The organism is Mycolicibacterium sichuanense (genome assembly GCF_033741125.1).
Lineage (GTDB): Bacteria > Actinomycetota > Actinomycetes > Mycobacteriales > Mycobacteriaceae > Mycobacterium.
In genome coordinates this window covers 1-56,883 of record NZ_JAWQPU010000015.1, presented here as the reverse complement: position 1 = coordinate 56,883, position 56,883 = coordinate 1, and the positions used below count along the sequence as shown (strand labels likewise).

General features: G+C 69.3%; 54 protein-coding genes (1 of these 54 only partly in view). 37 read left to right on the top strand and 17 right to left on the bottom strand.

Annotated elements, in window-relative coordinates; all coding sequences use genetic code 11:
* Positions 1–1,469: the 5' portion of an AMP-dependent synthetase/ligase gene (locus tag SBI80_RS27105; protein WP_318978158.1), read on the bottom strand. 340 nt of this gene lie to the left of the window's left edge; 1,469 of the gene's 1,809 nt are visible here — the first part of the coding sequence; the start codon lies at positions 1,467–1,469; the stop codon falls past the left edge of the window.
* Positions 1,470–1,581: 112 nt separating this feature from the next.
* Here SBI80_RS27105 and SBI80_RS27100 point away from each other — a divergent pair, with 112 nt between their 5' ends.
* The 5 genes from SBI80_RS27100 to SBI80_RS27080 all read left to right on the top strand — a co-directional run bounded on the left by SBI80_RS27100 (position 1,582) and on the right by SBI80_RS27080 (position 4,932).
* Positions 1,582–1,971 carry an SRPBCC family protein gene (locus SBI80_RS27100; RefSeq protein WP_318978157.1) on the top strand — a complete coding sequence of 130 codons (390 nt, stop codon included), beginning with the start codon at positions 1,582–1,584 and terminating at the stop codon, positions 1,969–1,971.
* Positions 1,972–2,056: 85 nt separating this feature from the next.
* Positions 2,057–2,494, top strand: coding sequence for an SRPBCC family protein (locus SBI80_RS27095; protein WP_318978155.1), 438 nt, complete (start codon positions 2,057–2,059; stop codon positions 2,492–2,494).
* Positions 2,487–3,773 (top strand): ArsA family ATPase, encoded by a 1,287-nt coding sequence (locus SBI80_RS27090; protein WP_318978178.1) that lies wholly within the window; start codon positions 2,487–2,489, stop codon positions 3,771–3,773. Before SBI80_RS27095 ends, SBI80_RS27090 begins: the two co-directional genes overlap by 8 nt.
* Complete coding sequence (locus SBI80_RS27085) at positions 3,770–4,150, top strand: hypothetical protein (protein WP_318978154.1); 381 nt, start codon at positions 3,770–3,772, stop codon at positions 4,148–4,150. The genes SBI80_RS27090 and SBI80_RS27085 overlap by 4 nt, the downstream gene beginning before the upstream one ends.
* Positions 4,151–4,209: 59 nt before the next feature.
* Complete coding sequence (locus SBI80_RS27080; RefSeq protein ID WP_318978177.1) at positions 4,210–4,932, top strand: lysophospholipid acyltransferase family protein; 723 nt, start codon at positions 4,210–4,212, stop codon at positions 4,930–4,932.
* Positions 4,933–4,942: 10 nt separating this feature from the next.
* Here the strand turns inward: SBI80_RS27080 and SBI80_RS27075 are convergent, their stop codons facing one another.
* Complete coding sequence (locus SBI80_RS27075; RefSeq protein ID WP_318978153.1) at positions 4,943–6,217, bottom strand: glycosyltransferase 87 family protein; 1,275 nt, start codon at positions 6,215–6,217, stop codon at positions 4,943–4,945.
* Between the two features lie 84 nt (positions 6,218–6,301).
* Between SBI80_RS27075 and SBI80_RS27070 the strand changes: the two genes are divergently transcribed.
* The 3 genes from SBI80_RS27070 (at position 6,302) to SBI80_RS27060 (ending at position 9,176) form a co-directional block, all read left to right on the top strand.
* Complete coding sequence (locus tag SBI80_RS27070; RefSeq protein ID WP_318978152.1) at positions 6,302–7,204, top strand: hypothetical protein; 903 nt, start codon at positions 6,302–6,304, stop codon at positions 7,202–7,204.
* A complete protein-coding gene (locus tag SBI80_RS27065; protein WP_318978175.1) occupies positions 7,204–7,728 on the top strand; it encodes a polyadenylate-specific 3'-exoribonuclease AS in 525 nt (174 codons plus the stop codon). Before SBI80_RS27070 ends, SBI80_RS27065 begins: the two co-directional genes overlap by 1 nt.
* A 62-nt stretch (positions 7,729–7,790) precedes the next feature.
* The gene (locus tag SBI80_RS27060; protein WP_318978151.1) at positions 7,791–9,176 is read left to right on the top strand and encodes a class II 3-deoxy-7-phosphoheptulonate synthase; all 1,386 of its coding nucleotides are present in this window, start codon (positions 7,791–7,793) and stop codon (positions 9,174–9,176) included.
* 4 nt (positions 9,177–9,180) lie between these two features.
* Here the strand turns inward: SBI80_RS27060 and SBI80_RS27055 are convergent, their stop codons facing one another.
* Complete coding sequence (locus tag SBI80_RS27055; protein ID WP_318978149.1) at positions 9,181–10,401, bottom strand: protein kinase domain-containing protein; 1,221 nt, start codon at positions 10,399–10,401, stop codon at positions 9,181–9,183.
* 23 nt (positions 10,402–10,424) lie between these two features.
* Here SBI80_RS27055 and SBI80_RS27050 point away from each other — a divergent pair, with 23 nt between their 5' ends.
* Positions 10,425–10,829, top strand: a complete 405-nt coding sequence (locus tag SBI80_RS27050) for an Rv2175c family DNA-binding protein (protein ID WP_318978147.1) — start codon at positions 10,425–10,427, stop codon at positions 10,827–10,829.
* On the opposite strand, the gene SBI80_RS27045 is transcribed toward SBI80_RS27050, so the two are convergent.
* The 4 genes from SBI80_RS27045 to SBI80_RS27030 form a co-directional block, all read right to left on the bottom strand.
* Complete coding sequence (locus tag SBI80_RS27045; RefSeq protein ID WP_413232825.1) at positions 10,826–12,370, bottom strand: alpha-(1->6)-mannopyranosyltransferase A; 1,545 nt, start codon at positions 12,368–12,370, stop codon at positions 10,826–10,828. The genes SBI80_RS27050 and SBI80_RS27045 overlap by 4 nt on opposite strands.
* 5 nt (positions 12,371–12,375) lie before the next feature.
* Positions 12,376–13,461, bottom strand: coding sequence for a bifunctional (2E,6E)-farnesyl/geranyl diphosphate synthase (gene idsA2 / locus SBI80_RS27040; protein ID WP_318978146.1), 1,086 nt, complete (start codon positions 13,459–13,461; stop codon positions 12,376–12,378).
* Positions 13,462–13,549: 88 nt separating this feature from the next.
* Positions 13,550–14,224: an LppM family (lipo)protein gene (locus tag SBI80_RS27035; RefSeq protein WP_318978145.1), complete on the bottom strand. Its 675-nt coding sequence runs from the start codon at positions 14,222–14,224 to the stop codon at positions 13,550–13,552.
* 146 nt (positions 14,225–14,370) lie between these two features.
* Entirely contained in the window at positions 14,371–14,970 is a 600-nt protein-coding gene (locus SBI80_RS27030) for a GNAT family N-acetyltransferase (protein ID WP_318978144.1), read from the bottom strand.
* 231 nt (positions 14,971–15,201) lie between these two features.
* Here SBI80_RS27030 and SBI80_RS27025 point away from each other — a divergent pair, with 231 nt between their 5' ends.
* The 19 genes from SBI80_RS27025 (at position 15,202) to SBI80_RS26935 (ending at position 35,211) form a co-directional block, all read left to right on the top strand.
* The gene (locus tag SBI80_RS27025; RefSeq protein WP_318978143.1) at positions 15,202–15,603 is read left to right on the top strand and encodes an SCO2097 family morphological protein; all 402 of its coding nucleotides are present in this window, start codon (positions 15,202–15,204) and stop codon (positions 15,601–15,603) included.
* A gap of 333 nt (positions 15,604–15,936) precedes the next feature.
* Positions 15,937–16,368 (top strand): division/cell wall cluster transcriptional repressor MraZ, encoded by a 432-nt coding sequence (mraZ, locus tag SBI80_RS27020; protein WP_318978141.1) that lies wholly within the window; start codon positions 15,937–15,939, stop codon positions 16,366–16,368.
* On the top strand, positions 16,343–17,497 hold the full coding sequence (gene rsmH, locus SBI80_RS27015) for a 16S rRNA (cytosine(1402)-N(4))-methyltransferase RsmH (RefSeq protein WP_413232824.1): 1,155 nt from the start codon (positions 16,343–16,345) through the stop codon (positions 17,495–17,497). The genes mraZ and rsmH overlap by 26 nt, the downstream gene beginning before the upstream one ends.
* Complete coding sequence (gene ftsL / locus SBI80_RS27010; RefSeq protein ID WP_413232823.1) at positions 17,497–18,519, top strand: cell division protein FtsL; 1,023 nt, start codon at positions 17,497–17,499, stop codon at positions 18,517–18,519. The genes rsmH and ftsL overlap by 1 nt, the downstream gene beginning before the upstream one ends.
* Positions 18,516–20,384, top strand: coding sequence for a peptidoglycan D,D-transpeptidase FtsI family protein (locus SBI80_RS27005; RefSeq protein WP_318978138.1), 1,869 nt, complete (start codon positions 18,516–18,518; stop codon positions 20,382–20,384). Before ftsL ends, SBI80_RS27005 begins: the two co-directional genes overlap by 4 nt.
* A gap of 43 nt (positions 20,385–20,427) precedes the next feature.
* Complete coding sequence (locus tag SBI80_RS27000) at positions 20,428–21,948, top strand: UDP-N-acetylmuramoyl-L-alanyl-D-glutamate--2,6-diaminopimelate ligase (RefSeq protein WP_318978137.1); 1,521 nt, start codon at positions 20,428–20,430, stop codon at positions 21,946–21,948.
* The gene (locus SBI80_RS26995) at positions 21,945–23,441 is read left to right on the top strand and encodes a UDP-N-acetylmuramoyl-tripeptide--D-alanyl-D-alanine ligase (protein ID WP_318978136.1); all 1,497 of its coding nucleotides are present in this window, start codon (positions 21,945–21,947) and stop codon (positions 23,439–23,441) included. Before SBI80_RS27000 ends, SBI80_RS26995 begins: the two co-directional genes overlap by 4 nt.
* Complete coding sequence (gene mraY / locus SBI80_RS26990) at positions 23,438–24,517, top strand: phospho-N-acetylmuramoyl-pentapeptide-transferase (protein WP_318978135.1); 1,080 nt, start codon at positions 23,438–23,440, stop codon at positions 24,515–24,517. Before SBI80_RS26995 ends, mraY begins: the two co-directional genes overlap by 4 nt.
* Positions 24,518–24,668: 151 nt before the next feature.
* Positions 24,669–26,261 (top strand): putative lipid II flippase FtsW, encoded by a 1,593-nt coding sequence (ftsW, locus tag SBI80_RS26985; protein WP_318978134.1) that lies wholly within the window; start codon positions 24,669–24,671, stop codon positions 26,259–26,261.
* 2 nt (positions 26,262–26,263) lie between these two features.
* Positions 26,264–27,382 (top strand): undecaprenyldiphospho-muramoylpentapeptide beta-N-acetylglucosaminyltransferase, encoded by a 1,119-nt coding sequence (gene murG / locus SBI80_RS26980; RefSeq protein ID WP_318978173.1) that lies wholly within the window; start codon positions 26,264–26,266, stop codon positions 27,380–27,382.
* Positions 27,379–28,836 carry a UDP-N-acetylmuramate--L-alanine ligase gene (gene murC / locus SBI80_RS26975; RefSeq protein ID WP_318978133.1) on the top strand — a complete coding sequence of 486 codons (1,458 nt, stop codon included), beginning with the start codon at positions 27,379–27,381 and terminating at the stop codon, positions 28,834–28,836. The genes murG and murC overlap by 4 nt, the downstream gene beginning before the upstream one ends.
* Positions 28,833–29,822: a cell division protein FtsQ/DivIB gene (locus SBI80_RS26970; protein WP_318978132.1), complete on the top strand. Its 990-nt coding sequence runs from the start codon at positions 28,833–28,835 to the stop codon at positions 29,820–29,822. The genes murC and SBI80_RS26970 overlap by 4 nt, the downstream gene beginning before the upstream one ends.
* Positions 29,823–29,970: 148 nt before the next feature.
* Complete coding sequence (ftsZ, locus tag SBI80_RS26965; protein ID WP_318978131.1) at positions 29,971–31,113, top strand: cell division protein FtsZ; 1,143 nt, start codon at positions 29,971–29,973, stop codon at positions 31,111–31,113.
* A gap of 38 nt (positions 31,114–31,151) precedes the next feature.
* Complete coding sequence (pgeF, locus tag SBI80_RS26960) at positions 31,152–31,856, top strand: peptidoglycan editing factor PgeF (RefSeq protein WP_318978129.1); 705 nt, start codon at positions 31,152–31,154, stop codon at positions 31,854–31,856.
* The gene (locus tag SBI80_RS26955) at positions 31,853–32,593 is read left to right on the top strand and encodes a YggS family pyridoxal phosphate-dependent enzyme (protein WP_318978128.1); all 741 of its coding nucleotides are present in this window, start codon (positions 31,853–31,855) and stop codon (positions 32,591–32,593) included. Before pgeF ends, SBI80_RS26955 begins: the two co-directional genes overlap by 4 nt.
* 64 nt (positions 32,594–32,657) lie before the next feature.
* Complete coding sequence (locus tag SBI80_RS26950) at positions 32,658–33,323, top strand: cell division protein SepF (RefSeq protein WP_318978126.1); 666 nt, start codon at positions 32,658–32,660, stop codon at positions 33,321–33,323.
* Between the two features lie 114 nt (positions 33,324–33,437).
* Positions 33,438–33,722, top strand: a complete 285-nt coding sequence (locus SBI80_RS26945; RefSeq protein ID WP_318978124.1) for a YggT family protein — start codon at positions 33,438–33,440, stop codon at positions 33,720–33,722.
* Between the two features lie 185 nt (positions 33,723–33,907).
* Positions 33,908–34,720 (top strand): DivIVA-like cell division protein Wag31, encoded by an 813-nt coding sequence (wag31, locus tag SBI80_RS26940; protein WP_318978123.1) that lies wholly within the window; start codon positions 33,908–33,910, stop codon positions 34,718–34,720.
* Positions 34,721–34,731: 11 nt separating this feature from the next.
* Complete coding sequence (locus SBI80_RS26935) at positions 34,732–35,211, top strand: ICP22 family protein (RefSeq protein WP_318978121.1); 480 nt, start codon at positions 34,732–34,734, stop codon at positions 35,209–35,211.
* Here SBI80_RS26935 and SBI80_RS26930 read toward each other — a convergent pair.
* Together SBI80_RS26930 and SBI80_RS26925 are read right to left on the bottom strand one after the other, a co-directional pair.
* Positions 35,208–35,861 (bottom strand): phosphoribosyltransferase, encoded by a 654-nt coding sequence (locus SBI80_RS26930; RefSeq protein ID WP_318978119.1) that lies wholly within the window; start codon positions 35,859–35,861, stop codon positions 35,208–35,210. The two genes, SBI80_RS26935 and SBI80_RS26930, sit on opposite strands and share 4 nt — an antisense overlap.
* Positions 35,862–35,872: 11 nt before the next feature.
* Positions 35,873–36,472, bottom strand: a complete 600-nt coding sequence (locus SBI80_RS26925) for an alpha/beta hydrolase (protein WP_318978117.1) — start codon at positions 36,470–36,472, stop codon at positions 35,873–35,875.
* Between the two features lie 78 nt (positions 36,473–36,550).
* Here SBI80_RS26925 and SBI80_RS26920 point away from each other — a divergent pair, with 78 nt between their 5' ends.
* Complete coding sequence (locus SBI80_RS26920) at positions 36,551–37,909, top strand: TIGR01777 family oxidoreductase (RefSeq protein WP_318978116.1); 1,359 nt, start codon at positions 36,551–36,553, stop codon at positions 37,907–37,909.
* Here SBI80_RS26920 and SBI80_RS26915 read toward each other — a convergent pair.
* Positions 37,900–38,610 (bottom strand): type 1 glutamine amidotransferase, encoded by a 711-nt coding sequence (locus SBI80_RS26915; RefSeq protein ID WP_318978114.1) that lies wholly within the window; start codon positions 38,608–38,610, stop codon positions 37,900–37,902. The genes SBI80_RS26920 and SBI80_RS26915 overlap by 10 nt on opposite strands.
* Before the next feature lie 26 nt (positions 38,611–38,636).
* Entirely contained in the window at positions 38,637–39,839 is a 1,203-nt protein-coding gene (locus SBI80_RS26910) for a serine hydrolase domain-containing protein (protein WP_413232822.1), read from the bottom strand.
* 123 nt (positions 39,840–39,962) lie between these two features.
* On the opposite strand from SBI80_RS26910, the gene SBI80_RS26905 reads away from it, so the two are divergent.
* Entirely contained in the window at positions 39,963–40,394 is a 432-nt protein-coding gene (locus SBI80_RS26905; protein ID WP_318978113.1) for a DUF2784 domain-containing protein, read from the top strand.
* An 18-nt stretch (positions 40,395–40,412) separates the two neighbouring features.
* Here the strand turns inward: SBI80_RS26905 and SBI80_RS26900 are convergent, their stop codons facing one another.
* Genes SBI80_RS26900 through SBI80_RS26890 form a run of 3 tightly spaced genes read right to left on the bottom strand, consistent with a single transcriptional unit; the run spans position 40,413 to position 43,474 of the window.
* Positions 40,413–41,114 (bottom strand): M24 family metallopeptidase, encoded by a 702-nt coding sequence (locus tag SBI80_RS26900; RefSeq protein ID WP_318978110.1) that lies wholly within the window; start codon positions 41,112–41,114, stop codon positions 40,413–40,415.
* Positions 41,115–41,118: 4 nt separating this feature from the next.
* The gene (locus SBI80_RS26895; RefSeq protein ID WP_318978108.1) at positions 41,119–41,799 is read right to left on the bottom strand and encodes a response regulator; all 681 of its coding nucleotides are present in this window, start codon (positions 41,797–41,799) and stop codon (positions 41,119–41,121) included.
* A complete protein-coding gene (locus tag SBI80_RS26890; protein WP_413232821.1) occupies positions 41,792–43,474 on the bottom strand; it encodes a sensor histidine kinase in 1,683 nt (560 codons plus the stop codon). The genes SBI80_RS26895 and SBI80_RS26890 overlap by 8 nt, the downstream gene beginning before the upstream one ends.
* 87 nt (positions 43,475–43,561) lie before the next feature.
* Here SBI80_RS26890 and SBI80_RS26885 point away from each other — a divergent pair, with 87 nt between their 5' ends.
* The 5 genes from SBI80_RS26885 to SBI80_RS26865 all read left to right on the top strand — a co-directional run bounded on the left by SBI80_RS26885 (position 43,562) and on the right by SBI80_RS26865 (position 47,862).
* On the top strand, positions 43,562–44,560 hold the full coding sequence (locus tag SBI80_RS26885; protein ID WP_318978105.1) for a Bug family tripartite tricarboxylate transporter substrate binding protein: 999 nt from the start codon (positions 43,562–43,564) through the stop codon (positions 44,558–44,560).
* Positions 44,557–45,069: a tripartite tricarboxylate transporter TctB family protein gene (locus tag SBI80_RS26880; RefSeq protein ID WP_318978103.1), complete on the top strand. Its 513-nt coding sequence runs from the start codon at positions 44,557–44,559 to the stop codon at positions 45,067–45,069. The genes SBI80_RS26885 and SBI80_RS26880 overlap by 4 nt, the downstream gene beginning before the upstream one ends.
* Positions 45,070–45,071: 2 nt before the next feature.
* Positions 45,072–46,610, top strand: a complete 1,539-nt coding sequence (locus SBI80_RS26875; RefSeq protein ID WP_318978169.1) for a tripartite tricarboxylate transporter permease — start codon at positions 45,072–45,074, stop codon at positions 46,608–46,610.
* A gap of 22 nt (positions 46,611–46,632) precedes the next feature.
* Positions 46,633–47,022, top strand: coding sequence for a universal stress protein (locus SBI80_RS26870; RefSeq protein ID WP_318978102.1), 390 nt, complete (start codon positions 46,633–46,635; stop codon positions 47,020–47,022).
* A 66-nt stretch (positions 47,023–47,088) separates the two neighbouring features.
* Complete coding sequence (locus SBI80_RS26865; RefSeq protein WP_318978100.1) at positions 47,089–47,862, top strand: DUF1206 domain-containing protein; 774 nt, start codon at positions 47,089–47,091, stop codon at positions 47,860–47,862.
* A 4-nt stretch (positions 47,863–47,866) separates the two neighbouring features.
* Here the strand turns inward: SBI80_RS26865 and SBI80_RS26860 are convergent, their stop codons facing one another.
* Genes SBI80_RS26860 through SBI80_RS26850 form a run of 3 tightly spaced genes read right to left on the bottom strand, consistent with a single transcriptional unit; the run spans position 47,867 to position 51,013 of the window.
* Positions 47,867–48,184, bottom strand: coding sequence for a Rieske (2Fe-2S) protein (locus SBI80_RS26860; protein ID WP_318978098.1), 318 nt, complete (start codon positions 48,182–48,184; stop codon positions 47,867–47,869).
* 13 nt (positions 48,185–48,197) lie between these two features.
* Positions 48,198–50,660, bottom strand: a complete 2,463-nt coding sequence (nirB, locus tag SBI80_RS26855) for a nitrite reductase large subunit NirB (RefSeq protein ID WP_318978095.1) — start codon at positions 50,658–50,660, stop codon at positions 48,198–48,200.
* Positions 50,660–51,013, bottom strand: coding sequence for a molybdopterin oxidoreductase (locus SBI80_RS26850; protein ID WP_318978094.1), 354 nt, complete (start codon positions 51,011–51,013; stop codon positions 50,660–50,662). Before SBI80_RS26850 ends, nirB begins: the two co-directional genes overlap by 1 nt.
* A gap of 210 nt (positions 51,014–51,223) precedes the next feature.
* Between SBI80_RS26850 and SBI80_RS26845 the strand changes: the two genes are divergently transcribed.
* On the top strand, positions 51,224–52,705 hold the full coding sequence (locus SBI80_RS26845; RefSeq protein WP_318978092.1) for a nitrate/nitrite transporter: 1,482 nt from the start codon (positions 51,224–51,226) through the stop codon (positions 52,703–52,705).
* 5 nt (positions 52,706–52,710) lie between these two features.
* Positions 52,711–56,700, top strand: coding sequence for a bifunctional nitrate reductase/sulfite reductase flavoprotein subunit alpha (locus SBI80_RS26840; protein WP_318978090.1), 3,990 nt, complete (start codon positions 52,711–52,713; stop codon positions 56,698–56,700).
* The last annotated feature ends 183 nt before the right edge of the window (positions 56,701–56,883 follow it).

Genomic DNA, 56,883 nt, shown 5'->3' with positions numbered 1-56,883 from the left:
TGGCTGATCAGCGGATGCGCGCGCAGCCGATCCTCCAGCAGCGCCGGGGCGACGTTCTTGCCGCCGGCGGTCACGATGATCTCCTTCTTGCGGCCGACGATGGTCAGGAAGCCCTGCTCGTCGATCGCCCCGAGGTCACCTGTGTGGAACCAGCCGTTGGAGAAGACGGCGTTCGTCTCCTCCTCGTTGTGCCAGTAACCGCCGAACACGACGCCGCCGGAGACCAGCAGCTCGCCGTCGTCATCGATGCGCATGCTGTTGCCGGGCAACAGCTTTCCGACCGATCCGACCTTGACGTCGCCGACCCGGTTCACGGTGATCGCGGCGCTGGTCTCGGTGAGGCCGTAACCCTCGTAGATGGTCACCCCGACACCGCGGTAGAAGTGCCCCAGCCGCGCGCCCAACGGCGCACCCCCGGAGATGGCGGCGTGGCAGTTGCCGCCGAGAGCCGCGCGGAGCTTGCCGTAGACCAACCGGTCGAAGAGGGCGTGCTTGAGCTTGAGCGCCAGGCTCGCACCGCCGGTCTCCTGGGCCTGGCTCCACTCGATGGCGGTGCTGGCGGCCATCGCGAAGATCTTGTCCTTGCCGCCGTCGTGGGCGTTCTGCTCGGCGGTGTTGTAGACCTTCTCGAACACCCGGGGCACCGAGACCACCAGCGTCGGCTTGAACACCGCCAGGGTCGGCACCAGGTTCTTCACGTCGCTGGTGAAGCCCAGCGTCACCTTGTTGCTGAACGCGCAGATCGTGATGGCGCGGGCCAGCACGTGCGCCAGCGGCAGGAACACCAGCAGCTTCTCGCCCTTGGCGAGCAGGGCCGGGAAACTGGCCTTGGCGCCGCGCATCTCGTACAGCAGATTCGAGTGCGTCAGCTGGCAGCCCTTCGGCCGGCCCGTGGTGCCGGAGGTGTAGACGAGCGTGGCGATGTCACCCGAGGAGATGGCAGCCAGCCGGGACGCCACGACCGCCGGGTCGGTGTCCTTGCCGATCCGGGCGAGTTCGTCCAGCGCAGCGGGTCCCGACCCGTCGATCCGGTACACGTGGCGCAGCTCCGGAAGCTCGGCCTTGAGCTGCTCGATCTTGGTGAAGTGCTCGTCGGTCTCGGCGAAGGCCGCCACCGCACCGGAGTCACCCAGTACGAACCGCACCTGCTCGGCCGAGCTGGTCTCGTAGATCGGGACGGTGACCGCGCCGATCGACAGGATGGCGAAGTCGAGGATCGGCCACTCATAGCGCGTCGCCGACAGGATGGCCACCCGGTCACCCGGCTGGACGCCCTCGGCGATCAAGCCCCGCGCAGTGGCCCGCACCTGTTCGGCGACCTGCGCACACGTCACGTCGATCCACGATCCACCGACGAGACGCTGGATGATGACGTGGTCTGGGTCGTCGGCCGCGTGGGAGAACACGGAACTGACGACGGTGTCGTGCTCGCCGACGTCGAACGATGCCGGCACACTGAACTCGCGCACGATCTTGGCCCCTTCTAGGACGGGTGTGGACCACGGTGGGCGGACGATGGGTGTGACCAGCCTAGTCGGCCGCTGTCGGTCGGTGAGCGCCCATGTGTGAAGGTGAGTAGCGATGAACAGTATTCAGGTCGCGGACGAGACCTTCGTGTGTGCCGACCCCGCCGACGTGGGCCGGGCCGTCGCCGATCCCGCCAACTGGCGACGGTGGTGGCCGGATCTGCGACTGTCCGTGGTCGAGGACCGCGGCCCAGCCGGCCAGCGCTGGACCGTCACCGGTGCCCTCACCGGCACGATGGAGGTCTGGCTGGAGGCGGCCTTCGATGGCGTGATCCTGCACTACTTCCTGCACGCCGAGCCCTCGGGTCTGGCGGCGTGGGAGCTGGCGAGGATGAACCTGGCCAAGGCCAACCATCAGCGTCGGGTGGCCGGCAAGAAGATGGCGTTCGAGGTCAAGCGGAAACTCGAGGAGTCGCGCGAGGTCGGGATGTCCCGGTTGGCGTGAGCGCGCCGCCGACCGCAGCGAGTACATTTCTGTGCGAAGGGACGTGGAGTCCAGCAGCGCACCAGCGACCCGGAAAGTGAAGCACGTGGCGGACAAGACTGCGCAGACGATCTACATCGATGCCGACCCCTCGACGGTGATGGACGTCATCGCCGACATCGGTTCCTATCCCGACTGGGTCGCGGAGTACAAGGAGACCGAGGTCCTCGAGACCGACGACGAGGGTTACCCCAAGCGCGCCCGGCTGATGCTCGACGCCGCGGTGCTCAAGGACACGATGGTGCTCGCCTACACCTGGCCCGCCGACCGCGCCTCGGTGCGGTGGTCGCTGGTATCCAGCTCGCTGCTGCGGGCACTCGATGGCGCATATCGGTTGGCGGTCAATGGTTCTGGTACCGATGTCACCTACGAGCTGTCGGTAGACCTGGTGATTCCGATGATCGGGCTACTCAAGCGCAAGGCCGAGCGCAGGCTGACCGACACCGCGCTGAAGGACCTCAAGAAACGAGTCGAGGCTGACTGAGCGCAGTGGCACGGATGAGTCTCCCGCCGCGGGTAGCGCCAGGATCAGCCTCTTCGTCGGCAAGGGCGGGGTAGGAAAGTCGACCCTGGCGACCGCCACGGCGGTCCGTGACGCGCGCAACGGTCTGCGCGTGCTCGTCGTGTCGACCGACCAGGCGCACTCGACCGGCGACGTGCTGGGCATCCCCGTCGTCCCGACGGGGGAGCGGACCCCGACCCGGGTGCTCGCCGGCCTGGAGATCGGACCCGCCGCCGGCGGATACCTCGACGCCCTGGCCCTGGACACGCTGGCGCTGCTGGAGCAGCGGTGGCGTCAGGTGGCCGGGGTGCTCGCTGCGAAGTTTCCCGAGTCCGACCTCGGAGACGTTGCGCCGGAGGAGCTTTCGGCACTGCCGGGAATCCAGGAGGTGCTGGGGCTCGACGAGGTCCGCGAACTCGCCGACTCGGGCGAGTGGGACCACGTCGTCGTCGACTGCGCCTCGACCGCGGACGCCATGCGCATGCTGACCCTGCCCGCGACGTTTGGCCTCTACCTGGAGCGGGCCTGGCCGCGGCACCGGCGGTTGTCGCTGGCCGGTGACGACGCCGCGTCGGCCGGCATCGTCGAGCTGGTGGAACGGGTCGCCGGTGCGACCGAACGGCTCGGCGCGCTGCTCACCGATTCCGCCCGGGTGACGGCCCACCTGGTGCTCACCGCCGAGCGGGTGGTGGCGGCCGAAGCTGCCAGGACGCTGGGATCGCTGGCGCTCGTCGGGGTGTCCGTCGACGAGCTGATCGTCAATCAGATTCTGGTGCAGGACGACTCGTTCGAGTACCGCAATCTGCCCGAGCATCCGGCCTTCGACTGGTACACCGAACGAATCGCCGAACAACGGGCCGTCCTCGATGAACTCGACGCGTCCGTCGGCGACGTGAAGCTGGTCCTGGTGCCGCATCTGCCCGGCGAGCCGATCGGCCCCAAGGCACTTGGCGAGCTGCTCGCCGGCGCCAGGCAGCGGGACGGGGCCGCGCCGCCGGGACCGGTGCGCCCGGTGGTCGACCGGGAGTCGGGCTCCGGCGTGGCTGCGGTATACCGGATGAGGTTACAGTTGCCGCAGGTCGATCCGGCTGCCTTGACATTGGGCCGGGTCGGCGACGATCTGATCGTCGGCGCCGGCGGTACGCGGGCCCGCGTGCGGTTGGCGTCGGTCCTGCGCCGATGCACCGTGATCGACGCGCAGTTGCGCGGAAGCGAGCTGACGGTGCGTTTTCGACCAAATCCGGAGGTGTGGCCCGCGTGAGCGCGACCCACCAAGACATCCCGCCCGAACTCCTGCAGCTGGCGCAGTCGATTCTGGACCGGCTCGATCCCGCCGTGCGGATGGCCGCCGCCCGCGCCACCTCCGGTGCCGATGGCAAGTGCCAGCAGGTGTGGTGCCCGGTGTGCGCGCTCGGCGCTTTGGTCACCGGCGAACGGCATCCCTTGCTGACCGTGATCGCCGAGCACAGCGTCGCACTGCTCACCGTCGTCCGCGCGATGACCGATGCGATGGACACCGGCCAGGACCCGGCCGCCGAAACCGGCCCGTCCGGCCCCGACCCGTCCAGCCCAGATGACGATCCGCCGCCCGCCGGGCCGGGCCACTACGAGCACATCCCCGTCACCGTCGAGGACTGACCGCGTACTGGGTACAGTTGTCGCAGGGCACCGTCCGGGCGCCCGCCGCGGGAGGGTCGATGTGGTATTGGCTGTTCAAGTACATCTTCATGGGCCCGCTGCTGTCGCTGCTCGGCCGCCCGAAAGTGCAAGGGCTGGAGCATGTTCCGAACTCCGGTGCCGTCATACTCGCCAGTAACCACCTGGCCGTCGCCGACAGCTTCTATCTACCGCTGGTGGTGAAGCGCCGGATCACCTTCCTGGCCAAGGCCGAGTACTTCACCGGCACCGGGCTCAAGGGCTGGTTCCAGCGTTGGTTCTACACGGCGGCCGGACAGGTGCCGATCGACCGCACCGACGCCGACTCCGCGCGGGCCGCGCTGACCACCGCCGAGCGCATCGTCTCCCAGGGCAAGCTCCTGGGGATGTACCCCGAGGGCACCCGTTCCCCCGACGGTCGTCTCTACAAGGGCAAGACCGGGCTGGCCCGGCTGGCGCTGCAGACCGGGGTCCTGGTCATCCCCGTCGCGATGGTCGGCACCGACGTCGTCAACCCGCCGGGCTCCAAGATGTGGCACTTCGGTCGCGTCGAGGTGAGGTTCGGAAAGCCGATGGACTTCAGCCGCTTCGAGGGGTTGGCCGGCAATCGATTCATCGAGCGCGCCGTCATCGACGAGGTGATGTACGAGCTGATGCAGCTCTCCGGTCAGGAATACGTCGACCTCTACGCCGCCGACGTCAAGGAAGCCCTCGAGGGTGGGGGTCCGCCGCCTGCCCGATTTCCCACCGCCGCCGCAGGCTGACTGATCGGTCCTACCGCGCCGCGTGCGCCACAGCGGTGTCGACGGCAGGTGTGACGCCGTCCCGCTCCCGCAGGGTCACCGTCCCCGCGACGGCGATGACGGCCAGCGCCCACCAGACGTAGGAGCCGCCGAGCATTTGGCGCCACAGCGCCGCCGAGGTCTCCCGGTGTTCGGTCATCAGGTGAATCGGCGCGAAGTACATCAACGACACGCCCACCGCGCCGATCGTGCCGAGGGAGATGCTGCGGTACCGGTAGCCGAGCACCGCGGTCACCAGGACCGTCGGCAGCGCCCACACCCAATGGTGTGACCACGACACGGGCGAGACCACCAGCCCGAACATCGCCACGCACATCAGCGCGAGCACGGGTTGGCCGTACGCCAGCACCCGGCGCACCGCCCAGACCGTCAGCGCCAGCACCGCGAAGCAGGCGACCAGCCAGATCACGAAGCGCGGGGTCTCGCCGAGGCCAAGGCGGGCCAGCGTGCCGGCGATGTTCTGGTTGGTGAGATAGGTGGCGGTGCCGATCCGGTCGGTGTCGCGGACCGTCTCGGTCCAGTACTCCCAGGAGTCGCGGGTCGCGACGACGAATCCCACCGCGGTGGCCAGGACCGCCGAGGCCACGCTCACCAGCAGCGCCCTGGTGTCCCGCCGCAGCAGGAAGTAGAGCAGGAACACCGCCGGTGTCAGCTTGAGGGCGATCGCGATTCCGAGCAGCAGCCCGCGGGGCCACGGCGTCTTGCGCGGCACGCAGTCGGCGATCACCAGCGTCATCAACACGACGTTGATCTGGCCGAATTCGAAGTTGGACCGGATCGGCTCGAGGTAGACCACCGCGGGGGCGACGATGGCCGCGGCCAGCCAGCACCGCCGGCGCCACGCCGGGCCCCCCACCGAGCCCAGCTGCTCCCACACCCGCAGGCGCGTCAGCACGATCGTGGTGGTGACGAGCAGCAACGCGAAGGTGATGACGGTGATGGTGGCACTGGCCGCATCCAGTGACAGCCACGCGAAGGGGGAGAAGACGGCCGCCGCCAGCGGTGGGTAGGTGAACGGCAGATTCAGGCCGGCCTCGGTGTGGAAGAGGATGCCGTCGCGGTAGAGCGACGTACCGTCCAGCCAGGCCCGCCCGCCCATCCGGTAGACGTCGATGTCGATGCGATACGGCGTGGTGGCCAGCAATCGCCACCCGGCCCATCCCACCGCCACCAGGGTCGCCAGCTGAAACAGCCGCCATGCCACGGTTGGCCACCGCGCCCACATGGGCGACTGCCGAATTCTCATCTCGCCGACAAGAGTATCGGTGCTCGTCGGCGCGTCGGGGACCATCCGGTCCACGACGCGCAGCCGTCGGCGTAAGTTTTGCCCGTGCTCGACGACGCGACGTTCGACCTGGGACTCGACCTGGCCATCCCGCCAGGTCGAATCCCGCTGCTGTGGTGCCTGATCTCGTTCCTGCTGACGTTCCTGGTGACCCGCACGATCGTCCGGTACATCCGCCACAACGAGAACAACAGGACCGATGGCACGCCGCCCAAGTGGTGGCAGCCCCGCAACATCTCCGTCTCGGGGGCCGAGGTCGGCATCCACATCCACCACGTGGTCATCGGCGTCGTTCTCGTCATGGTCTCGGGGGTAACCATGGTGACCCTCGCAGTCGACGGAGGTGTGCCCGAATTCACAGTGGCGGCAGTCTTCTTCGGGATGGGTGCCGCGCTGGTGCTCGACGAGTTCGCGTTGATCCTGCATCTGCAGGACGTGTACTGGGCCGAGGACGGCCGGACGTCGGTGGACGCGGTATTCGCCGCAATCGCGGTCGCCGGGCTGCTCATCCTGGGTTTCAACCCACTGTCGTTCTTCGACGTCGACATCTGGCGGGAGGACCAGACGCTGATCGCCCGCGGGACCGTCGTTGGCATCGCGCTGGTGACCCTGCTGCTGGCCGTGGTGGTGCTGCTCAAGGGCAAGGTGTGGACCGGGTTGGTCGGCATGTTCATCACGCCGCTGCTGTTCGTCGGCGCAGTGCGGTTGTCCCGGCCGCACGCGCCGTGGGCGCGCTGGCGCTACGACACCCGGCCCAAGAAGATGCGCCGGGCGCTGGAGCGGGAGCGCCGCCAGCGCAGACCCGTCGTGCAGGCCAAGCTCTGGCTGCAGCACGTCGTCGCCGGCGAGCCGCACTTTCCCAACGACCACGAGGTCGACGCCCAGCTGGACCGCGAGATCCATCCGGCGCCGGCGCCGGCGTCCTCCGGGTCGACGGAGGCGGCGTGATGAAGTACTTCTACGACACCGAGTTCATCGACAACGGCCGCACCATCGAGCTGATCTCGATCGGTATCGCCGCCGAGGACGGCCGCGAATATTACGCCATCTCAACGGAATTCGACCCCGATCGGGCTGGCTCCTGGGTACGCAAGAACGTCTTGCCCAAGCTTCCCTCGCCGGCGTCGAAGCTGTGGCGGTCACGCCGCACGATCCGCGCCGAACTCGAGGACTTCTTCGACATCGACGGGGACGAGACCATCGAGCTGTGGGCGTGGGTCGGTGCCTACGACCACGTCGTGCTGTGCCAGCTGTGGGGGCCGATGACCGACCTGCCGCCCGCGATCCCCAGGTTCACCCGCGAATTGCGCCAATTCTGGGAGGAGCGGGGCTCACCGCGGATGCCTCCGCGGCCGCGCGACGCCCACGACGCGTTGGTCGATGCCAGACACAACCTGACCAGGTACCGCCTCATGACCGCGCACCTCCCCGAGGAGGACGACGACGACGGAGCCTGGGCCGCACGCGCCTGAACTGCGACTATGGCTCGTGGCTGGATGTAAGGCGTACTCCGCTGCGCGGTTACCATGGACGGGTGAACTGGACCGTCGACGTACCCATCGACCAGCTGCCGGAGCTTCCGCCGCTCTCGAACGAACTGCGCACGCGGCTCGACGCCGCCCTGGCCAAGCCGGCGGCGCAACAGCCCAACTGGCCCGCGGACCAGGCCAAGGCGATGCGGACCGTGCTGGAGAGCGTGCCACCGGTGACGGTGCCCTCGGAGATCGAGCGGCTCAAGGGCTACCTGGCCGACGTCGCGCGCGGTGAGGCGTTCCTGCTGCAGGGCGGCGATTGCGCCGAGACGTTCGTCGACAACACCGAGCCGCACATTCGCGGCAACATCCGCACGCTGCTGCAGATGGCCGTCGTGCTGACCTACGGCGCGAGCATGCCGGTCGTCAAAGTCGCCCGCATCGCCGGCCAGTACGCCAAGCCGCGCTCGGCCGACCTCGACGCGCTGGGCCTGAAGTCCTACCGCGGCGACATGGTCAACGGGTTCGCCCCCGATGCGTCCGTCCGTGACCACGACGCGTCCCGGCTGGTGCGGGCCTACGCCAACGCCAGCGCGGCCATGAACCTGGTGCGGGCCCTGACGTCGTCGGGGCTGGCGTCGCTGGAGTCGGTGCACGACTGGAACCGCGAGTTCGTCAGGACCTCGCCGGCGGGTGCCCGCTACGAGGCGCTGGCCGGCGAGATCGACCGTGCACTGCGCTTCATGAGCGCCTGCGGAGTCAACGACCGCAACCTGCAGACCGCCGAGATCTACGCCAGCCACGAGGCCCTGGTGCTCGACTACGAACGCGCCATGCTGCGGCTGTCCACCGAGTCCGACGAGCAGCGGCTCTACGACCTGTCGGCGCACTACGTCTGGATTGGTGACCGCACTCGCCAGCTCGACGGCGCGCACATCGCCTTCGCCGAGGTGATCTCCAACCCCATCGGGGTGAAGATCGGTCCCAGCATGACCCCGGAGCTGGCCGTCGAATACGTCGAACGGCTGGACCCGCGCAACGAGCCGGGCCGGCTCACCCTGGTCAGCCGAATGGGCAACGGCAAGGTGCGCGACCTCCTGCCGCCGATCATCGAGAAGGTGCAGGCCACCGGACACCAGGTGATCTGGCAGTGCGACCCGATGCACGGCAACACCCACGAGTCGTCGACCGGCTACAAGACCCGGCACTTCGATCGCATCGTCGACGAGGTCCAGGGCTTCTTCGAGGTGCACCGGTCGCTGGGCACCCACCCCGGTGGCATCCACATCGAGCTCACCGGTGAGAACGTCACCGAGTGTCTCGGTGGGGCGCAGGACATCTCCGACACCGACCTGGCCGGACGGTACGAGACGGCGTGCGACCCGCGGCTGAACACCCAGCAGTCACTGGAACTGGCGTTCCTGGTCGCGGAGATGCTGCGGGACTAGCCGATCAGAACAAGCCCTGCAGGTTGCTGCCCAGGGTCCATGCCCCGGCGGCCACCCCCGCGGTGAGCGTCACGATGGCGACCAGCCAGAACAGTGCGACCCGCCGGCCGCGCTGCCGGGCCCACTCCAGCTCGTCGATCTCGATCCCGGCGAACCGCCCTGGGACGGAACGGTTTGCGGGGCGCTCCCAGTCGCCAGGACCGCGCGTCATCTCCCTGGTGGAGTTCGGTCGCGGCGGCAGCAGCGGCGGTGACGGCGGGGCGGCGGTGGTCTGTGTGGTGTCCCGGTCGTCCTCGTCGAGCACCCGGCTGCGGTACTGCTCGGCCGCGACGTGCTGGGCGGAGTTGCGCGGCGCCGGAACGCGGAACGGCGGCAGTCCCAGTTCGTCGACCGCCGCCTGCAGCGCGGTGGCCATGGCGGCCGCGTCGGCGTAGCGGTCCTCGGGACGGCGCCGCGTCGCCCGAGCCACCAGGTCGTCGAATTGGCGCGGGACGCCGGCGATCGCGGCGCTGGGCGGCGGCACGTCGTTGTCCATCCGCCGGTAGGCCACGGCAAGCGCGCTGTCGCCGGTGAACGGCGTGGTGCCGGTGAGCAATTCGTAGGCCAGCACGCCGACGGCGTAGACGTCGCTGCCGGGGCCGGCGTCACCGGTGCCCACCTGTTCGGGCGAAAGGTAGGCCGCCGTCCCGAGGATCACGCTGGTCGAGGTGATCTTCGCCTCGGCGACGGCGCGGACCAAGCCGAAGTCCGCGATCTTCACCTCGCCGTCGTCGGAGATCAGCACGTTCTCCGGCTTGACGTCGCGGTGCACCAGCCCGGCCCGGTGTGCCGCAGCGAGACCACCAAGGATGGGGGCCAGGACGGCGGCCACGGCATGCGGCGGCATGGGCCCGCGCTCGCGGAGCAGTTCGCGCAGGGTGCCGCCCTCCACCAGCTCCATCACCAGGAACGGGTGCTGGCCGTCTAGGCCCTGGTCATAGACGGCGACCAGGCCTGGGTCCTTCAACCGGGCCACCGCGCGCGCCTCGCGCTGGAAGCGTTCGAGGAACTGCCGGTCGCCCGCGTACCGGGAATCCATCACCTTGCACGCCACCGGACGGTCCAGCCGGAGGTCCAGTCCCCGGTACACCGAGGACATCCCACCGGTGGCGATCATGGCGTCGACGCGGTAGCGCCGGTCCAACACGATGCCGACGAGCGGGTCCGATCGTTGGCTGGTATCCACGCACGCATCCTAGACTCGGTCCGGTGAGCAACATTCCGGCTGCCGACGACGTCCTGAACCCCGACGAAGCCGTATACGACCTTCCGACCGTGGCGTCCCTCCTCGGCATTCCGGTGACCCGGGTGCATCAGCAGCTGCGGCAGAAGCACCTGATCGGGGTGCGCCGCAACGGTGTGCTGGTGGTGCCCAAGATCTTCTTCGACGCCAAGGGGCACGTCGTGAAGAGCCTTCCTGGTCTGCTGGTGGTGCTGCACGACGGCGGTTACGGCGAGACCGAGATCGTGCGGTGGCTGTTCACCCCGGATGAGTCGTTGACGATCAGCCGGGACGGCTCGGGTGACGCCCAGGCCAACGCCCGCCCGGTCGACGCGCTGCATTCGCACCAGGCGCGCGAGGTGTTGCGCCGCGCCCAGGCGATGGCCTACTAGGGCTGGCTCACCGGGTCTTCGACGGCGTCCCGGTCGGCCCCGTCGGTCTTCATCAGCGAGTACCACGCCGCGACGGCACACGCGGTGGCCAGCGCCACGTGCAGCCACGAGTACATCCCATGCGAGCCATCGGGTTTGAAGATCACCATGATCCAGGTCGAGAACCCGGCGATCAGCGCGATCGACCGCCGGCTCTGCGCCAGCGCGGACAGCACGGCCAGCGGCCAGGTGTAGTACCAGGGCAGCGCCGCGGGGACGAACAAGACCACGACGAGCATCGCCAGCGCGATTCCCGTCAGCGCCTCCCGGTCGTCATGCCGGAAACGCCACCACAGCAACGGAAGCGAGATGGCGATGATCACGACGCCGATGATCCTGGTGACGTCGAGCACGGCGTAGAAGTTCACCGGAAGCAACAGGCCACCGACCGCGTTGACCAGGTTCGCCGTGGCGGTGGGTACGGTGAGCCAGTTGATGATCTTGACCGAACCGGCGAGCGCGGTGAGCCAGCCAAGACCGACGCCGGCAAGCCATGACACCACGGCGAACACCACGACGAAGATCAGCGCCGAGGCGGCCGTGGCGACACCGAACGCGCGGGTGGTGCTCAGGCCGCGACGGTCTCGCAGTCGATGCGTCCACATCCACACCATGAAGGGCAGCGCGATGCCGGCAGTCGCCTTTACCGCCACCGCGATGGCGATCAGCCCGACCCCCCAGACCGGTCGGTTGCCGAGTGTGAGCGCGATGGCTGCCATCATCAGGCCGACCATCAGCATCTCGTTGTGCACCCCGCCCATCAGGTGAATGATCACCAACGGGTTGAGTACGCAGATCCACAGTGCGGCAGGCCCGTTCGCGCCGACGTGGCGGGCGATTCTGGGAGCCGCCCAGATCAGCATGACCAGGCCGGGCAGCATGCAAAGCCGCAGCAGCATGGTGCCTTCGATGACGTGGTCGCCGACCACCAGCGTCACGAACTTGGCAACGAGGATGAACACCGGCCCGTAGGGGGCGGTGGTGGTGGTCCAGATCGGACTCACGTTGTCCAGCAGGGAATTCGGGTTCTCGATCGGCCCGACGACGTAGGGGTCGAACCCGTCGCGCAGCAGCGCGCCCTGGGCCAGGTAGGAGTACGTGTCGCGACTGAACACCGGCACGCTCAGCAGCAACGGCGCCAGCCAGAACCCCGTCGTCGCCAGCATCGTGTACTGGCTGGCGGTGCGCTCGACGACGCGGCGGCCCAGCCACAGCCAGGCGAACAGCATCGCCGCGACACCGCACCACAGCAGCACCGATGAGACCACCAGACCGTGGCCGAACCGCAGCCAGGACAGTTGCAGTGACTCCAGCAGCGGGTCGTGCAACCGGGTGCTGCCGGCGCCGAGCCCACCAACGGTGATCAGTGCCGCGCCGAGGCAGCCCAGCAGTGCGGGACGCCCGTCCTGCGACGCGGCGAACGTCGTCAACCGGGTGACGTGCCTGGCGATGCCGGGTCGCGGTCGAGGCTCCGCGGTCGGGGCTGGGGTCGGAGTCGTCATGCGGCTCAGGCGGACCGGTTCGACGCCAATCTGGCGAGTTCGGCCAGACCGACCTTGGCGGCGGCGTCGATGGGTGCGGCGTCGAGCAGCGCCAGGGCCTGGCCGGTGAGCAGTTCGATGCGGCTCTCGACGGCGGCGAGCGCCCCCACCGATTCGATGACCTGGCAGAGTTCGCGCACCTGGTCGTCGGCGAGATCGGTGCCGATCGACGCGCGCAACAGCTTGGCCGCCAACGCGTCCGACGCGTCGGCCCGCTGCAGTGCCTCGGCGAGCAGCACGGTGCGCTTGCCCGACCGCAGGTCGTCACCGGAGGGCTTGCCGGTGACCGCGGGGTCGCCGAACACGCCGAGGACGTCGTCGCGCAGCTGGAATGCCACGCCGAGATCGTTGCCGACCTGATGGAAGGTGTCCTGCACGTCGGGCCGGTCGGCGGCCGCGGCTGCCCCAAGCTGCAGGGGCCGCGCCATCGTGTAGGACGCCGTCTTGTACGTGTTGACCTTCATCGCCGACTCGACGGTTTCCGCGCCGCTGGCCTCCGCGACGATGTCGAGGTACTGCCCGCCGAGAACCTCGGTCCTGATGTCGGCCCAGACGCGGTGCACGCGGCGGTGGGCATCGGGCGGGAGATCGGCGGAGTTGACGATGTCGTCGGCCCACACCAGCGACAGGTCGCCAAGCAGGATCGCCGTCGACAGGCCGAACTGTTCGGACGAGCCGTGCCAGTTGCGGTCGCGGTGCCGGTCGGCGAACAGCCGATGCACCGTCGGCAGCCCGCGGCGAGTGGCCGAGGCGTCGATGACGTCATCGTGCACCAGCGCGCAGGCGTGCAGCAGCTCGAGGGCGGAGAACAGCAGCAGGACGTCGTCGTCGGCGGCGCTATCCGGGGGAGCGGCGGCCCGCCAGCCCCAGTAGGCGAACAGTGGGCGCACGCGCTTGCCGCCGCGCAGGACGAACTCCTCGAGGGCCTCGGTCATCTCGGCGTAGTCGCCGCCGATGTAGGCCGCGTCGCGTCGACGCGTACCCAGATACGACCGCAGTCGTTCGGTGACGGCGCTCGCCAACTCGATGGCTGACGGTGCCGCGGCATCCACGCTCAGCGCGCGCCCCTTTCGCTACCCAAAGTTCCTTCAGACTAGAGCGTGCGGGCTGGTTTCAAGCAAGTCCGCCCCGGGGCGGGGGTCAGCGGGAATCCGGCGGGCTCGGCAGAACGGGGCTGCGATCGCGGCTGGTCCATGCCACGCCGCCGATGATTCCGGCCACCAGGAACGCCGCGACGCCAAGCCAGATCGCCGCTCCGGTGAAGGACCGCGCGCTGGGGTCGGTGTAGCGGGCCTGGGCGTTCATCGTGCTGACGACACCGGGCTTGAGCGTCCACTGGACGGTGTCGGAGGCCACCTGGTCCCCGTTGGTCGAGGTCACCTCACCCGGGAACGACACGTTGAGCGAGACGTCGGCTTCGGGGTCGTTGACGGTGGTCAGGTCGGCGCGGCCCTCCAGGATCACCAGGTCCCCGGCGCGTCGAAGAGAGATGTCGACGCCAGCGGCGTCGTTGTTCATGTTGGCCAGCTGCGGCAGTTCGGCGAACGAGAGGTCGGAGAACACCGCTTGGGAGCCCACGTAGTCGTCGCGCGCGTACGACGACACCGACACCTTGTTGCTGAACGGCAGGTTGTTCAGCAGCTGGGGACCCTTGTCGTCGGGATTGCGCTGCTTGGCCGCCGCGACGATCTGCCCCGACACGCGGTCGTCGGGGGACACCGTCAGTGACGCGCGCACCCGCACGCAACCGGCGATCGTCGGTGCGAGGAGCACCAGCAAGAGCAGGGCGAGCACGCGTTTGTGGCGGTGTGGCACGTCGACATGGTGCCAGACCGTCGCCGACGAGCGCTTGCGCCAGGAGTATGTCGCCGACGAGCGCTTGTGTGAGGAGTATGTCGCCGACGAGCGCTTGCGTGAGGAGTATGTCGCCGACGAGCGCTTGCGTGAGGAGTATGTCGCCGTCACAGCGGCAGTTCCCGGCCGAGGATCGCGAAGGGGCGTGGATCGCCCGCGAAGTGGTAGTCGCGGATGACGTCGGTGAACCCCAGCCTGCGGTAGAGCCGCCACGCGCGGTTGGCCTCGCCGTTGATCTCCGGGGTCGACAGCAGGACGTGGGGTTCGGCGCGGCCGGCCAGCAGGCGCCGGGCCAGGGCCTCGCCAAGCCCGCGACCCTGTGCGCTTGGGTGGATGTGCAGTTCGGTGAGCTCGAAGTAGTCGGTCATGAGCTCCGCGATGCGGGCGTGTCCGGCGCCTTCGCGTTGCAGTCCCTGCACCACCTGCTGCTGCCACCACTGGTCGGGCGCACCGCAGTATCCGTAGGCCACGCCGAGCATGGGAGCCGCAGTCAGGGGCGGTTCGCCCGGATCTCCGTCGGAGCCTTCCGGCGCCTCGACGGCGGCGACCGCACACCACCCCCGGCGCCGGGTGTGCTCCACCCACATCGAGGCGCGCTGTTCCTCGGTGCCCCTGGGGTACCGCATCGCGTCGACGTAGATGCCGAGTGCGTCACCCAGGCGGCGTTGCATGTCGCCGGGTGACAGGTCGATCAGGTACGTGGCCAAGCTCTTGGAGCCCTTCGCGCGAGTGCCGAGTCGACGTCATTATCCGGTCAGCCCCGCACTGTCTCGCCACCGGCGGGCCACCAACTACAATCGGCATTCGAAGTAGGTGGTACGGGTCAGATTCTGCTCGTATCATGGTCATCGGGTGCCCCGCAAACGGCGGGCGTACGTACTTTGAACGCACGGCCGCGACTTCGTGGACGCAGCAGGGACGCAACATGGGAGGCGCGGATGCCACTCTCCGATCATGAGCAGCGCATGCTCGACCAGATCGAGAGCGCACTTTATGCCGAGGATCCCAAGTTCGCCTCGAGCGTGCGCGGCGGGAACCTGCGGGCTCCCTCGGCGCGGCGCCGCCTGCAGGGCGCGGTGCTCTTCCTGGTCGGTCTTGGTCTCCTCGTCGCCGGGGTCCCGTTCTACGCCAACGTCAACCACGCCTTCCTGATCGTCAGCGTCATCGGGTTCGTCGTGATGTTCGGCGGCGTGGTGTTCGCGATCACCGGTCCACGGGTGGCGGGTGGCCGCGAGGGCACTCTGCCCGAGCCGGGGTCCGCGCGACAGCGACGGGCCAAGGGCGGCAACTCGTTCTCCGACCGCATGGAGGAGAGGTTCCGCCGCCGGTTCGAGGAATGAGGTCCGCCAGGACGTCAGGGCAGCTCCCACGGGAGCTGCCCTTTTTCTTTGCCCTGCGACACGCCGTGATCGAGCGGTTGGCCGGAGCGCGCCCCACCGGCGCCCCACCGTGCCCCACCGCCGACCACATGGGCTTCTAGCTGCAGTTCTTCGACAAACCATGCGGTCAAGAGCTCGCTCGGCGGCCGTCGAATGCCTCCGGAGTGGTGTTGGGTGGGGCTCGTGCCCATGGTTTTGCCGGTGAATGGAGCAAAGTGGGGGATTGTGGGGTAATGTGGCGTGCATCGGAGCGACCGGAAGCTCCGTGAGCGCGGCAACGCTGGAGGTGGCGAGATGTTTCTCGGTACCTACACGCCCAAGCTCGACGACAAGGGGCGGCTCACGCTGCCCGCCAAGTTCCGCGAAGCGCTGGCAGGGGGGTTGATGGTTACCAAGAGCCAAGACCACAGCCTCGCCGTCTACCCGCGAGCGGAATTCGAGAAGCTCGCAGCACGGGCTTCGCAGGCATCGCGGAGCAATCCGGAGGCACGTGCCTACCTGCGGTACCTGGCTGCGGCGACCGACGAACAACATCCCGACGCTCAAGGCCGGATCACCTTGTCGGCCGACCACCGCCAGTACGCGGATCTCTCCAAGGACTGCGTGGTGATCGGCTCGATCGAGTACCTGGAGATCTGGGACGCCCAAGCTTGGCAGGCCTATCAGCAGACCCACGAAGAGAACTTCTCCGCGGCCAGCGATGACACCCTGCGCGACATCATTTGATCCCGCCGTCGACCCGGCCCCCGTGCCCGGCTTTGCCCGTGCATCGTGGCCTCTGCCCGAACCGGCCCTGGCGTACTTCCCCAACGCCAGGTCCGTCACCTCGGACAGGGACCTCGATGCAGGGGCAGTCACACCCGACCCCGCCACGTCCTGCAAGGGTGCTGCGATGCCTGACGACCACCCGCACGACCCGGTCCTCCTCGACCGCTGCGTCGAGTTGCTGACTCCGGCCCTGACCCGGCGGTCCGCCGACGGGTCGGGCGCAACCCTCGTCGATGCCACCCTGGGCGCCGGTGGGCACGCGGAGCGCTTCCTCACCGACCTGCCCGGGCTGCACCTCGTCGGCCTCGACCGCGACCGCACCGCCCTTGCGATCGCCGGCGAACGGCTGGCCCCCTTCGGTGACCGGGTCACCTACGTGCACACCCGCTACGACGGCTTCTGGGGCGACGGCGGCAGCGTCGACGGCGTGCTGTTCGACCTCGGCGTGTCGTCCATGCAGCTCGACCGCGCCGAACGCGGCTTCTCCTATTCGCACGACGCGCCGCTGGACATGCGGATGGACCAGGACGCACCGCTGACGGCCGCCGAGATCCTCAACACCTACGACAAGCGGGCGCTGACGCGGGTGCTGCAGGAATTCGGCGAGGAGCGCTTCGCCAGTCGCATCGCCGGCGAGATCGTCAAACGTCGGGCCCGCAAGCCTTTCGAGACGACCTCCGAACTCGTCGAGGTGCTCTACGACGTGATTCCCGCGCCCGCCCGGCGCACCGGCGGCCACCCCGGCAAGCGCACCTTCCAGGCGCTGCGCACCGCGGTCAACGGTGAGCTCGAGTCCCTGCGTGCTGCCATCCCGGCAGCCATGGCGGCGCTGCGGCAGGGCGGCCGGATCGTCGTGATGTCCTACCAGTCGCTGGAGGACCGAATCGTCAAGGGGGAGTTCGCCGCTGCGACGGCTTCGCGTACCCCCGCGGGCCTGCCGGTGGAGCTTCCCGGACACGAGCCCTACTTCACGTCGCTGACGCGCGGGGCCGAGAAGGCGGGCCCCGACGAGATCGGCGCCAACCCGCGAAGTGCGTCGGTGCGGCTGCGGGCGCTGGAAAGAGTCGTCGATGAGGAAGGTTCGTGATGGCCAAGCGACGAGAACCGGTACGCCCCGACGACGACCGTCTGCGTAAGCCGCGCAAGCCGCGTAAGCCGCGCGAACCCAAGGGTCAGCGCCGGGCCACCGAGACCCCGCCGCGCGGTCGCCGGTCCACTCGCGAGCAGCGCCCGCAGCGTGAGCACTCCAGGCCGCATACCGGCCCGATGCCGCGCCCCACCGAGATACCGTCGCGGCCGAAGAGCGCCGCTCAGGCCAAGGCGCGGGCCAAGGCCCGCAAGGCCAAGGCGCCCAAGGTCATTCGACCGCCCCTTCGGGAACGCCTGCTGGTCCGGCTGTCCTCGATCGACCTGAACCCCCGCCGGTTCGTCACCCGGGTCCCGTTCGTGGTGCTGGTGATCGGCGCCCTCGGCATCGGTCTGGGCGTCACGCTGTGGCTGTCCACCGATGCCGCCGAGCGGTCCTACGAACTGGGCCGCGTGCGCCAGGTCAATCAGGCTCTGCAGCAACAGAAGCAAGGACTCGAGCGTGACGTGCTGGAGGCGCAGGCCGCACCGGCGCTGGCCGAGGCGGCACGCAATCTCGGGATGATCCCGTCGCGCGACACCGCACACCTGGTGCAGGACCCCCAGGGCAACTGGATGGTGGTCGGGACGCCCAAGCCGGCTCAGGGGGTTCCGCCGCCACCGCTGAACAGCCCGCTGCCCGAGCCCACCCCGCCGCCGCCCCCGCCGCCGCCCGCGCCGCGCGTCGTCGACCCGCGAGAGGTGACCGTGCACCTGCCGCCGCTGACCACCGCGGTTCCCAACCCGGAGGTTCCCGTGCCCGCCACCGCCGCAGTGCCCGGCGCTCCCGCGGTGCCCGGCGCTCTCGCAGTGCCCGGCGCTCCGGTCGCACCCTTGGCCGTCGCGCCTGCCGCGCCTGCCCCGGTCGACGTTCCACCGCCTCCGGCCGCCCCACTGGCCGTTGCTCCCGCACTGCCGGGTCCGCCAGCGGTCGCCGACCAGCCGGCCGTCGCCGCCGTTCCTGCACCGGGCGCACCGGCGTGAACCGGGATACCCCGCACTCCGCGTCCGAGCGGCGGACCCGCAAACCGGTCACCGACGAGGCGCCGAGCAGCTCCTCGTTTGCCTTCCGGCACCGGTTCGGCAACCTGGTGATCCTGCTGGTGCTGATGGTCGCGGCCGGGCAGCTGTTCGTGCTCCAGGTGCCGCGCGCGGCGGGTCTGCGCGCGGAGGCGGCCAGCCAGCTCAAGGTCACCGATGTCGAGAAGGCCATCCGCGGCAGCATCGTCGACCGCACCGGTGACAAGCTGGCCTTCACCACCGAGGCGCGGGCATTGACGTTCCAGCCCAGCAAGATCCAGAAGCAGCTGGTCGACGCCCAGGCCAAGTCGCCCGATGCGCCGGACCCCATCAAGCGGCTGCGCGAGATCGCCAAGGGCGTGGCCGGTCTGCTCAACGACAAGCCCGACGCCGACACCCTCTACAAGAAGATCTCGAGCAAGGATTCCTTCGTCTACCTCGCCCGCGCGGTCGACCCGGCGATCTCCGACGCCATCACCACGAAGTACCCGGAGGTGGGTGCGGAGCGCCAGGACATCCGTCAGTACCCGGGCGGGTCCCTGGCCGCCAACATCGTCGGCGGCATCGACTGGGACGGACACGGACTGCTCGGCCTCGAGGACTCGCTCGACTCCAAGCTGGCCGGCACCGACGGATCGGTCACCTACGACCGCGGCTCCGACGGCGTGGTGATCCCCGGCAGTTACCGCAACCGCCACGACGCGGTCGACGGCTCGACGGTTCAGTTGACCCTCGACGACGACATCCAGTTCTACGTCCAGCAGCAGGTGCAGCAGGCCAAGAACCTCTCCGGTGCCAAGAACGTCTCGGCCGTCGTGCTCGACGCGAAGACCGGCGAGGTGCTGGCGATGTCGAACGACAACACCTTCGATCCAAGCCAGGACATCGGCAGGCAGCAGGATCGCGAGCTCGGCAATCTGGCGGTGTCCTCGCCGTTCGAACCCGGCTCGGTGAACAAGATCATCACCGCGTCGTCGGCGATCGAGTTCGGCCTCACCAACCCCGACGAGGTGCTGTCGGTGCCAGGCTCCATCGACATGGGTGGCGTCACGGTGCACGACGCCTGGTCGCACGGCGTGATGCCCTATACGACCACCGGCGTGTTCGGGAAGTCCTCCAACGTCGGCACCCTGATGTTGGCCCAGCGGGTCGGCCAGGAGCGCTGGGCCGACATGGCCGCAAAGTTCGGGCTTGGGCAGCGCACCGGCGTCGGTCTGCCGGGCGAGAGCTCGGGCCTGGTGCCGCCGATCGATCAGTGGTCGGGCAGCTCGTTCGCCAACCTGCCCATCGGACAGGGGCTTTCGATGACCCTCTTGCAGATGACCGGCATGTACCAGGCCGTCGCCAACGACGGGTTGCGCATCCCGCCGCGCATCATCAAGTCCACCATCGCCGCCGACGGCACCCGCGTCGACGAACCGCGGCCCGAGGGCGTGCGGGTGGTCTCCCCGGAGACCGCACGGACGGTACGCAACATGTTGCGCGCCACGATCCAGCACGATCCGACCGGCGTTCAGCAAGGCACGGGTTCGGGTGCGGCGGTCGAGGGCTACCAGCTGGCCGGCAAGACCGGCACGGCGCAGCAGATCAACCCGGCCTGCGGCTGCTACTTCGACGACGTCTACTGGATCACCTTCGCCGCGATGGTCCCGTCCGACGATCCGCGCTACGTGGTCGGCGTGATGATGGACAACCCGCACCGCACGGCCGACGGATCGCCGGGTACCACTGCCGCGCCGCTGGTGCACAACCTGGCGGCGTGGCTGCTGCAGCGCGAGAACGTGCCGCTGTCGCCGGATCCGGGTCCGCCGCTGGTCCTGCAGGGCTGAGCGGGAAGGGAGTCCGGCGGGCGGCCGGTAGGGTGTCATGGCCATGAACTTGCGTCCCTCGAGCCCCGTCGGTGAAGGCCTTGCCGCATTGGCCGAACGCGTACAGGCGATTCCGCTGTCGGGCCGCGGTTCGGCACACGCCAGGGTCACCGGCGTCACGCTGCGCGGCCAGGATGCCCAGCCTGGGGACCTGTTCGCCGCCCTGCCCGGAGCGTCGTCGCACGGGGCGCGCTACGCGGCCGACGCCGTGCGCCTCGGTGCCATCGCGGTCCTCACCGACGAGGCCGGCGTCGAGGTGATGGGCGAGCAGGTCACGGTCCCGGTGCTGGTCCACCCGTCCCCGCGCGCGGTGCTCGGCGAGCTCGCGGCCGCCGTCTACGGCCATCCGTCCAGGCACCTGCGCGTCATCGGCGTAACAGGAACCTCCGGCAAGACCACCACCACCCACCTGGTCGAGGCCGGCCTGCGCGCGGCCGATCGCAAGGCCGGGTTGATCGGCACGGTCGGCATCCGCATCGACGGGCGCGACGAACCCAGCGCGCTGACCACGCCGGAGGCTCCCGACCTGCAGGCGCTGTTCGCGGTGATGCTCGAGCGCGGCATCGACACCGTGGTGATGGAGGTCTCCAGCCACGCGCTGACCCTCGGCCGGGTCGACGCCGTGCACTTCGCGGTCGGGGGGTTCACCAACCTGTCGCGCGACCACCTGGACTTCCACCCGACGATGGAGGACTACCTGGACGCCAAGGCGAGGCTGTTCGATCCGCAGTCCTCGACCCATGCGGACGTCTCGGTGATCTGCATCGACGACGACGGCGGCCGCACGATCGCCGCTCGGGCCGAGAACCCCGTGACCGTGAGCGTGTCGGGAGGCGACGCCGACTGGCGGATCGAGGCGGTCGAGGCGCACGGCAGTGGCGCTCAGGACTTCGTCGCCGTCGACCCGGCGGGTGTGCACCACCGGCTGCGCGTCGCACTGCCCGGGCATTACAACGTGGCCAACGCGCTGCTGGCGACGGCGCTGCTGGATGCGGTCGGCGTGTCACCCGAACAGGCCGCACCGGGTTTGCGGACGGCATCGGTGCCCGGCCGGTTGCAGCCCATCGACTGCGGCCAGGACTTCTTGGCGCTCGTCGACTACGCGCACAAGCCGGGCGCGCTGCGCGCGGTGCTGGAGACGCTGCGGGCACAGACCTCCGGCCGGTTGGCGGTGGTGTTCGGCGCCGGGGGCAACCGGGACCAGGGCAAGCGGGCGCCGATGGGCCAGACGGCCGCCGAGCTGGCCGACCTCGTCGTCGTCACCGACGACAATCCGCGCGACGAGGACCCCGCCGCCATCAGAGCCGCGATCGTGGCGGGGGCGACCGGTCCCGCCGAGGTGGTCGAGATCGGCGACCGGCGCGCTGCCATCGACCACGCCGTCGCGTGGGCCAGGGGCGGGGACGTCGTGCTGGTCGCGGGTAAGGGGCACGAAGCCGGCCAGACCAGCCAGGGGCAGACCCGGCCGTTCGACGACCGCGACGAGCTGGCTCGCGCGCTGCGAGTCCTTGGAGCGTCGTCGTGATCGAGCTGTCGCTGGCCCAGATCGCCCGCATCGTCGGCGGTGAGCTCGCCGACGTCTCCCCGGCCGAGGCCGAGGCCACGCGCGTCACGGGCACCGTCGAGTTCGACTCGCGCGCCGTCACCCACGGCGGGCTGTTCCTGGCGCTGCCCGGCGCGCACTCCGACGGACACGACTTCGCCGCGGGCGCGGTGGCCGCCGGTGCGGTCGCCGTGTTGGCGGCGCGCCCGGTCGGCGTGCCCGCGATCGTGGTGCCGCCGGTGGACGCACCCGCCGATGCCGGTGCCGGGGTGCTCGAACACGACGTCGACGGGTCGGGAGCCGCGGTGCTGCAGGCGCTGGCCAAGCTGGCGGCCGCGGTCGCCGCCGAACTGGTCGCCGGGGGACTGGTCATCGTCGGCGTCACTGGCTCCTCGGGCAAGACCTCGACGAAGGACCTGCTGGCAGCCGTGCTGGCGCCGCTCGGTGAGGTGGTCGCCCCGCCCGGCTCGTTCAACAACGAACTCGGCCATCCGTGGACCGTGCTGCGGGCCACCACCGAGACCGACTACCTCATCCTGGAGATGTCGGCGCGCCATCCCGGCAACATCGCCGCGCTGGCAAGGATAGCGACGCCGTCCATCGCGGTCGTGCTCAACGTCGGCACCGCCCATCTCGGTGAGTTCGGTTCGCGCGAAGCCATCGCCGCCACGAAGGCCGAACTGCCGCAATCGGTTCCGGCGTCCGGGGTGGTCGTCCTCAATGCCGACGACGCGAAGGTGGCCGCGATGGCCGAGCAGACCGCCGCCCGGGTGGTCCGCGTCGGTCGCTCACCCGGTCTGGACCTCTGGGCCGACGGCGTCGTCCTCGACGACCTCGCCCGCGCCCGCTTCACCCTGCACGCCGGGGACGACGAGATCGACGTGGCGCTCGCGGTGCACGGCGACCACCAGGTGTCCAACGCGCTGTGCGCGGCCGCCGTCGCGCTGCAGTGCGGTGCGCGCCTGGACCAGGTGGCCGCGGCCCTCGCGGCGGCGGGCCCGGTGTCGCGCAACCGGATGCAGGTCGGCACCCGAGCGGACGGCGTCACCGTCATCAACGACGCCTACAACGCCAACCCCGACTCGATGCGGGCCGGGCTCAAGGCCCTGGCCTGGATGGCCAGGAGCGGGGGCGATGCGGGGTCCGGCCGGCGCAGGAGCTGGGCCGTGCTCGGTGAGATGGCCGAACTCGGCGACGACGCGATCGCCGAGCATGACAGCATCGGTCGACTGGCGGTGCGCTTAGATGTGTCTCGACTGATCGTCGTCGGAACCGGGAGATCAATGAGCGCCATGCATCACGGTGCAGTGATGGAGGGGTCGTGGGGCAGTGAATCCACCATGGTCGCCGACCCCGACGCCGCGCTGGAGTTGCTGCGTGACGAATTGCTGCCAGGAGACGTGGTCTTGGTGAAGGCGTCGAAGTCGGCCGGCCTCGCTGCCCTGGCCGACGCCCTGGCCGGTGAGACCGGATGAGGCAGATACTCATCGCCGTCGGAATCGCGCTGACGGTGTCGATTCTGCTGACGCCGGCCCTGATCCGGCTGTTCACCCGGCGCGGCTTCGGCCACGAGATCCGCGAGGACGGCCCGCAGAGCCATCAGAAGAAGCGCGGTACGCCGTCGATGGGCGGCGTCGCCATCCTGGCGGGCATCTGGGCCGGTTACCTCGGCACCCACCTGGTGGGCCTGGCGCTCGACGGTGAGGGCCCTTCGGCGTCGGGGCTGCTGGTGCTGGGGCTGGCCACCGCACTGGGCGCGGTCGGCTTCATCGACGACCTCATCAAGATTCGGCGGGCCCGCAATCTCGGGCTGAACAAGACCGCCAAGACCGTCGGCCAACTCGTCGCCGCCGTGCTGTTCGGCGTGCTCGTCCTGCAGTTCCGCAATGACGACGGACTGACTCCCGGCAGCGCGGAGTTGTCCTACGTCCGTGAGATCGCGACCGTGACGCTCGCGCCCGCGGTGTTCGTGCTCTTCTGCGTCATCGTCGTCAGCGCGTGGTCGAACGCGGTCAACTTCACCGACGGACTGGACGGCCTGGCCGCCGGCGCGATGGCCATGGTGACGGCGGCCTACGTGATCATCACGTTCTGGCAATTCCGCAACGCCTGCGCATCCAGCCCCGGGCTGGGCTGTTACAACGTCAGGGACCCGCTGGACCTCGCGCTCGTCGCGGCGGCCACGGCGGGGGCGTGCATCGGCTTCCTGTGGTGGAACGCCGCTCCTGCCAAGATCTTCATGGGCGACACGGGTTCGCTGGCGCTGGGCGGCGTGATCGCCGGGCTGTCGGTCACCAGCCGAACCGAGATGCTGGCCGTGGTCCTCGGCGCCCTGTTCGTCGCCGAGGTGACCTCGGTGGTGGTGCAGATCCTCGCCTTCCGCACCACCGGGCGCCGCGTCTTCCGGATGGCGCCGTTTCACCACCACTTCGAGCTGGTCGGCTGGGCCGAGACCACTGTGATCATCAGATTCTGGCTGCTCACGGCCATCGCCTGCGGACTGGGCGTCGCCCTGTTCTACGGCGAGTGGCTGGCCTCGGTCGGCGGGTAGCCCAAGCCGGGGCGCCCGGTTCATTCCCGCGACACGCCCCGGATGTCCTCGTTGCCGGGCCCATGGCGGGGGAGGATTCTGGGGTGCGAGGGACAAACGAGTCTGATGTTGCAAATGTGACATATGTGATCAAGGTCGTCGGTAGCCGACGGTGAGCCAGCTCTTCGCCCGGCTGCGGCGCAGCAAACACCCGGCGAGCGACGGCACGGTCGCCGCTGCGGCTCCGGCGGCCCCGCGGACCCGTTTCGGCGTCTGGCTGAGCCGGCCGATGACCTCGTTCCACCTCGTCATCGCCGTCGCGGCGCTGCTGGTCACGCTCGGCCTGATCATGGTGCTGTCGGCGTCTGGCGTGCACTCCTACGACGAGGACGGCTCGCCGTGGGCGATCTTCGCCAAGCAGGTGCTCTGGACGATCGTCGGACTTGGCGCCTTCTACGTGGCGTTGCGGATCCCGGTCAGCCTGATGCGGCGGCTGGCGTTCCCCGGTTTCGCCATCACCATCGTGATGCTGGTCCTGGTGCTGATCCCCGGCATCGGAAAGCTCTCCAATGGCTCGCGCGGCTGGTTCGTCGTCGCCGGTTTCTCCATGCAGCCCTCGGAGCTGGCCAAGATCGCCTTCGCGATCTGGGGTGCGCACCTGCTGGCCGCCCGCCGCATGGAGCGGGCATCGGTCCGCGAGATGCTCATCCCGCTGGTGCCAGGAGCGTTCATCGCGCTGCTGCTCATCGTGCTGCAGCCCGACCTCGGCCAGACCGTCTCGCTCGGCATCATCCTGCTCGGTCTGCTCTGGTACGCCGGACTGCCGCTGCGGGTCTTCGTCAGCTCGCTGGCCGCCGTCGTCGTGGCCGCGGGCATCCTGGCGATGTCCGAGGGTTACCGCTCCGACCGCGTGCAGTCCTGGCTGGACCCCAGCGCCGACATGCAGGGCTCGGGCTACCAGGCCCGCCAGGCCCGCTACGCACTGGCCAACGGCGGCGTCTTCGGCGACGGACTCGGGCAGGGCACCGCCAAGTGGAACTATCTGCCCAACGCCCACAACGACTTCATCTTCGCGATCATCGGCGAGGAGCTCGGCCTGGTCGGGGCCGTCGGCCTGCTGGGCCTGTTCGGATTGTTCGCCTACACCGGCATGCGAATCGCCAAGCGGTCCGCCGATCCCTTCCTGCGCCTGCTGACCGCCGCGACGACGCTGTGGGTCATCGGTCAGGCGTTCATCAACGTTGGCTACGTGGTGGGCCTGTTGCCCATCACGGGCCTGCAGCTGCCGCTGATCTCGGCGGGCGGAACGGCCACGGCGACCACGCTGTTCATGCTCGGCATCATTACCAACGCGGCGCGGCACGAACCGGACGCGGTGGCCGCGCTGCGCGCCGGCCGCGAGGACCGGGTCAACCGCCTGCTGCGGCTGCCGTTGCCCGAGCCCTACGTCCCGACCCGGCTGGAGTCCGCCCGCGACAGGCTCAAGACCAAGCAGAAGGAGGCCGCGGCCGCCAAGCCGAAGCCCGCCCCCAAGCCCAAGGCCGGTTCGAAGGCGGCGAAGGCCAGTTCCAAGGCTGCTGCGAAGGCTGCTGCGAAGGCGAATGCGAAGGCCAGGGCGAAGCCGGCTCGCAAACCCGCCGACGATCGCAGACGCGGCACCGTGGAACCGGCCGACCGGACCGCCAGGGCCGCAGGGCATCATGGAGCCCGTCAGCGTCAACCGAGCCGGCGGGCTCGCCCATTGGAAGGTCAGCGTTACGGGTGAGCATGTCCGTGGTCCTCGCAGGTGGCGGTACGGCGGGGCACATCGAGCCCGCGATGGCCGTGGCCGACGCGCTCGTCGCGCTCGACCCGGGAGTCCGGGTCACCGCGCTGGGCACCCACCGGGGACTCGAGACGCGACTGGTGCCCGAACGTGGCTACCACCTCGAGCTCATCACGCCCGTTCCGCTGCCACGCAAACCCTCGGGTGACCTGTTCCGGTTGCCGCTGCGGGTGCGCACGGCGGTTCGGCAGACCCGCGCCATCCTGGACGACGTCCACGCCGACGTCGTGATCGGCTTCGGCGGGTACGTCGCGCTGCCGGCTTACCTCGCCGCGCGTGGTGGCGCCTTGGGCCGGCGCCGGGTCCCCGTGGTGATCCACGAGGCCAACGCGAGCGCGGGCTGGGCGAACCGGGTCGGATCCCGGTCGGCGCAGCGGGTGCTCTCGGCGGTGCCGGATCCCGGGCTGCCGAGGGTCGAGGTCGTCGGCGTGCCGGTCCGCGAGTCCATCACCTCACTCGACCGGGCCGCGCTGCGGGCCGAGGCGCGTGCGCACTTCGGGTTCGCCGACGACGACCGGGTGCTGCTGGTGTTCGGCGGCTCACAGGGCGCGCAGTCGCTCAACCGGGCGGTCGCCGGGGCCGCCGCCGACCTTGCCGCGGCGGGCATCGCGGTCTTGCACGCCCACGGGCCCAAGAACACGCTCGACCTGCGCGCGCCGGCTCCCGGGGACCCGCCCTACGTGGCGGTGCCCTATCTGAGTCGGATGGATCTTGCCTACGCCGCCGCCGATCTGGCGATCTGCCGGTCCGGGGCCATGACCGTCGCGGAGGTGACGGCCGTCGGCCTGCCCGCCGTGTACGTGCCGCTGCCGATCGGCAACGGCGAGCAGCGACTCAACGCGCTGCCCGTCGTCGGTGCTGGCGGCGGTCTGCTGGTCGCGGACTCCGATCTGACGTCGGCGTTCATCGCCGAGACCGTACGGGTGCTGCTGAGTGATCCCGACCAGCTGTCGGAGATGACGACGGCGGCCGCGCTGGCCGGGCACCGCGACGCCGCGCGCCGCGTCGCCGAGGTCGCCCTGGAGGTCGCCGAGCAGCAGCAGCGGGAGCGGACGCGATGAGCGGCAGGGAGTTGCCGGCGCGTCTGCAGCGCGTGCACATGGTCGGCATCGGTGGCGCCGGGATGTCCGGTATCGCCCGCATCCTGCTCGACCGCGGCGGTCAGGTGTCGGGATCGGATGCCAAGGAGTCGCGCGGCGTTGCGGCGCTGCGGGCGCGCGGTGCGCAGGTGCGCATCGGGCACGACGCGTCGGCCCTGGACATGCTGCCCGGCGGGCCGACCGCGGTCGTCAGCACGCACGCGGCCATCCCCAAGGACAACCCCGAACTGGTGGAGGCGCAGCGCAGGGGCATCCCCGTCATCCTGCGACCCGAGGTGCTGGCCAGCCTGATGGACGGCTACACCACGGTGATGGTGACCGGCACGCACGGCAAGACGACGACCACCTCGATGGTCATCGTGGCCTTGCAGCGCAGCGGCTTCGACCCGTCGTTCGCCGTCGGTGGCGATCTCGGCGAGGCGGGCACCAACGCCCACCACGGCAGCGGGGCGTGCTTCGTGGCCGAGGCCGACGAGAGCGACGGCTCGCTGCTCGAGTACACCCCCGACATCGCCGTGGTCACCAACATCGAGGCCGATCACCTCGACTTCTTCGGCAGCGCCGAGGCCTACGCGGCGGTGTTCGACCAGTTCGCGGCGCGGTTGCGGCCCGGCGGCGCCCTGGTGGTGTGCGTCGACGACCCCGGCGCGGCCGCGCTGGCCGACCGCGCTGCCGCGAACGGCATCCGCGTGCTGCGCTACGGCAGCCTCGACGGCGCCGGGCCGGACGCGGATCTCGAAGGCGCGCTGGTGGATTGGGAGCAGCAGGGTACCGGCAGCGTCGCCACCGTGCAGCTCGCTGGCGAATCGCAGCCGCGGGGCATGCGGTTGGCCGTACCGGGCAGGCACATGGCGCTCAACGCGCTCGGCGCGCTGCTGGCCGCGGTGCAGGCCGGAGCGGACGCGGTGACCGTGCTCGACGGGCTGGCCTCGTTCGAGGGTGTCCGGCGCCGGTTCGAGGCGGTGGGCACCAGCGCAGGCGTGCGGGTCTTCGACGACTACGCCCACCATCCGACCGAGGTGCACGCCACGCTCGAGGCGGTGCGGGACGTAGCCGGGCATGGCCGCTCCATCGTGGTGTTCCAGCCGCACCTCTATTCGCGAACCCAGACCTTCGCCCGCGAATTCGGCCAGGCCCTCGGACTGGCCGACGAAGTCTTCGTGCTCGACGTCTACGCCGCGCGGGAGCAGCCCATCGCCGGGGTCAGCGGCGCGAGCATCGCCGAGCACGTCGACGTGCCCGTGAAGTACGTTCCCGACTTCTCCGCGCTCGCGGACCTGGTGGCGGTGTCGGCGCGGCCTGGCGACGTCGTCGTGACGATGGGAGCGGGGGACGTCACACTGCTCGGCAGGGAGATCCTGGCTGCGGTGCAGGAGCGGGCCGGCCGGGACGCGCCGGGGGCGCGACCGTCGTGACCGGGCCGATCGACGAGCCGACCGGGCCCGCCGGCGGATCCGAGCCCGCGGTCGACGAGCCAACCGCCACCCAGGCACCCGCCGGCCCGACACCCGATGCCGATGCGCCGGTCACCGAGGAGCTCGCCACCGCACGTCCCGCGGGGGAGCCGGCCGGCGAGGAGGTCGACTGGGAAGGACCGCGCCGGCGCGCCAGGCGCGAGCGCGAGGAGCGCCGGGCGGCGCAGGAACGCGCGATCGCCATCGAGAACGCCAGGCGCGAGGCCAAGCGCCGCGTCACCGGCCGCCCCGCCGAGGAGCCGAAACCGCCCGCGCGCGGGCTGATTCGCGGACTGAAGGCGCTGATGTGGTCGGCACTGATCAGCGTCCTGGTGGTCGGCGCCGGGCTGCTGCTGTACTTCACGCCGATCATGTCGGCGCGCGTCACGGAGATCACCGGCCTGGTCACCCTCACCCAAGACGAGGTGGAACAGGCCGCCGCGGTGGCACCGGACACGCCGCTGCTGCAGATCGACACCGACGCGGTGGCCGAACGCGTCGCCACCATCCGCCGGGTGGCCAGCGCCCGGGTGCAGCGGGAGTACCCGTCGACGCTGCGGATCACGATCGTCGAGCGAATTCCCCTGGTGGTCAAGGACTATCCGGACGGGCCGCATCTGTTCGACCGCGACGGCGTCGACTTCGCGACCGCGCCGCCCCCACCTGGGCTGCCGTACCTGGACGCCGACACGCCCGGCCCGAGGGATCTACCCACGCTGGCGGCGTTGCAGGTGTTGACCGCGCTGCGGCCCGAGGTCGCCAGCCAGGTCAGCCGCATCGCGGCACCCTCGGTGGCGGCGATCACGCTGACGCTGAACGACGGGCGGCAGGTGATCTGGGGGACCACCGACCGCACCGACGAGAAGGCGCTGAAGCTGGGTGCGCTGCTGACGCAGCCGGGCACCACCTACGACGTGTCCAGTCCCGATCTGCCGACGGTGAAATAACTCGCGGTCGGAAAATTGCGCGGCGTGTTCGGCGCGCCTGCGCGCTTACCTCGCGTGCTCGCCCTACCGTTCTGTTTGCGCGAAACTACTTGACATAACTCTAAGCCTATGGTTGAGGTTGAGGGTTGGCCCAGGAGGAAGACTACCGATGACACCCCCGCACAACTATCTCGCTGTAATAAAGGTGGTCGGCATCGGTGGCGGCGGCGTCAACGCCGTCAACCGGATGATCGAGCAAGGCCTGAAGGGCGTCGAGTTCATCGCCATCAACACCGACGCGCAGGCGTTGTTGATGAGCGACGCCGACGTCAAGCTCGACGTCGGGCGTGACTCCACCCGCGGACTCGGCGCCGGCGCCGACCCCGAGGTCGGGCGCAAGGCCGCCGAGGATGCCAAGGACGACATCGAGGAGCTGCTCCGCGGCGCCGACATGGTGTTCGTCACCGCAGGCGAGGGCGGCGGCACCGGCACCGGTGGCGCGCCGGTCGTGGCGACCATCGCCCGCAAGCTCGGCGCGCTGACCGTCGGCGTGGTGACGCGCCCGTTCTCCTTCGAGGGCAAGCGCCGTTCCAACCAGGCCGAATCCGGCATCGCGGCGCTGCGCGAGAGCTGCGACACACTCATCGTGATCCCCAACGACCGGCTGCTGCAGATGGGCGACGCCGCCGTCTCGTTGATGGACGCGTTCCGCAGCGCCGACGAGGTCTTGCTCAACGGCGTGCAGGGCATCACCGACTTGATCACCACACCCGGTCTGATCAACGTCGACTTCGCCGACGTCAAGGGCGTGATGTCCGGCGCGGGCACCGCGCTGATGGGCATCGGCTCGGCACGCGGTGACGGCCGGGCGCTCAAGGCCGCCGAGACGGCGATCAACTCGCCGCTGCTCGAGGCCTCGATGGAGGGTGCGCTCGGCGTGCTGCTGTCGGTCGCCGGCGGCAGCGACCTCGGCCTGTTCGAGATCAACGAGGCCGCCTCGCTGGTGCAGGACGCCGCACATCCCGACGCCAACATCATCTTCGGCACGGTGATCGACGACTCCCTCGGCGACGAGGTCCGCGTGACCGTCATCGCCGCCGGCTTCGACTCCGCGGGCCCCAGCCGCAAGCCGGTCGTCGGCACGTCGACCCAAGGCATCACGCCGGGCCGGGCGGGCAAGGTGACGTCGTCGGCGTTCGAGTCGATCGATCCGACCAGCGTTCCGCTGCACACCAACGGTGCGACGGTCAGCATCGGTGGAGGCGGCGACGATGACGACGACGTCGACGTGCCGCCGTTCATGCGGCACTGATCCGGGGGTTCGACCTCCGGAGGGAATACTGGTAACCCGTGACCTTTCGAATTCGACGGGTGACCACCACCCGCGCCGGCGGAGCCTCGGTCCCGCCGTTCGACACGTTCAACCTCGGTGACCACGTGGGCGACGATCCCGCCGCGGTCGCGGCCAACCGCGCTCGGTTGACCGCCGCGATCGGCCTCGGTGACGACGGCATCGTGTGGATGAACCAGGTGCACTCCGATCGGGTCGAGGCCGTGAGCGGTCCCTGCGATGCCATCGACGACTGCGACGGATTGGTTACGGCCACACCGCGATTGGCGCTTGCAGTGGTGACCGCCGACTGCGTGCCGGTGTTGATGTCGGACGCGCGCGCCGGCGTCGTCGCCGCGGTGCACGCTGGCCGGGTCGGCGCTCAGAAGGGAATCGTCAAGCGGGCGGTCGAGGCCATGGTTGCCCACGGTGCGCACGTCGAGGACGTCTCGGTGCTGCTGGGACCGGCCGTGAGCGGACGCAACTACGAGGTGCCCGACGCGATGGCCGCCGAGGTGGAGGCGGCCGTCCCCGGCAGCCGGACCACCACGACGCGGGGGACCGCCGGACTGGACCTGCGTTCCGGAATCGCCCGTCAGCTCACCGAATTGGGCGTCACGGCGATCGCCGTCGACCCGCGCTGCACGGTCGAGGACGCCAACCTGTTCAGCCATCGCCGCGGCGCGCCCACCGGTCGGCTGGCCTCCCTGGTGTGGATGGAATGACCGACACCCGCGCCGCCGAACTCGCCGAGGCGCTGGCCGTCCTGACCGCCAGGGTCGAGGCCGCTGCCGCTGCCGCCGGGCGCGATCCCGCGGACGTCGAATTGCTGCCGGTGACCAAGTTCTTCCCGCTGTCCGACGTCGTCGAGCTGGTTCGCCTGGGCTGCCGGGCATTTGGCGAATCCCGCGAACAGGAAGCCTCGAAGAAGGTTGCCGGACTGGCGCTGGAGATGCCCGACGTGCCGGTGCGCTGGCACATGATCGGCAGCATCCAGCGCAAGAAGGCCAAGGCAGTCGCCAGCTGGGCGTACGCCGCGCACTCGGTCGATGGTGCCGCGCTAGTCACGGCGCTGGGTCGCGCCGCCGCCGATGCCTTGGAGCAGGGGCGCCGGGCCGAGCCGCTGCGCGTGTACCTGCAGCTGAGCCTGGACGGTGATCCGTCCCGCGGGGGTGTCGACGTGAATCGACCGGACCTCGTGGACGAGCTGTGCGCGCTGGCCGACTCGACCGCGGGGCTGGACTTCGTCGGCCTGATGGCCATCCCGCCGCTGCACGCCGACGCCGAGGCGTCGTTCGCGCGTTTGGAGGGTGAGCTGAATCGGGTACAGGCTTCCTATCAGCACCGACTCGGTCTCTCGGCGGGCATGTCCGCAGACCTCGAGACGGCGGTGCAACACGGCTCCACGTGTGTGCGTGTCGGTACCGCGCTTATGGGACAACGTCCTCTAACGTCACCCTGAGTAGTCACTCCAGTCACATCTTCATCACAGACAACAGAGCATTTCGTCATCAGAAGGGTCTCCGATGAGCACACTGCATAAGGTCAAGGCCTACTTTGGTATGGCGCCGATGGACGATTACGACGACGAGTACTACGACGACGAGGAGCGCACGCCGCGCGGCGCCTACCCGCGTCGGCCCCGCGAGGAGCGCTTCGAGGACGAGGGCTACGCCCGCGCTCCCGAAGGCCGCGGTTACGACGACCGCATGGACCGCGTCGGTGGTCGGGACTTCGAACGCGAAATGGTCGGTGCGCCAGCGGGTTACCGCGGTGGATACCTGGACGAGCCGGCCTTCCGTGGCCGCCGCGAGTTCGAGCGCCCGCGGTTCAACACCCTGCGTGGCGCCACCAATGGTGCGGTCGCCATGGAGCCGCGCCGGATGGCGGCACTCTTCGAGGAGGGCAGCCCGCTGGCGAAGATCACCACGCTGCGCCCCAAGGACTACAGCGAAGCCCGCACCATCGGCGAGCGCTTCCGCGACGGCACCCCGGTGATCATGGATCTGGTGTCGATGGACAACGCCGACGCCAAGCGGTTGGTCGACTTCGCGGCCGGCCTGGCGTTCGCGCTGCGCGGCTCGTTCGACAAGGTCGCGACCAAGGTGTTCCTGCTGTCGCCGGCAGACGTCGACGTCACCGCCGACGAGCGCAAGCGGATCGCCGAGGCGGGCTTCTACGCCTACCAGTGACCGTGCCCACGACCCCGGGCGGCGCGAGGCGGCACGGGTAGGCTGGGAGAGCTTCGAGTCCCATCCGACTCGCCGTACTCGATGTCTCGAAATCGCTGGAGTGAGGTCGCGCAGTTGTCCCTGTTCTTTTCGATCCTGGGCTTCGTGCTGTTCGCCTTCTGGCTCCTGCTGATCGCTCGGGTGGTCGTGGAGTTCGTCCGGTCTTTCAGCCGGGATTGGCATCCCCGCGGCTTCATGGTGGTGGTCCTCGAAGTCATCATGACGGTCACCGATCCGCCGGTGAAGCTGCTGCGTCGCATCATTCCCCAGCTCACGATTGGTGCGGTGCGCTTCGACCTGTCGATCATGGTGCTGTTGCTCGCCGCGTTCATCGGCATGGAACTGGCGTGGAGCCAGTAGCCGGTAGTCGGTGAGAGCGGATCGTTAGGGCGCCTCGACATGCGCTCTGACTTTGAAATTCGCTCTTATTTCTGGACCTCGACCGCAACCGCCGGGTCTACTGTGACAGGATGGACGCCAGTTACTTCCCGCATGGCCTTACACTTTGACACCGGTTGACGGTCCAGACCTCAAGGGGGCAGACGATGCCGCTTACACCAGCCGACGTCCATAACGTCGCGTTCAGCAAGCCGCCGATCGGCAAGCGTGGCTACAACGAAGACGAGGTCGATGCCTTCCTCGACTTGGTCGAGAACGAGCTGACCCGGCTCATCGAGGAGAACGCCGACCTCCGTCAGCGGGTCGCCGAACTCGATCAGGACCTTGCCAGCGCGCGCTCCGGCAGCGGCGTACAGGCGACGCAGTCCATCCCGCAGTACCAGCAGCCCGAGCCGGAGCCCGAGCCCGCGCCCCAGCCGGTCTACGAGGCGCCGCAGCAACCCGCCGCTCCGGTAAGCGAGGACTCCCACGTCAGGGCTGCGAAGATCCTTGGCTTGGCGCAGGACACCGCCGACCGTCTGACCGGTACCGCCAAGGCGGAGGCCGACAAGATGCTCGCCGACGCCCGCGCCCAGGCCGATGCCATGATCAGCGAGGCCCGGCAGACCGCCGAGACCACCGTGTCGGAGGCCAAGGCCCGCGCCGAGGCCATGCTCACCGACGCGACCACCCGCTCCGAGACCCAGCTGAGGCAGGCCCAGGAGAAGGCCGACGCCCTGCAGGCCGACGCCGAGCGTAAGCACTCCGAGATCATGGGCACCATCAACCAGCAGCGCACCGTGCTCGAGGGGCGTCTGGAGCAGCTGCGGACCTTCGAGCGCGAATACCGCACGCGGCTCAAGACCTACCTGGAGTCCCAGCTCGAAGAGCTCGGCCAGCGTGGCTCGGCGGCGCCGGTCGACTCCACCGCCAACAACGATGGCGGCGGGTTCAATCAGTTCAACCGAGGAAACAACTGACCGGCTGACTGATGCTGATCGTTGCGCTAGTCCTTGCCGTCATCGGCCTCGCGGCGCTGGTGACCGCCGTGGTCACCAGCAACGAGCTCATCGCCTGGGTGTGCATCGGCGCCAGCGTGATCGGTGTGTTGCTGCTGATCATCGACGCACTGCGGGAGCGCCGCGGTGGCGAACCGGTCGCTGGTTCCGAGACCCAAGAGGACGAGACCCAGGCCATCCCGACCGTGACCGAATCCCAGGTCACCGAGGACTATCCGGACGAGCCGAGCGAGACCGTCGGCGAATCCGAGACCACCGAGAAGTCCGAGGCGCATGGCGAGCCCGAGGTCGATGGCGAGCCCGAGATCCACGCCGAGCCGGAGATCCACGCCGAGCCGGAGGCCCACGCCGAGCCCGAGGCCACCGACGCACCCCCGGCCGACGACGCCGAGACCACCTCGGTCGGCGTCGAGAACTCCGACGAGCAGGCCCGGCAGGACAAGGCCGACTAGCGGCGCAGGGCCTCCCGCACCTCCTCGTCGGTGACTTGCCGAAAGTCGGCGAACACCTGGCCGACGGCGTCGAAGCGCCGCGGCAGGGTCGCGATCACCACGTCGTCGGCTTCCTCTAGGAGTCGCTGCCGGACGCCGCGCGGACCGACCGGCGCGGCCACGATCACCCGGCGCGGATCGGCCGTCCGCACGGCCCGGATCGCGGCGATCATGCTGGCGCCGGTCGCGATCCCGTCGTCGACCAGGACCACCGTCCGCGCCGCCAAGGCGATCGGTGGGACGTTCCCGCGGTAGGCCAACTCCCGTCTGCGCAACTCGTCGGTCTCGGCGGCGACGACGGCGTCGAGCTCGGCGCCACTCGTACCGAAGCGGCTCAAGACGTCCTCGTTGACGACGATCTCGCCACCGGCGATCGCCCCCATCGCGAGTTCCGGCCACCGCGGCACCCCGAGCTTGCGCACCACGAACACGTCCACCGCCGCGTGCAGAACCGCGGCGACCTCCGCACCGACCGGCACCCCACCCCTGGCCAGACCGAGCACTACGACGTCCGAACCGATGCCGCCCCCGGCCAGCATCGCGGCGAGCACCCTTCCGGCCTCGCGACGGTCCCGGAACGTGCGGGCAGAGGACTTCCCTGGTACGGCCACTGAGCCGGAGCCTAGGCCGGGGACCCCCCGTGACACTGGGCGATCACGAATTCGGCGGTGAGGCGGTGCCAGCGGGCCCGGTCCCGCAGCAGGAAGTGCCCGGCGCCGGGGAACTCGACCCACGTGGCGTCGACCCCGCGGGCCGCGGCCCGCAGGGTCTGCGCCCGGGACGCGGCGGGGTCGGTCCAGGTGTCGGCGGTGCCGTGCATGGTCAGCAGCCGACACGACGACGGAATGCGATCGGCATCGGCCTGGGGCCACCACGGTGCCAGCGCCACCACGCCCGCCGCGCGTCCCCCAGCGGCCAGGTGCGCCGCGACGCGCCCGCCCATGGAGTGACCGACCAGCACGACGGGACCCTCGCCCACCGCGGCGACCAGGTCGTCCAGCGCCGAGCGGGCATCGCGCAGCGCGTCGAGTGATCCCGGGTTCCACCCCCGCAGCCGGTACCGCACCTGGCGCACCGCGACGCCAGCCCCGACCCCGGCGCGCAACGACCAGGCCAGTTGTGAGATACGGAGATTGGCGAGCTGCAGGGGACGCGAGGGTATCTCGCTGGTGGGCTTGCCGCCGGGAAGCAGCAGCACGCCGGCACGGACTCTGGACGTCATCCCCGTCATTCGGAGCCGCGCGCCCGATGGTTTGGCCGTCCTGGCCATCCAGGCCGGCCCGCGCTACGAATGAACGTCGTGGGCATCGAGTACGAGAGCGTCGTGGACCATCCGCTGGACGAGGTCTTCGCGTGGCACACCCGACCAGGCGCCATGCCGCGGCTGGTGCCGCCGTGGCAGCCGATGGCGGTCGTCGCCGAAGCGGCGTCGCTGGCCGACGGCCGCGCGGTGCTGGGCCTACCCGGGGGTCTGCGCTGGGTGGCTCAGCACCAGGCGGACGCCTACGACCCTCCGCACCGGTTCGTCGACGAGCTGTCCTCGAGCGGCCCGCGATCGTGGCCGCCGCGAATCATCGGCACGTGGCGCCACACCCACGACTTCAGTGCCAGCGGGCCGGCGGCCACCCTGGTCCACGACCGCGTCGAGGCGCCGATCCCGGCGGCCGGGTTGCGGCCGACCTTCGTCTACCGCCACCGCCAGCTGGCCGACGACCTCGCCGCGCACCGCGACGCCGCAGAGGCGGGGCTGCGACCGCTCACCATCGCGGTCACGGGTGCCTCCGGCCTCGTCGGCTCGGCATTGACGGCGCTGCTCACCACCGGCGGACACCGGGTGATCCGCCTGGTCCGGCATCCCGCGGGCGGCTCGGACGAACGGCAGTGGAACCCCTCCTCACCCGCGCTGGACCTGCTGGACGGGGTCGACGCCGTCGTGCACCTGGCGGGGACCTCGATCGCGGGCCGGTTCACCGACGCGCACCGCGCGGCGATCCGCGACAGCCGCATCGAGCCGACTCGCAGCCTGGCGGAGGTCGCCGCCCGAAGCTCCGACGGCCCGCGGGTGTTCGTCACGGCTTCGGCGATCGGCTTCTACGGCTATGACCGCGGTGACGCCGAGCTGGCCGAGGACGCCACCCGCGGAGACGGTTTCCTCGCCGACGTCGTCGCGGACTGGGAGGCGGCCGCGACGCCGGCCGCCGACGCGGGCGTGCGCGTGGTGGCGGTCCGCACCGGCATCGTGCAGGCCGCGCGCGGCGGCACCCTCAGGCTGATGCGCCCGCTGTTCGCCGCCGGCCTGGGCGGCCGGCTCGGCAGCGGCCGGCAGTGGCTGTCCTGGATCGGCATCGACGACCTGCTCGACGTCTACTACCGCGCGCTCTGGGACGAGCGGATGAGCGGGCCGGTCAACGCGGTGGCGCCCAACCCGGTGCGCAACGTCGACTACACGGCGGCGCTGGCCAAGACCCTGCACCGCCCGGCCATCCTCCCGGTCCCATCGCTGGGTCCGCGCCTGCTGCTGGGAAGTCAGGGCGCTCGCGAGCTCGCCGAGGCCGACCAGCGGGTGCAGCCTGCCAAGCTGCGGGCGGTGGGGCACCGCTTCAGGCATCCGACGATCGGTGCTGCGCTGGCCCACCAGCTGGGCCACGCTCAGGCCTGAGCGACCCCGGTCACGAAGTCCCGGACCAGCGCGTGCACGCGCTTGCGGGCGCTGTCGAGCTCACGGGTGGTGGCGGCGCGCAGTTCGTCGGCGGTGCGGTCCAGTGTGGCGAGCTCGGCCCCGCCGTCGCCGGACAGCCACATCTCGAGCAGTCCCTCGTCGACCTCGGGGTGGAACTGGATGCCCATCGTCGCGCCCAGGACGAATGCCTGCGACGCGCTGACGTTCCTGGCGATCTCGACCGCCCCGTCGGGAATGGTGAAGCGGTCGAAGTGCCATTCGAACCACGGACCGCTGGGGACGAGGTCGGGCCGTGAGGACTCGACGTCGTACCAGCCGATCTCGGGCGATGGGGAGCGGGCCACCGAACCGCCGAGCGCGCGGGCGAGCAGCTGGCCGCCGAAGCAGACGCCCAGCATCGGCACACCCGCCGCGTGGGCATTGCGCGCCATCTCCAGCTCCGAGGCGATCCACCGCATGCCGGCGTCGGCGTCGTTGACCGACCAGCGGGATCCCAGCGGCACGACCGCGTCGTAGGACAGCGGATCGGGCAGCGTCACGTCGAAGGTCGGATCCGCGGCCCGCTCGGCGGTGACGACCTCGAAAGTCGCGACGTCGTAACCGCATTCGTCGAACGCGTCACCCAGCATCGCCTCGGGGGCACTCGGGTCGTTGTAGAGGAACAGCACCTTCTTCGCCACCGCTAGAGGATACGGTGATCCGACCGCTAACCGCCCGGTGGCACCGGTGGGGCATGGTCCGGGGCAAGCTCGGCACCGATCCGGCGGAACAGCGTCTCGGCGGCATTCGGGTAGTCACCCCGTGCGTCGAACGCCTCGGGCGAGTACGTCACGACGACGGCGATCGCGATCCGGCGCGAGGGCAGGTAGGCCTCGACGGCGGCCGAACCGGCGAACATCGGATTCTGCAGCAGCCAACCGCCAGAGATCACCAGACCCATGCCGTAGGTGTAGCCATCGGTCATCGGGGCGCAGGTGGCGCACCCCGGCTGGGCATGCGTTCGGCCGCGCAGGTCGGTGGACACCAGCTTGGCGTAGGAGTCGCGGCTGAGCAGCCTGCCGGAGCCGATGCCGACGGCGGTGGCCTCGAGGTCGTACACGGTGGAGGTCTCGATCGCGCCGTGGGTGATGGTCCACGACGGATTCCAGTAGGTGCTCTCCTCGTAGAACGGGACCCCGGTGGGGATCCGCAACGCCGCCCGGCGCTCGGAGGTGAACGCGTGCAGCACCGGCGATGGGATCTCCGCGGTGTCGGAGTTCACCGTGTGGCTGAGGCCGAGCGGCCGTAACACCATCTCCGACAACATCTTCGACATCGGTTCACCGGTCGCCCTCTCCAGCGCCAGCCCGAGGAGCACGTAGTTGGTATGGGCGTAGTTCCAGTTGGTGCCGGGTGGGTACTGCAGCGGCCGGTCGACCGCGAACGCGAGCAGTTCGGAGGTCGTCCACTGCCGAAAGGGGTTGGCGTACAGCGCATCGTTCATGGCGGTGTTGCCAATGACGTAGTCGACGTAACCCGACGTCATCGTGGCCAGCTGGCCGAGGGTGACCTGGTCGGCGTGCGGCACCTCGGGCAGCCACGTCGAGAGTCTGTCGTCGAGGGCGACCCTGCCCTCGTCGACGAGGCGCAGCAACAGCGTCGAGACGTACGAGATCGCCACGGCGCCATTGCGGAAGTGCATGTCGGTGGTGGCGGGGACGCCGGTCATGGACTCACCGACCGCCCGGGTGACGACGTCGCGGCCGTCCCGGGTGACCCGCACGATGGCAGCCCGGAGGTGTGAGGTCGCCATGACGTCCGCCACGACCCGCATCACCGCGTCGGCACCGTCGTCCCGCGCGGTGGGGGAGCACCCGGTCGACAACGCACCAGCGCATGCCAGCAGGGCCAGGAATCGTCGGAGGTGCACACCGGGAGAATGCCAGCCGGTTGCGCGGTGGTGACCGTTTCGATGCGAATCCGAACTGCCTCGCCTCGGTGTCCGGCGGTACCGTGGGGATCGTTCGAGTGGCAAGAGTAGAGGGTGGTCGTCATGACTGACTTCTTCAAGATCGTCGTGGTGGCGACGGCCGCCGTGCACTTCGCCTTCGTGGGTTATGGCGTGTTCGGTGGGTTCCTCGCCCTGCGCTGGCCGCGCAGCATCTGGGTGCACGTCCCGGTCGTCATCTGGTGCGTCGCCATCGAGGTCGTCGACTTCGTCTGTCCGTTGACGGCGCTGGAACGCTGGGCCAGGATCCACGCGGGAATGGCGCCCATCGCGCCCGACGGCTTCCTCGACCACTACGTGACCGGGGTCTGGTACCCGGCCGAGGCGCAGAACCTGGTGCTCGTGCTGGTGCTGCTCGTCGTGCTGACGTCCTGGGTGCTGGTGGGCGCGAGAGCCAGACGCCGGCGGGCCGTCGCCACGACGGAGGTCTCGGCGCGCACCGAGTCAGTCGCACCGCTGAGTCAGTCGCACCGCTGAGTCAGTCCAACCGCTGAGTCAGGCCGTGGGAATGTCCAGCAACTGCTCGAAGAAGCCGCCGAAGCCCCGCTGGCGGTCCACCACATGGACCTCGAGGATCCAGTGGCAGTCCCGGCCCGCCCCGTCGGTCCGGCGCATCGGCTGGTCGCTGGCCGGCGCGATGTAGTTGCCCATTTCGTCACCGCTGATCCGCTCGTGAGGGAACTCGCCGACCAGGTGGCCGGCGTGCTCGGTGGCGTGCTCCCAACCCGCCTCGCGGATCAGGTCCGACACGTGCGAGAACAATTGCGCGCCAGTGATTTTCGGGTGCGAGTCGAAGTACGACCGGCCTGCCTCCCAGATCCGCGGCAGGTCCGCGGCGAGGCGGTGCTTGGCCGGATCGTCACCGAGCACGTAGGTCCGGCCGAAGTCGGCCTCCCAGTCGGCGAAGATCGGCCCGAAGTCCAGGAACAGGATGTCGTCGGCAGCCAGCACGCCGTCGGGCGGATTCTCGGCGTAGGGCGCCATGGTGTGCGCACCCGCCCGGACGATCCGCTTGTGCCAGAACCGGCGGGTTCCGAACAACTCGTCGGCCAGGTCGCGGATCTGGTCGCTGAGCTCGCGTTCACCGACTCCGGGCCGAATCATGCCGCGGGCCACCACCTCGTCGAACAGCTGATGGGCCTTGTGTTCCGCGTCGCGCAGCGACTCGATGCGCGCGTCCTCGACTGCCTGCGTCATGCCGCTATTGTGCGCCCGTGGCGCGGTAGCGCCGTTCGGGCCTGCCCGCTCCGTATTGCAGGCGAAGTTCGACCGCGCCGACGCCGAGGAAGTGCTCCAGGTACCGTCGCGCACTGACCCGCGAAATACCCACCAGCTCGGCGCATTCCGCGGCCGATACCTCGCCCGCGTCGCGTACCGCATCCAGGACCAGCTGTCCGGTCACCGCGCCGAGGCCCTTGGGCAGCGGATCGTCGGGGCTCGCGGGCGCTGGCGTCGACGCACCGAACAGCGAGTCGATCAGGGACTGGTCGACGCCGGTGGCCGAGGCCAGCGCGTCCGCCCGCGCGGCGAAGGCCGCCAACTTGGCCTGCAGCTGCGGGAATTCGAACGGCTTGATCAGGTAGTCGGCGGCGCCGCCGTCGAGGGCGCCGCTGACGGTGTCCAGCTCGCGGGCGGCGGTGATCATGATGACCCCGACGGGGTCGCCGTGCGCGCGCAGTCGCTGCAACACCTCCAGGCCCGTCATGTCGGGCAGATACACGTCGAGCAAGATCAGGTCGGGCTGCAACGCGTCCGCCATCGCCAGTGCCTCGGCCCCGGTGCGCGCGGCCCCCACCGTGGTGAAGCCTTCGACGCGGTCGACGAACTTGCGGTGGATCTCCGCGACCATGAAGTCGTCGTCGACGACGAGTACGTCACGCATGGTCGGCCTGTCGGGTGGTCGCACCGACCCGACCGGCCAGCGGGGCACGGGGCAACCGCACCACGAAGCAGGCCCCGCCGCCCGGCGCGTCGATCACCTCGATGACCCCGCCGAGCTGCGCACTGACCAGCCGCACCAGGGCGAGGCCGATGCCACGCCCGCCGGGCACCTCGGGTTTCGAGGTCACCCCCCTGGCGAAGATCTGCTCCCGAAGATGTCGTGGCACACCGGGTCCCGAGTCGGTGACGGTCAAGGTCAGCCCTTCTGAATCGTCGACGCGCACGGACACCTCGGCCTCGGCTGACCCCTCCGACACGTCTACGGCGTTGTCGATGAGATTGCCCAGCAGCGTGATCACGTCGGTGGCCAGCGCCGCGTCGAGAGCTGACAGGTGCGAGTCGGCGGTGAGGCGCAGCGCCACGCCGCTCTCGGCGGCCAGCGACGTCTTGGCGATCAGCAGGGCGGCCACCGCGGGATCGGAGATGCGCTCAGTCACCGCATCGCTGATCTCGGCACGCCTGCGGGTCAGGGCGCCCACGAAGTCGTGCACGGAATCGTATTCTCCGAGCTGCACCAGCCCGGAGATGGTGTGCAACTGGTTGGCGAACTCGTGGGTCTGTGCGCGCAGCGTGTCGGTCACACTCTTGTGCGACGAGAGCTGGCCCTGCATGGAGGCCAGTTCCGTGCTGTCCCGCATGGTCGTCACGGTCCCGATCCGGCGGCCCTGGCTGGTGGCGGGCCGGCGATTGAGGGCAAGCACCCGGGTGCGGGTGGCGATGACGACGTCGGATTGGGTAGCGCCGTCGCCTGTTTGGGTGACACCGCCATCTCCTTCGACGGCGCTGCCGTCGCCGGAGAGCAGGAACTCACCGACCGCCGGGTCCAGTTCGACGTCGTCGACGCGACGTCCCACCGCATCGGGGGTGAGGTCGAGCAGGGCCAGCGCGCTGTCGTTCAGCACGGTGATGATTCCGTCGTCGTCCACCGCGACCACGCCCTCGCGGATGCTGTGCAACAACGCTTCCCGATGCTCGGCGAGGCTGGCGATCTCGTCGATCTCCAGGCCGCGGGTCTGGCGCTTGATGCGGCGCGACAGCAGCCACGACGCCAGCATGCCCAGCGCGGCACCCAGACCCAGGTACACCAGGAGTCGTTCGCCCGCGCCGCTGAGCAGCTGCCACACCGAGGGGTAGGGCTCCGACACCGAGACGATGGCCAGGACCCCGCCGTCGATGTCGATGATGGGGACCTGTCCGGCCAGGCTGTGCACGCCGGCGACGTCGAGGTCCCCGAACCAGGCCCGGCCCGACCGGGCGGCGCTGTCCCCGAGGTCGAGCACGCGCCCGAGCTGCGACGGGTCCGACGAGACCCGCACGGTGCCGGCCGGGTCGACGATCTCGGCGAGTCCGGCACCCGAGAGGGCGACGGCGCGATCCACGTCGGGGGCCAGCAGTTGGCTGGCGAACGGATCGGCGAACCGTTCGCGCACGATCGGCGTCGAGGCCAGGTTCTCCGCTACGGCGATCAAGCGCTGCCCGCGCACATCGCGGAACTCCTTGGTCGACTGGTTGACCGAGACCGCGGCGACGGCGACCAGCACCACGGCGACGACCAGCAACTGCGACACCAGGAACTGCCCGGCCAGGCTGCGCGTGAGTGACCGCAATGACCACAACTTCCTTTGCGTCCGAAAGAGTGACCCGAGTCACTTCGGGGTCCAGTATTGCTGAGCATCACAATCCAACGAATGGGGACGACCCATATGAGAACACGACCCTCGACGGCCGCGCGGATCCTGGCGCTGCTGGCCGGTGTCGCGACGATCGCCGCGCTGACGACCGGCTGCGGGGTGACCCGCGGCAGTGACGAACCCGGCCTGCACCGGCTGCGCATGATGGTGCCCAACAGCCCCGGCGGTGGCTACGACCTCACCGCCCGCACCGCCGTCAAGATCATGGAGGACAGCGACATCACCGGTCGCGTCGAGGTCTTCAACGTCATCGGTGCCGGCGGCACGGTGGCGATGGCGCGGCTGATGAACGAGAAGGGCAACGGCGACCTCATGATGATGATGGGGCTCGGCGTGGTCGGCGCGGTCTACACCAACGGCTCCTCTGCACTGGCCACCAACGCCACCGCCCTGGCCAAGGTCGTCGAGGAGCAGGAGGGCATCCTCGTCCCTGCCGATTCGCCCTTCCGCACCGTCGCCGACTTCGTCGCGGCGTGGAGGGCAGACCCGGCGAAGGTCACCATCGGGGGTGGCTCCTCGCCCGGCGGCCCAGACCACCTCTTCCCGATGGAGACGGCGCGCGCCGCGGGCGTCGACCCGACGAAGGTCAACTACGTCTCCTACGACGGCGGCGGTGACCTGCTGACGGCGCTGCTGGGCAAGAAGATCGCCGCCGGCACCTCCGGTCTCGGCGAGTACGTCGACCAGATCGAGGCCGGCCAGGTCAGGGTGCTTGCCGTCTCGGGTGACGAGCGGGTCGAGGGCGTCGACGCCCCCACCCTGAAGGAGGCCGGCATCGATCTGACGTTCACCAACTGGCGCGGAGTGCTTGCGCCACCGGGCATTCCGGACGAATCCAAGAAGGCGATGGTCAAGGCGCTCGAGGACCTGCACGCCACCGACTCCTGGAAGGAGGCCCTAGTGAAGAACGGATGGACCGATGCGTTCATGACCGGAGAGCCGTTCGAACGGTTCCTCAAGGATCAGGACCGGCGGGTGTCCAGCACGCTGACCGAGTTGGGGCTGCTATGACCGAGCCGGCGATCGAGGAACCGGGGACCGTCGACCGTGCGCAGTACGTCGTATGCGCCGTGCTGGTCGCCGTCGGCGCCTTCCTGATCTATGACGCACTGTCGTTGCCCGGCGGTTTCGCCAAGGTGGATCCCGTTGGGCCCAAGCTCTTTCCGATGATCATCGGGATCGGTCTGCTGGTGACGGCGATCATCCTGGCCATCGCCATCCCGCGCGGGTCCAAGGGGGAGGCCGACGCGGGCGAGGACATCGACCCGGAGCTGCCCAGTGACTGGCGCACCGTCGGGCTGCTGGTCGCGATCTTCGTGGCCACCATCCTGCTGGTGAATCCGCTGGGGTGGGCGATCACCGGAGCGCTGATGTTTGCCGGTTGCGCAACGGTTCTCGGCAGCCGGCACTACGTCCGCAACATCGTGATCGGCGCGGTGCTCAGCGTCGGCAGCTTCTACGCGTTCTACTCCGGGCTCGGAATCCCGCTGCCCGCAGGCATCTTGGATGGGGTCCTCTGATGTTGGAAAACCTCGACTGGCTGCTCCAGGGTTTCGAGCAGGCCGCAACGCCGATGAACCTGCTGTACGCCGTGATCGGCGTGCTGCTGGGCACGGCGGTCGGCGTCCTTCCCGGCATCGGCCCGGCGATGACGGTGGCGCTGCTGCTGCCGATCACCTACAACGTCAGCCCCAGCGCGGCATTCATCATGTTCGCCGGCATCTTCTACGGCGGCATGTACGGCGGATCGACCACGTCGATCCTGTTGAACACCCCCGGTGAATCGTCGTCGGTGATCACGGCCATCGAGGGCAACAAGATGGCCAAGGCGGGCAGAGCCGCCCAGGCTCTGGCGACCGCGGCGATCGGATCCTTCGTCGCCGGCACCATCGGCACCGCGCTGCTGGTGCTGTTCGCACCGGCGGTCTCACGGTTCGCCGTCACCCTCGGTGCGCCGTCGTACCTGGCGATCATGCTGTTCGCCCTCGTCGCGGTCACCGCGGTGCTTGGCTCGTCGAAGCTGCGCGGCTGCATCTCGCTGCTGCTTGGACTGGCCATCGGGCTGGTCGGCATCGACTTCCTGACCGGGCAGGCCCGCGCGACGTTCGGCATCCCGCAGCTCTCGGACGGCATTGACATCGTGGTGATCGCGGTGGCCATCTTCGCCGTCGGCGAGGCGCTCTGGGTGGCCGCGCACCTGCGGCAGAAGCCCGCCGAGGTGATCCCCGTCGGCCGGCCATGGATGGGCCGCAGCGACTGGCAGCGGTCCTGGAAGCCGTGGCTGCGCGGAACGGCGTTCGGCTTTCCGTTCGGCGCGCTGCCGGCGGGTGGTGCGGAGCTGCCGACGTTCCTGTCCTACATCACCGAGAAGAAGCTCTCCAAGCATCCCGAGGAGTTCGGCAAGGGCGCCATCGAGGGCGTCGCCGGTCCCGAGGCCGCCAACAACGCCTCGGCCGCGGGCACCCTGGTGCCGATGCTGTCACTGGGCCTGCCCACCAACGCCACCGCCGCGGTGATGCTCACCGCCTTCGTGTCCTACGGCATTCAGCCGGGCCCGACGCTCTTCTCCAAGGAGCCGCTGCTGATCTGGACGCTGATCGCCAGCCTGTTCATCGGCAACTTCCTGCTGTTGGTGCTGAACCTGCCGCTGGCGCCACTGTGGGCCAAGTTGCTGCGCACCCCGCGGCCGTATCTCTACGCGGGCATCCTGTTCTTCGCCACCCTCGGCGCGTTCGCCGTGAACATCCAGCCGTTGGATCTGGCGTTACTGCTGATCTTCGGGCTGCTCGGGTTGATGATGCGCCGGTTCGGGTTACCGGTGCTGCCGCTGATCATCGGCGTCATCCTCGGGCCGCGCATCGAACGTCAGCTGCGCCAGAGCCTGCAGCTGGGCAGCGGTGACTGGGGCAGCCTGTTCACCGAGCCCGTCGCCATCGTGGTGTACGTCTGCATGGCGCTGCTGCTCCTGGCGCCGCTGGTGCTGCGGTTGATGCACCGCAGCGAGGAGACCCTGCTGATCGTCGAGGACGATGAGGATCAGAGAGAGAAGGCTCAGGCGTGAGCACCGTGCGCGAGGAGAAGAGATGATCGTCGTCGGATACACCACGGATCGCTTCGGGGCCGCGGCGCTCGAACACGGCATCGCCGAGGCGAAGCTGCGCCAGACCTCGATCCACGTGCTCAACTCCACCCAGGGCGACTCCTACGTCGACGCGGCGTTCGCGCACGACCGGCAGGTCCACGACCTGGAGACCAGGCTGGCCGACTGCGGCGTGCCCTTCGAGGTCGAGCAGCCCGTTGGCGTCTACGCCGCCGATGCGCTGCTCGAGCTGATGGATCGCCCCGATGCCGAGCTGCTGGTGATCGGGATCCGGCACCGCAATCCGGTCGGAAAGCTGTTCCTGGGGAGCATCTCGCAGCAGCTGATCTTGGAGTGCCCCAAGCCGGTGCTGGCGGTCAAGCCGGCCGAGTAGACCCGTATTCGGCGCATCCGTAAATTTCTGGTTTGCCTCACCGGCGGGGCAGGGTATCCGCGCGAAATGGTCGATACCCGCTCGGCAGCCACCTCCGCCCATGACAACGCCTGGTTCGAGCGGGCGGCCCGAGCCGGTTACGCCGCCAGCGGCCTGATGCACCTGCTGATCGCCTGGATCGTGGTCCAGCTGGCGCTGGGCGACGGGGGCAACGCCGATCAGTCCGGGGCCCTTGCCACCCTGGCCGCCCAGCCGGGTGGGGCGGCGATGCTGTGGGTGGCTGCGGTGGTGCTGGCCGCACTCGGGCTGTGGCAACTCGCCGAGACCTTCGTCGAACGCGATGCCAAGGACCGCGTCAAGGCATTGGCCGTCGGCGTGGTCTACCTCGGGCTGGCATTCTCCGCTGCCAAGTTCGCGATGGGCAGCGGGCAATCCAGCACCAGTCAGAACGCGGGACTGAGTGCGCGGATGATGCAATCGGCATTGGGCGTCGCGGTGCTGATCGCGGTGGCGCTGGTGCTCATCGGCGTCGGCGGCTATCACGTGTACAAGGGCGTGACGAAGAGCTTCCTCGACGAGCTGAGCGTCTCGGGCAACCAGGCAGTGACCTGGACCGGCATCGTCGGCTACGTCGCCAAGGGTCTGGTGCTGATCGGGGCAGGGATCCTGGTGGTCATCGCGACGCTGACCTCGGACCCGGCCAAGGCCAGCGGCGTCGACGCCGCGGTCAAGGCGCTGGGAAATGCGCCGTTCGGCAAGTTCCTGCTCATCCTTGCCGCGGTTGGCCTCGCGGCCTATGGCGCCTACGGCTTCATCCGCGCCCGCTACGCGAAGATGTGACGGCTCAACGGCATTCGAGTGTCAGCTGAATCGACCCGTCGTCGCCGGCGGTGACCGGATGGCTGCACACGCCGGGTCCGGAGCCGGAGGTCTCGGCGCCCGTGCGCAGGTCGTAGCCGAGTCCGTGCAGCGGACACACCACCACGTCGTCGTCGAGCAACCCGTCGGCCAGTGGGCCGCCCCGGTGCGGGCACACCGCCCCGAGGGCGCGCAATGATCCATCCCGCATCCGGTACACCGCGATCTGCTCGCCGTCGATGGCGAACGTGCGGCCCTGGCCGACCGGGATCTCGTCGACGTGGCCGACCGTGACGTCGGTCATCGCAGTCGTCCCTTCATCGGACCGGAACCTGCGGCAACGGTAGCAACGGCAGCGACGACCGGAACTGTCCCTCGGTCGCCGGCTCCTTGCCGTCCTGCCACGGATCACGGTAGGCCGCAACGGACCTTGCCATCGCGGCATCCAGCTCGGCGGCCAGGCCCTCGGCGTCGTCGACGACCACGGCCCGGATCGTGTCGATGCCGACCCGAGGCACCCAGGCGTAGGTACGCTCCAGCCAGTTGGCGTTCTCGCGGTAGTACTGCAGGAACCGTCCCGTCAGTGTCATGACCTCGTCGGGTCCGTCGACGGTGGCCAGCAGGTCGCCCTTGCGAATGTGGGCTCCCGCCGCACCGCCGACGTAGATCTCCCACCGCCCGCCGTCGACGGCGACGACCCCGAGGTCCTTGCACAGCGCCTCGGCGCAGTTGCGCGGGCAACCGGTGACGGCAAGCTTCATCTTGGCCGGGCTGGCCAGCCCCTGATACCGCTCCTCGATGGCGATCCCCAGCGCCGTCGAGTCGCCGACGCCGAAGCGGCAGAAGTCACTGCCGACGCACGTCTTGACGGTGCGGAAGCTCTTGCCGTAGGCGTACCCCGACGGCATGTCGAGATCGCTCCACACCGCGGGCAGGTCCTCCTTGCGGACACCGAGCAGGTCGATGCGCTGGCCGCCGGTCAGCTTGATCATCGGGATCTGGTACTTGTCGGCGACGTCGGCGATCCGGCGCAGCTGATGGGAATCGGTGACGCCGCCCTTCATCTGCGGCACCACCGAGAACGTGCCGTCGCGCTGGATGTTGGCGTGCACGCGGTCGTTGATGAAGCGGGCGTCGCTCTCGTCGACGAACTCCGCGCCCCACATCATCTCCAACAGCGACGACAGCGCCATCTTCGAGCCGGCGTGCGGCCGGCCGTCGGGTGCCAGCGCCGCGAAGACCGATGACACGGAATGCAATTGGAGTTCCCGGATCAGCCGCATCAGCTCCGGCTTGGGGTAGGGCACGCCGGGCACGTACCAGTTGGCCGACGGGTCCTCGGTCACGTTGCCGCCCGCCGCCCACTCGACGATCTGCCCGACGAGCTCCTTGCAGGATCCACAACCCTTGCCGGCCTTGGTCTTCGCCATCACCCCCGATACCGAGGTCTCACCGGCCGCCACGCATGCCGTCAGGGCGCCCTTGGAGACGCCGTTGCAGTTGCAGACCTGGGCGTCGTCGGACAGCTCGCCGACGCCGACGCCCACGTCCGGGGTCCCGATGTCGAACATCAGCGACACCCGTTCGTCGGGCAGGGGCAGTCCGCTGTCGAAGGCCTGGGTGAGGAACGACACCTTGCTGACGTCGCCGACCAGGGTGGCGCCGACCAGCTTGCCGTCGCGGATGACCACGGTCTTGTACACCCCGTGCCGGGGCTCGGAGTACTGGACGAACTCGTCGTCGTCGCGTTCGGGGGCCTTCACGCCCATCGCGGCGACGTCGACCCCGGCCACCTTGAGCTTGGTGGCGACCCGTGAACCATGGTATGCGGCAGCGGGATTGGTGCCGGTAAGGTGGTCGGCCAGCACCTTTGCCTGCTCCCAGAGGGGGGCCACCAGCCCGTAGACCTGGCCGCGGTGCTGAGCACACTCGCCGACGACGTACACGTCGTCGTCGTCGACCGAGCGCATGTGGTCGTCGGTCACGATGGCGCGCTCGACGGTCAGGCCGGCCCGCTGGGCGAGGCCGACGTTGGGCCGGATACCGGCGGCGATCACCAGCATGTCGCAGTCGAGCCGCTCCCCGTCGGCGAACGTGACACCTGCCAACCGGCCGTCCTCGACGACCACGCCGGTGGTGCGCTTGTTCAGTAGCACCCCGATTCCCAGGTTCTCCACCGACTTTCGCAGGATCGCGCCCGCGAGATCGTCGAGCTGGGCGTTCATCAGCACCGGCCCCGAGTGCACCACGTCGACGGTGAGCCCGCGATTCTGCAGACCGCGGGCGGCCTCGAGCCCCAGCAGACCACCCCCGATGACCACGGCCCTGGTCCTGGTGGCTGCCTCGGCGATCATCGACGCGGTGTCGTCGAGGGTACGGAAGCCGAACACGCCGTCGGTCAGGGTCTTGTCGTCGGCCCATAGCCCCGTCATCGGCGGGAAGAACGACCGGCTTCCGGTCGCCAGGATCAGCTTGTCGTAGCGCACCGTGCTGCCGTCGTCGGCGTGGGCCAGATGCGCAAAGGTGTCCAGCCGCACGACGCGGACCCCGGCCCGCAGGTCGATGCCGTTCTGTCCGTACCAGTCGAGCTGATTGAGATAGATCTCGGCTGGATCATCGCTACCGGCAAGCACATTCGACAGCAGGATGCGGTTGTAGTTGCCGTAGGGTTCGTCGCCGAAGACGGTGATGTCGAACTGCTCGCCGCCACCACGGGCGAGCACCTCCTCGATGGCGCGCACGCCCGCCATGCCGTTGCCGACCACCACCAGCTTCGGCATCAGATCTCCACCATGCCGAAGTCGACCACCACGGTGCCGGCGCAACCGTCGGGGGCGGCGACGTACAGCTCCAGTACGGTGTCGCCGAGGAGGTCCTCCACCACGCGCAGAGCGACGTGGGTAGCGCCCTTGGCGCCGATGGGGAAGTACCGCATCGGCACACCGTCGCGGTACAGCACCACCGTCACCATGTCGTCGGTGGAGTTGCCGCCGCGGAAGTACACGGGCTGCGTGACGGCGCCCGCGGGCACGACGTACCGTAGCGATTCGTCGATGGGTACGGGGGCATCCAGGCCCTTGCCGTGGAATTCGAATGCACCCTGCAGGAACCGGGACGTGCTGCCGTCGCTCATGTCTCAACGATTGGGTCCAAGTGTTTCGGTTTCGTTTCCTCCACGATTCCGCCGTGAATCCCGTTTCGCACCCGTCGACGTCACGGTAGGTGAGCCGCTCTTGACACGACGGTCATCGGAGCGCAACCGATGGGGAACGGTCTCGCCGTAGACATGTCGCATGCGTTCGCGACGTCGCGGACACCAGCAACGATCCGACCCTGAAGGGCGATGATGTCGACATCCATCGATGACCACGAGACCAAGAAGCCGCGGCGAAGCCGTAACGTCGAACACCCGCGGCGAAGCCGCGACATCGAACACTGGGATGCCGAGGACGTGGCGGCCTGGGAGGCGGGCGGAAAGGCCATCGCCCGGCGCAATCTGATCTGGTCGATCGTCGCCGAGCACGTCGGATTCTCGATCTGGTCGATCTGGTCGGTGATGGTGCTGTTCATGCCGCAGAACGTCTATCACATCGACGCTGCGGGCAAGTTCTACCTGGTGGCCATGCCGACCCTGGTCGGCGCGTTCATGCGAATCCCGTACACCGTCGCCCCTGCGAAGTTCGGTGGCCGCAACTGGACCATCGTCAGCGCCCTGCTGCTGCTGATCCCCACGTTGCTCACCTGGTACGTGATGAAGCACCCGGGCACCTCCTACACCACGTTCATGGTGGTCGCGGCGTTCGCCGGATTCGGCGGCGGCAACTTCGCCTCGTCGATGACCAACATCAACGCGTTCTATCCACAGCGGCTCAAGGGGTGGGCGCTGGGGCTCAACGCCGGCGGTGGCAACATCGGCGTGCCGGTCATCCAGCTGCTGGGTCTGCTGGTCATCGCGACCGTGAGCAACACCGCACCGGAGATCGTCTGCGCCATCTACCTGGTGCTGATCGCTTGCGCCGCCCTGGGTGCGGCGTTCTTCATGGACAACCTGCGCAACCAGAAGTCCAACTTCGGCGCACTGGCGGAAGCGTTGCGCTACAAGCACTCCTGGGTGATGAGCTTCCTCTACATCGGTACGTTCGGCTCGTTCATCGGCTTCTCGTTCGCCTTTGGCCAGGTGCTGCAGATCAACTACCTCGCCGGCGGTGACACCGCGGCGCAGGCATCCCTGCACGCGGCGCAGATCTCCTTCCTCGGGCCGCTGCTCGGCTCGATCTCCCGTCCGATCGGCGGCAAGCTGGCCGATCGCATCGGCGGCGGCAAGATCACCCTGTACACGTTCGTCGCGATGATCTTCGCCGCCGGCATCCTGGTGAGCACCGGCATGATCGACGACGGCATGAAGGGCGCGCCCACCGGTGGGCAAATGGCCGGCTACGTCACCGGATTCATCCTGCTGTTCGTCCTGTCCGGGATCGGCAACGGGTCGACGTACAAGATGATCCCGTCGATCTTCGAGGCCAAGGCGCAGGACGAGAACGGTTTGACCGACGAGGAGAAGGCCGCCTGGTCCCGGAGGATGTCCGGCGCCCTGATCGGGTTCGCCGGCGCAGTCGGGGCACTGGGCGGGGTGTTCATCAACATCGCGCTGCGGGTGTCCTACGTGGGCGCAGCCAAGTCGGCGACCAACGCATTCTGGGTCTTCCTTGGCTTCTACGTGGTCTGCGCGATCGTCACCTGGTTCGTGTTCCTGCGGATGAAGTCGGTCAGGGCCGTCACCGGTGAGGACGTCGGGCGCGAACCCGCCACCGTGGGCGCCGGCTGATCGACGTGACCGTCACCACCCGAACCGCGTGCTCGTACTGCGGTGTGGGCTGTGGCATCGAGGTCCAGACCCGCACCGACGCCGCGAGCGGCGCGCAGGTCATCGCCAGGGTTTCCGGAGACAAGCTGCACCCGACCAACTTCGGCCGGTTGTGCACCAAGGGTGCGACACACGCCGAGATGATGGCCGCCGATGGCGACCGGCTCGTCACCGCCATGGTCCGCACCGACCGTGGCGGTGACGCCGTGCCCACCCCGGTGGACGACGCGATCGCCGAGGCCGCGACGCGGTTGAAGGCCATCGTGGCCGAACACGGACCCGACGCCGTCGCGCTCTACGTGTCGGGCCAGATGTCCATCGAGGCACAGTATCTGGCGACCAAGCTGGCCAAGGGGTTCCTGCGCACGGTGCACATCGAATCGAACTCCCGGCTCTGCATGGCCAGCGCGGGCACGGGCTACAAGCAGTCCCTCGGTGCCGACGGGCCACCGGGCTCCTATGCCGACTTCGACGCCACCGACCTGTTCTTCGTCATCGGCTCGAACATGGCCGACTGCCACCCGATCCTCTACCTGCGAATGGTCGACCGGCTCAAGGCGGGCGCCAAGCTCGTGGTCGTCGACCCTCGCCGCACCACCACCGCGGAGAAGGCCGACCTCTTCCTGCAGATCAAGCCAGGCACCGACCTGGCACTGCTCAATGGGCTGCTGCACCTGCTCGTCGAGAACGGGGACGTCGACGCGGACTTCATCGCCGAGCACACCGAGGGCTGGGACGGCATGCCGGGATTCCTCGCCGACTACCCACCCGACGTGGTGGCTGGTATCACCGGCCTGGCCGAGGCCGACATCCGCACTGCCGCAGCGATGATCGCCGAGGCGGGGGAGTGGATGACGTGTTGGACGATGGGCCTGAACCAGAGCACGCACGGTACCTGGAACACCAATGCCATCTGCAACCTGCACCTAGCGACCGGAGCCATCTGCCGGCCGGGCAGCGGGCCGATGTCGCTCACCGGCCAGCCCAACGCGATGGGCGGCCGCGAGATGGGGTACATGGGGCCGGGTCTGCCCGGTCAGCGTGCGGTCACCTCGGCCGAGGACCGGGCCTTCGTGGAGCGCGTGTGGAACCTACCGCCCGGCACCATCCGAACCGAGGTCGGGCCGGGCACCATCGACATGTTCACGCGGATGGCCGACGGTGAGATCAAGGCGTGCTGGATCATCTGCACCAATCCCGTTGCCACTGTCGCCAACCGGGAAACCGTCATCGCGGGGCTGCAGGCCGCCGAGCTGGTGATAACCCAGGATGCCTACCGGTCGACCGCCACCAACCGGTACGCCGACGTCATCCTGCCGGCCGCCCTGTGGGCCGAGACCGAGGCGGTGATGGTCAACTCAGAACGCAACCTCACCCTGCTTCGGCAGTCCGTCAACCCCAAGGGGGAGGCGCGCCCCGACTGGCAGCTGATCTGTCAGGTCGCCGCGCATCTCGGCTTCGCCGAGGACTTCGCCTTCACCAGCAGCGCCGAGGTCTTCGACGAGATCCGCGAATTCTCCAATCCGCGCACGGGTTACGACCTGCGCGGGGTCACCCACGAACGCCTGCGGCAGACCCCCGTGCAATGGCCCGCTCCGCCGCCGGATGAACCGGGTGGATCCGCCGACCGGCATCCGATCCGCTACCTCAACGACGGCATCAGCCAGCACCCGTTCGTCGACCAGCACGGTCATCGGCCGCGGCTGGCGTTCCCGACGCCGTCGCGGCGGGCGGTGTTCCATCCCCGCCCGCACATGGACGCCCGCGAACTGCCCGACGACGACTACCCGGTGGTGCTCAATACCGGTCGCCTGCAACACCAGTGGCACACGATGACCAAGACGGGCAAGGTCGCCAAGCTCAGCAAGCTCGATTCCGGCCCGTTCGTCGAGATCCACCCCGACGACGCGGCGGCGCAGGGCATGCGCGACGGCCAGCCCGTCGAGCTGGTCTCACGCCGCGGCAGGGCGGTGCTGCCGGCGGTGGTTACCGACCGGGTGCGTCAGGGCAACTGCTTCGTCCCGTTCCACTGGAACGACGAGCAGGGCGAGCACCTCGCGATCAACGCCCTCACCAACGACGCCGTCGACCCGGTGTCCCTGCAGCCGGAGTTCAAGGTGTGCGCGGTGGCGTTGCGGCCGCTGCCGGTGGACGCACCGGTCCCCGACGGGCTGGGGCTCGAGGGCGTCGTCGCGCCGGTGCTCGAGGATGACGAGAAGACCTATCTCGCAGGTTTCTTCACCGGCGTCACCGGGGGAGCGTCGGGTGTCCCCGTCCTGCCGGGCTCTGCACCGGTCCGCCGGGAGGTACGGCTGTGGGTCGACGGCCTGCTGGCGGGGACGCACTCGCGGGTTCCGGCCGACGCGGACCCCGCCACCGGACCGTTGGTGCTGTGGGCCTCGCAGACCGGCAACGCCGAGGGCTTCGCCAGCACGGTCGCCGACGGCCTCGGCGGGGCGCGGCTGGTGAACATGGACGACGCCTCGGTCGAGGACCTGGTTGCCGCGGGTGACGTGGTGATCGTCACCAGCACGTTCGGTGACGGCGGCCCGCCCGACAACGGAACCGACTTCTGGGGCCGGCTCGGGGCTGAGGACGCACCGGCCCTCGACGGCGTCCGCTACGCAGTGCTGGGCATCGGCGACCGGTCCTACGACGAGTTCTGCGGCCACGCCAAGTCCCTCGATCACAGGCTGGCAGACCTCGGTGCGACCCGATTGATCGACCGCGCCGAGTGCGAAGCGTTCGACGACGAGCCGATGGCGCGGTGGGCGGCGAAGCTCGGCGAGCTCGTCGCACCATCGCCTCGGATCCCGGCGGCACCGCCCGCGAAGGCTGCGCCGGCGCGCTTCACCCGTACCAACCCGGTCGAGGTACCGCTGTGCCGCAACGTCGAGCTGACCCCGCGGACCGCGTCGAAGGAGGTGCGGCAGTTCGGTTTCGACGTCTCCGAGCAGCGGCTGGACTACGCGGTGGGCGATTCCCTGGGGGTGTTCGTCACCAACGACGCGCGTGTGGTCGACGCGTGGCTGGCGGCCACCGGGCTCGCCGGCACGTCGCTGGTCGAGGTCGACGGCCGAGAGGTTCCGCTGCGGGAGGCGCTGAGCACGTCGTTCGACGTCTGCCGGGTGACCCCGAACCTGCTTAGCTTCGTCGCCGAGCGGTGCGCCGACCGCGCGGCCACCAAGGTGCTGCGGGCACCGAGACCGGAACGCGACGAATGGTTGCAGGGCCGCAATGCGCTCGACGTGGTCGAGCAGTTCGCGGTGCGCGCCGACCCAGGCGAGTGGCTGGACGCGCTGGTTCGGCTGACGCCACGGTCGTACTCGATCTCGTCGAGTCCGCTGGTGAGTCCCAACGAGGTTCAGCTGACCGTGTCGGTGGTGCGCTACCGCAGCGCGCGCGGTGCCGAGCGTGGCGGCGTGTCGTCGACCTTCCTGGCCGACCGCGCGTCGCACGCACCGGTGTTCCTCCAACCGTCACCGCACTTCCGACCGCCCGAGGACGGATCGGCGCCGATGATCATGGTCGGACCCGGCACCGGCATCGCCCCGTTCCGTGGCTTCCTGCAGGAGCGTCGCGCGCTCGGGCACCAGGGACGCAACTGGCTGTTCTTCGGCGACCAGCACCGAGCCGAGAACTACTACTACCGAGAAGACCTGGAGGACATGGTCAGCGACGGCCTGCTCAGCAGACTGGATCTGGCCTTCTCGCGCGATCAGCCCGAACGGGTGTACGTGCAGCACAAGATGCTGGACTACGGCGCCGACGTGTGGCGCTGGCTGGAGGACGGCGCGCACTTCTACGTCTGCGGTGACGCCACCAGGATGGCCAAGGACGTCGACGAGACGCTGACGACGATCATCCGTCGGCATGGAGGGCTGTCGCACGAGCACGCCCACGACTACAAGCGCGAACTCGTCGCCGCCAAGCGCTACGTGCGCGACGTGTACTAGCCGCGACATCGTTTCGCGTTCGCCGGCGACGCCCTTGACCTTGAGTCTTTGAGCGAATTCTCCTGTTGGAGAGAGGTTTCACCCGGTTATGTCGGTGGTTCGAACTAGTATTCGACTATGAGTTCGGGGGCCGTGGTCGAGGCGATCGCCGCGATGCGGGCCGCCTACGACGCCGTCGCCGAC

Bases quoted from the DNA above. Each gene is read 5' to 3' on its own strand.
- SBI80_RS27100 (WP_318978157.1), top strand. From the start codon at position 1,582: ATGAACAGTATTCAGGTCGCGGACGAGACCTTCGTGTGTGCCGACCCC.
- SBI80_RS27080 (WP_318978177.1), top strand. From the start codon at position 4,210: ATGTGGTATTGGCTGTTCAAGTACATCTTCATGGGCCCGCTGCTGTCG.
- SBI80_RS27075 (WP_318978153.1), bottom strand. From the start codon at position 6,217: ATGAGAATTCGGCAGTCGCCCATGTGGGCGCGGTGGCCAACCGTGGCA.
- SBI80_RS27065 (WP_318978175.1), top strand. From the start codon at position 7,204: ATGAAGTACTTCTACGACACCGAGTTCATCGACAACGGCCGCACCATC.
- SBI80_RS27045 (WP_413232825.1), bottom strand. From the start codon at position 12,370: ATGACGACTCCGACCCCAGCCCCGACCGCGGAGCCTCGACCGCGACCC.
- SBI80_RS27025 (WP_318978143.1), top strand. From the start codon at position 15,202: ATGCCACTCTCCGATCATGAGCAGCGCATGCTCGACCAGATCGAGAGC.
- mraZ (WP_318978141.1), top strand. From the start codon at position 15,937: ATGTTTCTCGGTACCTACACGCCCAAGCTCGACGACAAGGGGCGGCTC.
- rsmH (WP_413232824.1), top strand. From the start codon at position 16,343: ATGACACCCTGCGCGACATCATTTGATCCCGCCGTCGACCCGGCCCCC.
- ftsL (WP_413232823.1), top strand. From the start codon at position 17,497: ATGGCCAAGCGACGAGAACCGGTACGCCCCGACGACGACCGTCTGCGT.
- SBI80_RS27000 (WP_318978137.1), top strand. From the start codon at position 20,428: ATGAACTTGCGTCCCTCGAGCCCCGTCGGTGAAGGCCTTGCCGCATTG.
- mraY (WP_318978135.1), top strand. From the start codon at position 23,438: ATGAGGCAGATACTCATCGCCGTCGGAATCGCGCTGACGGTGTCGATT.
- murG (WP_318978173.1), top strand. From the start codon at position 26,264: ATGTCCGTGGTCCTCGCAGGTGGCGGTACGGCGGGGCACATCGAGCCC.
- murC (WP_318978133.1), top strand. From the start codon at position 27,379: ATGAGCGGCAGGGAGTTGCCGGCGCGTCTGCAGCGCGTGCACATGGTC.
- ftsZ (WP_318978131.1), top strand. From the start codon at position 29,971: ATGACACCCCCGCACAACTATCTCGCTGTAATAAAGGTGGTCGGCATC.
- SBI80_RS26955 (WP_318978128.1), top strand. From the start codon at position 31,853: ATGACCGACACCCGCGCCGCCGAACTCGCCGAGGCGCTGGCCGTCCTG.
- SBI80_RS26950 (WP_318978126.1), top strand. From the start codon at position 32,658: ATGAGCACACTGCATAAGGTCAAGGCCTACTTTGGTATGGCGCCGATG.
- wag31 (WP_318978123.1), top strand. From the start codon at position 33,908: ATGCCGCTTACACCAGCCGACGTCCATAACGTCGCGTTCAGCAAGCCG.
- SBI80_RS26935 (WP_318978121.1), top strand. From the start codon at position 34,732: ATGCTGATCGTTGCGCTAGTCCTTGCCGTCATCGGCCTCGCGGCGCTG.
- SBI80_RS26925 (WP_318978117.1), bottom strand. From the start codon at position 36,472: ATGACGTCCAGAGTCCGTGCCGGCGTGCTGCTGCTTCCCGGCGGCAAG.
- SBI80_RS26905 (WP_318978113.1), top strand. From the start codon at position 39,963: ATGACTGACTTCTTCAAGATCGTCGTGGTGGCGACGGCCGCCGTGCAC.
- SBI80_RS26900 (WP_318978110.1), bottom strand. From the start codon at position 41,114: ATGACGCAGGCAGTCGAGGACGCGCGCATCGAGTCGCTGCGCGACGCG.
- SBI80_RS26895 (WP_318978108.1), bottom strand. From the start codon at position 41,799: ATGCGTGACGTACTCGTCGTCGACGACGACTTCATGGTCGCGGAGATC.
- SBI80_RS26885 (WP_318978105.1), top strand. From the start codon at position 43,562: ATGAGAACACGACCCTCGACGGCCGCGCGGATCCTGGCGCTGCTGGCC.
- SBI80_RS26880 (WP_318978103.1), top strand. From the start codon at position 44,557: ATGACCGAGCCGGCGATCGAGGAACCGGGGACCGTCGACCGTGCGCAG.
- SBI80_RS26870 (WP_318978102.1), top strand. From the start codon at position 46,633: ATGATCGTCGTCGGATACACCACGGATCGCTTCGGGGCCGCGGCGCTC.
- SBI80_RS26865 (WP_318978100.1), top strand. From the start codon at position 47,089: ATGGTCGATACCCGCTCGGCAGCCACCTCCGCCCATGACAACGCCTGG.
- SBI80_RS26860 (WP_318978098.1), bottom strand. From the start codon at position 48,184: ATGACCGACGTCACGGTCGGCCACGTCGACGAGATCCCGGTCGGCCAG.
- nirB (WP_318978095.1), bottom strand. From the start codon at position 50,660: ATGCCGAAGCTGGTGGTGGTCGGCAACGGCATGGCGGGCGTGCGCGCC.
- SBI80_RS26850 (WP_318978094.1), bottom strand. From the start codon at position 51,013: ATGAGCGACGGCAGCACGTCCCGGTTCCTGCAGGGTGCATTCGAATTC.
- SBI80_RS26845 (WP_318978092.1), top strand. From the start codon at position 51,224: ATGATGTCGACATCCATCGATGACCACGAGACCAAGAAGCCGCGGCGA.